Annotated in this window: 45 protein-coding genes and 1 pseudogene; 11 read left to right on the top strand and 35 right to left on the bottom strand. The window is 58.1% G+C overall.

Annotation, left to right across the window (positions count from 1 at the left end; genetic code table 11):
• Positions 1-26: 26 nt before the first annotated feature.
• Both VJ369_RS15375 and VJ369_RS15370 read right to left on the bottom strand, forming a co-directional pair.
• The gene (locus tag VJ369_RS15375; protein ID WP_324092922.1) at positions 27-1,019 is read right to left on the bottom strand and encodes an NAD(P)-dependent oxidoreductase; all 993 of its coding nucleotides are present in this window, start codon (positions 1,017-1,019) and stop codon (positions 27-29) included.
• Between the two features lie 13 nt (positions 1,020-1,032).
• Entirely contained in the window at positions 1,033-2,130 is a 1,098-nt protein-coding gene (locus VJ369_RS15370) for an isocitrate/isopropylmalate dehydrogenase family protein (RefSeq protein WP_324092921.1), read from the bottom strand.
• 216 nt (positions 2,131-2,346) lie between these two features.
• On the opposite strand from VJ369_RS15370, the gene VJ369_RS15365 reads away from it, so the two are divergent.
• Positions 2,347-2,991, top strand: a complete 645-nt coding sequence (locus VJ369_RS15365) for an IclR family transcriptional regulator (protein WP_324092920.1) — start codon at positions 2,347-2,349, stop codon at positions 2,989-2,991.
• Between the two features lie 273 nt (positions 2,992-3,264).
• Here the strand turns inward: VJ369_RS15365 and VJ369_RS15360 are convergent, their stop codons facing one another.
• From VJ369_RS15360 to VJ369_RS15350, 3 genes are all read right to left on the bottom strand, one after another.
• Positions 3,265-4,689, bottom strand: a complete 1,425-nt coding sequence (locus tag VJ369_RS15360) for a 2-hydroxycarboxylate transporter family protein (protein WP_324092919.1) — start codon at positions 4,687-4,689, stop codon at positions 3,265-3,267.
• A gap of 80 nt (positions 4,690-4,769) precedes the next feature.
• Complete coding sequence (locus tag VJ369_RS15355; protein WP_324092918.1) at positions 4,770-5,648, bottom strand: hydroxymethylglutaryl-CoA lyase; 879 nt, start codon at positions 5,646-5,648, stop codon at positions 4,770-4,772.
• Positions 5,645-6,883, bottom strand: coding sequence for a CaiB/BaiF CoA-transferase family protein (locus tag VJ369_RS15350; RefSeq protein ID WP_324092917.1), 1,239 nt, complete (start codon positions 6,881-6,883; stop codon positions 5,645-5,647). The genes VJ369_RS15355 and VJ369_RS15350 overlap by 4 nt, the downstream gene beginning before the upstream one ends.
• 527 nt (positions 6,884-7,410) lie before the next feature.
• On the opposite strand from VJ369_RS15350, the gene VJ369_RS15345 reads away from it, so the two are divergent.
• A complete protein-coding gene (locus VJ369_RS15345) occupies positions 7,411-9,051 on the top strand; it encodes an ABC-F family ATP-binding cassette domain-containing protein (protein ID WP_324092916.1) in 1,641 nt (546 codons plus the stop codon).
• 175 nt (positions 9,052-9,226) lie between these two features.
• Positions 9,227-10,324, top strand: coding sequence for an acyl-CoA desaturase (locus VJ369_RS15340; RefSeq protein ID WP_324092915.1), 1,098 nt, complete (start codon positions 9,227-9,229; stop codon positions 10,322-10,324).
• A gap of 79 nt (positions 10,325-10,403) precedes the next feature.
• On the opposite strand, the gene VJ369_RS15335 is transcribed toward VJ369_RS15340, so the two are convergent.
• The 7 genes from VJ369_RS15335 to VJ369_RS15305 all read right to left on the bottom strand — a co-directional run bounded on the left by VJ369_RS15335 (position 10,404) and on the right by VJ369_RS15305 (position 18,164).
• Complete coding sequence (locus VJ369_RS15335; protein ID WP_324092914.1) at positions 10,404-10,769, bottom strand: META domain-containing protein; 366 nt, start codon at positions 10,767-10,769, stop codon at positions 10,404-10,406.
• A 111-nt stretch (positions 10,770-10,880) separates the two neighbouring features.
• Positions 10,881-12,323 carry an MFS transporter gene (locus VJ369_RS15330; RefSeq protein ID WP_324092913.1) on the bottom strand — a complete coding sequence of 481 codons (1,443 nt, stop codon included), beginning with the start codon at positions 12,321-12,323 and terminating at the stop codon, positions 10,881-10,883.
• 112 nt (positions 12,324-12,435) lie between these two features.
• Positions 12,436-13,167, bottom strand: a complete 732-nt coding sequence (locus VJ369_RS15325; protein WP_324092912.1) for a TetR/AcrR family transcriptional regulator — start codon at positions 13,165-13,167, stop codon at positions 12,436-12,438.
• Positions 13,168-13,254: 87 nt separating this feature from the next.
• The gene (locus VJ369_RS15320; protein ID WP_324092911.1) at positions 13,255-14,226 is read right to left on the bottom strand and encodes a hypothetical protein; all 972 of its coding nucleotides are present in this window, start codon (positions 14,224-14,226) and stop codon (positions 13,255-13,257) included.
• A gap of 105 nt (positions 14,227-14,331) precedes the next feature.
• Entirely contained in the window at positions 14,332-15,225 is an 894-nt protein-coding gene (locus VJ369_RS15315) for a sugar ABC transporter permease (protein WP_324092910.1), read from the bottom strand.
• Positions 15,225-16,805, bottom strand: a complete 1,581-nt coding sequence (locus VJ369_RS15310; RefSeq protein ID WP_324092909.1) for an ABC transporter permease subunit — start codon at positions 16,803-16,805, stop codon at positions 15,225-15,227. The genes VJ369_RS15315 and VJ369_RS15310 overlap by 1 nt, the downstream gene beginning before the upstream one ends.
• A 90-nt stretch (positions 16,806-16,895) precedes the next feature.
• Positions 16,896-18,164, bottom strand: a complete 1,269-nt coding sequence (locus tag VJ369_RS15305) for a maltose ABC transporter substrate-binding protein (RefSeq protein WP_324092908.1) — start codon at positions 18,162-18,164, stop codon at positions 16,896-16,898.
• Between the two features lie 232 nt (positions 18,165-18,396).
• Here VJ369_RS15305 and VJ369_RS15300 point away from each other — a divergent pair, with 232 nt between their 5' ends.
• Both VJ369_RS15300 and VJ369_RS15295 read left to right on the top strand, forming a co-directional pair.
• On the top strand, positions 18,397-20,085 hold the full coding sequence (locus VJ369_RS15300) for an alpha-amylase family glycosyl hydrolase (protein ID WP_324092907.1): 1,689 nt from the start codon (positions 18,397-18,399) through the stop codon (positions 20,083-20,085).
• Between the two features lie 82 nt (positions 20,086-20,167).
• The gene (locus VJ369_RS15295) at positions 20,168-21,175 is read left to right on the top strand and encodes a LacI family DNA-binding transcriptional regulator (RefSeq protein WP_324092906.1); all 1,008 of its coding nucleotides are present in this window, start codon (positions 20,168-20,170) and stop codon (positions 21,173-21,175) included.
• A 46-nt stretch (positions 21,176-21,221) separates the two neighbouring features.
• Here VJ369_RS15295 and VJ369_RS15290 read toward each other — a convergent pair whose 3' ends face one another.
• Entirely contained in the window at positions 21,222-22,556 is a 1,335-nt protein-coding gene (locus VJ369_RS15290) for an MFS transporter (RefSeq protein WP_324092905.1), read from the bottom strand.
• A gap of 241 nt (positions 22,557-22,797) precedes the next feature.
• On the opposite strand from VJ369_RS15290, the gene VJ369_RS15285 reads away from it, so the two are divergent.
• The gene (locus VJ369_RS15285) at positions 22,798-23,490 is read left to right on the top strand and encodes an IclR family transcriptional regulator (RefSeq protein WP_096256339.1); all 693 of its coding nucleotides are present in this window, start codon (positions 22,798-22,800) and stop codon (positions 23,488-23,490) included.
• A 79-nt stretch (positions 23,491-23,569) separates the two neighbouring features.
• On the opposite strand, the gene VJ369_RS15280 is transcribed toward VJ369_RS15285, so the two are convergent.
• The 3 genes from VJ369_RS15280 to VJ369_RS15270 all read right to left on the bottom strand — a co-directional run bounded on the left by VJ369_RS15280 (position 23,570) and on the right by VJ369_RS15270 (position 29,182).
• A complete protein-coding gene (locus VJ369_RS15280) occupies positions 23,570-24,844 on the bottom strand; it encodes an MFS transporter (protein ID WP_324092904.1) in 1,275 nt (424 codons plus the stop codon).
• 112 nt (positions 24,845-24,956) lie between these two features.
• Complete coding sequence (locus VJ369_RS15275; protein ID WP_324092903.1) at positions 24,957-28,022, bottom strand: SMC family ATPase; 3,066 nt, start codon at positions 28,020-28,022, stop codon at positions 24,957-24,959.
• Positions 28,019-29,182 carry an exonuclease SbcCD subunit D gene (locus tag VJ369_RS15270; RefSeq protein ID WP_324092902.1) on the bottom strand — a complete coding sequence of 388 codons (1,164 nt, stop codon included), beginning with the start codon at positions 29,180-29,182 and terminating at the stop codon, positions 28,019-28,021. Before VJ369_RS15270 ends, VJ369_RS15275 begins: the two co-directional genes overlap by 4 nt.
• A 50-nt stretch (positions 29,183-29,232) precedes the next feature.
• Between VJ369_RS15270 and VJ369_RS15265 the strand changes: the two genes are divergently transcribed.
• A complete protein-coding gene (locus tag VJ369_RS15265) occupies positions 29,233-30,174 on the top strand; it encodes a hypothetical protein (protein ID WP_324092901.1) in 942 nt (313 codons plus the stop codon).
• Positions 30,175-30,280: 106 nt separating this feature from the next.
• On the opposite strand, the gene VJ369_RS15260 is transcribed toward VJ369_RS15265, so the two are convergent.
• The 5 genes from VJ369_RS15260 to VJ369_RS15240 all read right to left on the bottom strand — a co-directional run bounded on the left by VJ369_RS15260 (position 30,281) and on the right by VJ369_RS15240 (position 34,111).
• The gene (locus tag VJ369_RS15260) at positions 30,281-30,778 is read right to left on the bottom strand and encodes a GtrA family protein (protein WP_324092900.1); all 498 of its coding nucleotides are present in this window, start codon (positions 30,776-30,778) and stop codon (positions 30,281-30,283) included.
• Positions 30,779-30,826: 48 nt separating this feature from the next.
• Complete coding sequence (locus VJ369_RS15255) at positions 30,827-31,834, bottom strand: exonuclease domain-containing protein (RefSeq protein ID WP_324092899.1); 1,008 nt, start codon at positions 31,832-31,834, stop codon at positions 30,827-30,829.
• A 276-nt stretch (positions 31,835-32,110) separates the two neighbouring features.
• Positions 32,111-32,809, bottom strand: coding sequence for a hypothetical protein (locus VJ369_RS15250; protein ID WP_324092898.1), 699 nt, complete (start codon positions 32,807-32,809; stop codon positions 32,111-32,113).
• Positions 32,797-33,726, bottom strand: coding sequence for an ABC transporter ATP-binding protein (locus VJ369_RS15245; protein WP_324092897.1), 930 nt, complete (start codon positions 33,724-33,726; stop codon positions 32,797-32,799). Before VJ369_RS15245 ends, VJ369_RS15250 begins: the two co-directional genes overlap by 13 nt.
• Complete coding sequence (locus VJ369_RS15240) at positions 33,719-34,111, bottom strand: GntR family transcriptional regulator (protein ID WP_324092896.1); 393 nt, start codon at positions 34,109-34,111, stop codon at positions 33,719-33,721. The genes VJ369_RS15245 and VJ369_RS15240 overlap by 8 nt, the downstream gene beginning before the upstream one ends.
• Positions 34,112-34,428: 317 nt before the next feature.
• Between VJ369_RS15240 and VJ369_RS15235 the strand changes: the two genes are divergently transcribed.
• Positions 34,429-34,737 carry a hypothetical protein gene (locus tag VJ369_RS15235; RefSeq protein ID WP_324092895.1) on the top strand — a complete coding sequence of 103 codons (309 nt, stop codon included), beginning with the start codon at positions 34,429-34,431 and terminating at the stop codon, positions 34,735-34,737.
• Between the two features lie 91 nt (positions 34,738-34,828).
• Here VJ369_RS15235 and rdgB read toward each other — a convergent pair whose 3' ends face one another.
• The 9 genes and pseudogenes from rdgB to clpS all read right to left on the bottom strand — a co-directional run bounded on the left by rdgB (position 34,829) and on the right by clpS (position 40,717).
• A complete protein-coding gene (rdgB, locus tag VJ369_RS15230) occupies positions 34,829-35,464 on the bottom strand; it encodes an RdgB/HAM1 family non-canonical purine NTP pyrophosphatase (protein ID WP_324092894.1) in 636 nt (211 codons plus the stop codon).
• Complete coding sequence (gene rph / locus VJ369_RS15225; protein WP_105674896.1) at positions 35,461-36,195, bottom strand: ribonuclease PH; 735 nt, start codon at positions 36,193-36,195, stop codon at positions 35,461-35,463. The genes rdgB and rph overlap by 4 nt, the downstream gene beginning before the upstream one ends.
• Positions 36,196-36,302: 107 nt before the next feature.
• Positions 36,303-36,743: a PACE efflux transporter gene (locus tag VJ369_RS15220; protein WP_324092893.1), complete on the bottom strand. Its 441-nt coding sequence runs from the start codon at positions 36,741-36,743 to the stop codon at positions 36,303-36,305.
• A gap of 195 nt (positions 36,744-36,938) precedes the next feature.
• Entirely contained in the window at positions 36,939-37,328 is a 390-nt protein-coding gene (locus VJ369_RS15215) for a carboxymuconolactone decarboxylase family protein (RefSeq protein ID WP_324092892.1), read from the bottom strand.
• A gap of 145 nt (positions 37,329-37,473) precedes the next feature.
• The gene (locus VJ369_RS15210) at positions 37,474-37,842 is read right to left on the bottom strand and encodes a cupin domain-containing protein (RefSeq protein WP_324092891.1); all 369 of its coding nucleotides are present in this window, start codon (positions 37,840-37,842) and stop codon (positions 37,474-37,476) included.
• Between the two features lie 288 nt (positions 37,843-38,130).
• Positions 38,131-38,925: pseudogene (locus tag VJ369_RS15205) on the bottom strand (MBL fold metallo-hydrolase); the annotation flags it as partial.
• On the bottom strand, positions 38,922-39,845 hold the full coding sequence (murI, locus tag VJ369_RS15200) for a glutamate racemase (RefSeq protein ID WP_324092890.1): 924 nt from the start codon (positions 39,843-39,845) through the stop codon (positions 38,922-38,924). The pseudogene VJ369_RS15205 and the gene murI, both read right to left, overlap by 4 nt.
• Positions 39,846-39,848: 3 nt before the next feature.
• The gene (locus VJ369_RS15195; RefSeq protein WP_324092889.1) at positions 39,849-40,427 is read right to left on the bottom strand and encodes a DUF2017 domain-containing protein; all 579 of its coding nucleotides are present in this window, start codon (positions 40,425-40,427) and stop codon (positions 39,849-39,851) included.
• 5 nt (positions 40,428-40,432) lie between these two features.
• The gene (gene clpS / locus VJ369_RS15190) at positions 40,433-40,717 is read right to left on the bottom strand and encodes an ATP-dependent Clp protease adapter ClpS (RefSeq protein WP_096256356.1); all 285 of its coding nucleotides are present in this window, start codon (positions 40,715-40,717) and stop codon (positions 40,433-40,435) included.
• Positions 40,718-40,834: 117 nt separating this feature from the next.
• Between clpS and VJ369_RS15185 the strand changes: the two genes are divergently transcribed.
• Together VJ369_RS15185 and VJ369_RS15180 are read left to right on the top strand one after the other, a co-directional pair.
• Positions 40,835-42,133 (top strand): nicotinate phosphoribosyltransferase, encoded by a 1,299-nt coding sequence (locus VJ369_RS15185; RefSeq protein WP_324092888.1) that lies wholly within the window; start codon positions 40,835-40,837, stop codon positions 42,131-42,133.
• 59 nt (positions 42,134-42,192) lie between these two features.
• Positions 42,193-42,810: an isochorismatase family protein gene (locus VJ369_RS15180; RefSeq protein WP_324092887.1), complete on the top strand. Its 618-nt coding sequence runs from the start codon at positions 42,193-42,195 to the stop codon at positions 42,808-42,810.
• A gap of 58 nt (positions 42,811-42,868) precedes the next feature.
• Here the strand turns inward: VJ369_RS15180 and VJ369_RS15175 are convergent, their stop codons facing one another.
• From VJ369_RS15175 to VJ369_RS15155, 5 genes are read right to left on the bottom strand one after another with little or no spacing between them, the layout of a single operon-like run.
• Positions 42,869-43,528, bottom strand: a complete 660-nt coding sequence (locus VJ369_RS15175) for a DUF998 domain-containing protein (RefSeq protein WP_324092886.1) — start codon at positions 43,526-43,528, stop codon at positions 42,869-42,871.
• Complete coding sequence (locus VJ369_RS15170) at positions 43,525-44,367, bottom strand: hypothetical protein (protein WP_324092885.1); 843 nt, start codon at positions 44,365-44,367, stop codon at positions 43,525-43,527. Before VJ369_RS15170 ends, VJ369_RS15175 begins: the two co-directional genes overlap by 4 nt.
• Positions 44,367-46,070 carry a bifunctional lysylphosphatidylglycerol flippase/synthetase MprF gene (locus VJ369_RS15165; RefSeq protein WP_324092884.1) on the bottom strand — a complete coding sequence of 568 codons (1,704 nt, stop codon included), beginning with the start codon at positions 46,068-46,070 and terminating at the stop codon, positions 44,367-44,369. The genes VJ369_RS15170 and VJ369_RS15165 overlap by 1 nt, the downstream gene beginning before the upstream one ends.
• 47 nt (positions 46,071-46,117) lie before the next feature.
• The gene (locus VJ369_RS15160; RefSeq protein ID WP_324092883.1) at positions 46,118-47,884 is read right to left on the bottom strand and encodes a DEAD/DEAH box helicase; all 1,767 of its coding nucleotides are present in this window, start codon (positions 47,882-47,884) and stop codon (positions 46,118-46,120) included.
• Positions 47,885-47,943: 59 nt separating this feature from the next.
• Positions 47,944-48,216: a DUF3039 domain-containing protein gene (locus VJ369_RS15155; RefSeq protein WP_229677163.1), complete on the bottom strand. Its 273-nt coding sequence runs from the start codon at positions 48,214-48,216 to the stop codon at positions 47,944-47,946.
• On the opposite strand from VJ369_RS15155, the gene VJ369_RS15150 reads away from it, so the two are divergent.
• The coding region (locus VJ369_RS15150) for an HNH endonuclease signature motif containing protein (RefSeq protein ID WP_324092882.1) at positions 48,194-50,148 on the top strand (1,955 nt) is incomplete at its 3' end. The genes VJ369_RS15155 and VJ369_RS15150 overlap by 23 nt on opposite strands.

The following is a 50,148-nucleotide window of genomic DNA, read 5'->3' as shown; positions in this document are numbered from 1 at the left end:
TTCGAGTGCGGGCCGCTGCGCGGAGCCTAGCTCGCGCTTTCCAGGCTCGGTGCACGCTTGGTCTGCGTGATGACCCCGCGTGGGATCTCGCCGCGCAGTACCGCGTGGATGTTTTCCCACACCGTATCAATGCGCCGTTGCACGTTCTCCCAGCCCACCCCGGCCATATGGGGTGTGCAGACGACACTCTCCAATTTCAGCAGTTCGCTGTTCAGGCTCAGCGGCTCGCTTTCGAAGACGTCCAGCCCGGCCCCGGCAATGCGTCCTTCGCGCAAGACCTCGATGAGTGCCTGCTCGTCGATGACCTCGCCGCGTCCAACGTTGACCAGCACACTGCGCTGCTTCATCTTGGACAGCTCGTCACGGCCGATCAGCTGCTTTGAATCGGCGTTCAGCGGAAGGTTCACGCAGACGATGTCGGATTCGCGCATCAGTTCATCGAGCGAAACCTGCTTGGCCGAGATCAGTTCGGAGACGGTCAGCGGAATTTCGGCATTGTCGTAGAAGATCACGTTCGCACCGAAACCGTGATGCACCACCTTGCCGACCCAGCGGCCGATATTTCCCAGCCCCACGATGCCCACGGTCTTGCCGTAGAGCTCCGAGTAGGAGGCTTCTTGAAGATCTTGGCGCCATTTGCCTTCGCCCAGCGCCACCGTGGAGGCCGGGAGCCGGCGCAGCAAGGTGAGGATGAGGGTCACCGCGTGCTCGGCGACCGAGATCGAATGGGTTTTCATCTGCGCCACCGGAATGCCAAGGTCGTTGAGCACCTCTTCGGACAGCTGGCCGTAGCCCGAACTCATGTACTGGATGAACTTCGCCTGGCCTGCGGCGCGGAAAACCGCTTCAGGGATTTCAATGCCCGAGATGATGAAGTCAGCGTCCGCCGCCTCCTGACACATTCTCTGGGCCGAGGTGCCTGCGGGCAGCACGGTCAGCTGGAATTCTGCCGGAGTGGACCGCTCCAGTCCTTCGATGTAGTCCTTCAACGGGTTCAGAAACAGTACTTTGTAGCTCATTTAAGACGCCTTTCTACAAACTCTGGGTGGATAGCGCGGCGGCGGACCTCAGCGACTGGAGCACCGCATCGGTCACCTGTTCGGTGCTTGCGGTGCCACCGATGTCCTTGGTGCGCGGCCCGCTGGCCAGCACTCGCTCCACCGCTTCATTGATCTGGCGTGCGGCCTGCAGGCATTGCGCGTCCTCGCGGTGTTCGCCGAGCCAGTTCAGCATCATCGCGGCGGAGAGCATCATGGCAATCGGGTTGGCGATGCCGGCGCCGGCGATATCCGGTGCACTGCCGTGTGACGGCTGGAAGACCCCGTGCTTCAGGCTCACATCGGCCGAGGGCGCCACGCCCAGTCCACCGACCAGGCCGGCGGCGATCTCCGAGGTAATGTCGCCGAAGATGTTCTCGCTGACAATCACGTCGAAGCGTTCCGGGTCGGTGACCATGTACATGGACCCGGCGTCGATGTAGAACTTATTACTCTCGATATCGGTGTTTTGCGCCGCCACCTCGTCAAAGACCTTTTCCATCAGCACGTTGCTGCGCAGCGCATTGGACTTGTGCAGCAGGGTGACGCGGCCCGGGGTGCCGCGTTTGCGGCGCGCCCGGGCCTCTTCGAAGGCCACGTCGAAGAGTTTCTCGCAGGTGGCGCGGGTGATAGTCATCCGGTCGGTGGCTTGTTCATCACTTGGCTCGTGTTCATCGTGGAGCCCGGCGAACATTCCCTCGGAGGTTTCGCGGATGACCAGCATGTCCACCTTCTCAGCCTTGACCGCGTTGGGGACACCCGCAAAGAGCTTCACCGGCCGCAGGCTCGCGAAGAGTTTGTAATAGGCGCGCATTTCCACCTGGGCGCCGAGCTCCAGGCCGTGCTCGTCGCGCACGTCCGGAAGTCCCATGGCACCAAAAAGCACCGCGTCGGTTTCACCGATCACTTCCATATCCGCCACCGTAATTTTGCGTCCGGTGCGGCGGTAGAGGTCGGCGCTGAAGTCATAGGTGGTGTAGTTCAGCTTCAGGTCGAATTGCTTTTCGCATTCTCCGAGCACCTCGAGTGCTGATGCAACTACCTCGGGGCCGATACCGTCGCCGGGGATCACCGAAATTTCGTACTGCGCCATAACTTTCCTACCTTCGACAAAAATCCCACTGAATGGGATATGCTTGCTATTTATTGGGAATACAATAACAGCAGGTGATAGGAATCACCAGCCCGCGGCGCAAAAATCCTTCTTGATTACACACTGCTATTTCCCATACAGTAGGAATCAATTTCCTCTAAGTGGCAATAACCGCCGACTGACGAGGTATTTCCCTCCAGCGAAAAGGCCAAACACTTGTCCGAAACCACCGCGAACCGCCAACTGGACCGCATCTGCCTGATCCTTGACGCACTGGAATTCGGCGACGCAACGGCCAGCGAATTGGCCCGGCGCACCGGGCTGTCAACATCCACTGCGCATCGCCTGGCGCAGAACCTGGCAGAGTACGATTTCCTGCGCCGTGAATCCTCTGGAAGTTTCAGCCTCGGCCGACGCTTTGTGCGCAGCCGGCTTGAAATCGTAGGGCTCAGCCACCTGACCCACTTGCGCGATACCACCGGCGAGACCGCGCAACTGTGGATCCGCCGCGGCGACTCGCGAGTCTGCGTTGCCTCGGTCGATTCACGGCACGAGCTGAAAGCCACCTTGCCGGTCGGGGCCAGCCTGACGCTTCCCTACGGGTCCAGCGGTCGCCTGCTTGCCTTTGATGCCGCGGCACTCGCTTCGGTAGAGACCACCGGCTGGGTGGAATCGGTGGGACTGCGCACCCCGGGACTGGGCTCGGTCAGCGCGCCGATCACCCAGAAAGACCACGTGGTGGCGTCGATCTGCCTGGCCATGCCGCTCTCGCGCTGCTTGGTCTCCCCTGGTGTGGACCACGGTTCGCTGGTCGCCCACACTGCCGAGCTGATTTCCCAAGCCTTCGCCAACCAGCGCTAGGCAGGCCCGGAGGCCACGGCCGGTCTCGTTGGACCAGCATCCACCACAGTATCGAAGGCGCTCAGAACAATTCCTACCCCCAGCAGGTCCTCGTGCAACCCAGAGTAGTTCCAAGCGTGGGACCTCCATCGGCGAGCTGGGTTTTGGCCCCCAATACAACATCGCAGCCAGCGTCAACTCTGCTCTCCCCTTGGTTAAAACGCAAAAGACGTGTGCCGCCCGCACGGAATCTGTGCGGGCGGCACACGTCTTTTGCTTATGCCAATGCTCGACTTAGCCAATCGCCAAGAATGGCACCAGCATCGAGGTAATGAACAGCACCAGCGCTCCGCCAATGCGATTGGTCAGCGCCGCGAAGGGCATCAAGTGCATTCGGTTGGCCGCGCTCAGCACCGACACATCGCCGGAGCCACCGGTGTCAGCCATGACTAGTCCAGGGGTAATCGACGCCTCGACGAAGTAGAACTTCACCAGCCAACCCAGAAGACCCGAGCTCAAGGTCGCTACGACCACCGTGACCACCGTCAGGAAAATGAAGCGCGGGTTGCTCAGCGAGACGAGCACCTCGGAAATATCGATGTAGCTGATTGAGACGCCAACCAGCAGCGCCGGCACCATGGTGGCCGTGACCAGATCACCCCAGTCGGTGGCTGCATCCTCCACTTCCTTGGGAAGCAGACCGAAGATCTTCACCACAGCCGCAGCAATAATCGTCCAGGCATAAGGGTGCAGGAACTCGGCGAACGAGCCGACCAGCTGGCCGAAGACGAACAGCCCGCCGGCAATAGCCAGCCCCTTGCCCAGGGCGATGAACGATGACACGTCCCGCTTGGGTGGAAGGGTAAGGTCCCCGCGGGTCCCGTTGATTCGCAGCAGCTGGCCATGGCCGTTAAAACCGACAAACAGCTGCTTCTTGCGCTTGCCCAAACCGTTGTAGATGCCGGCGATCAGGATGCAGAAGATATTCGCGACAACGACGGCGCTCATCAGGTCCCCCATGAACGCCGATGAATCCTGTCCGGTTCGCTCGGCATACATTTCGCTCATCGGCAGCGCGCCGAGGCCCAGGCCACCGGCCATGATCGGAGCGGCAATCAGCAAGATCGCTTCGATGAATCCAAAACCGGTGATCATCCCGATCCCGCCGACCACGAGGAACGTGACGATCATGCAGCCTACCAGCGGCACCGCGAACCGCGGCCCGGCTTTGAGCAGCAACGCCCGCGGCATGCCCAGGATGGATCCGGCGATCACCGTAATGACAAAGAAGTCCAGGAAGCCGTGCACGGTGACAAAGTTGGTCACCACGAGGACCAGCTGCTCGGGCAGCAATCCGGCAAAGAGCAGCGTGGCAGGAATGAAGGTGCACAGAATGGTCGGCAGGCCGAAGTCTCGAATGACCGGGACAAGATTGCCGATCCAGATCAGCAGGCCGCCGAAGAGGATCGTGGTGACAAATCCTGCAAGCATCGAATCTGGCAGCGTTCCGGTGAAGGCTGCGATCACTACGACCGCGGCCAGCACCAGGTAGAGCAGAATCGGCAGGCTGGCGATTCGCCCGGTGGGCTTGCGCGGCAAATGCACTGCCCGGGTGGTGCGGTCTGCGGTACGCACGCTCTTGATTTTGTTGAATTCGTGCTTCTCGTCGGAGCTTCCATGCAGCTGCTCGTCCAAGTTCTCATTTTTGATCTGTGACATCGTTGTCTCCCGGTGCTGAGCACGCCAGCCTCGTGGACTACGAGATCGGCGCAAACTCATGATAGAGGAATGGGTTCGGGTTAGTTCTTCAGGCTTGCTTCGTGCTGTAATACCGGCGATTCTGCGATTATGCGTCGGGCCATGTCCGTCGCCTCGGAAAGCGCTTTTTCATCAATTCCGGTTTCGTGACCGGACTGGTGAAGGTAGCTGGCCAGTTCCCCGGTGGACAGGTTTCCCGCCGCTCCCGGTGCGAATGGGCATCCGCCGTAACCGCCAAGTGCCGCGTCAAAACGAGTTATTCCCGCTTCTACGGCCAAACCGACGGTTTCCAATGCCTGCCCGTGCGCGTTGTGCAGGTGCAGGTAGTAGGTCAGGTCCGGTTCGGCATCCTGCACATATTTCACCGAGTCCATGAGCCGTTGCGGTGCGGTGGTCCCCAGGGTGTCCGCCAAGCCGATGTCTCTGATTCCCATGGCCTTGAAGGCTTGAACCAGCGTCAAGAGGTGCTCCGGGGAGATCTCCCCCTCAAAAGGACAGGTGAAAGCGGTGGAGATGCCGGCAAAAAAGCTCACGTCCGAGTACTTGGCCACATCCGCAGCCAGCGAGGCGAGGGCCGCTTCGATTTTTGTCCCCGCGTTGGCATTGCTGTGCGCTTGGCTGGCGGAGGCGACTACCTGGATTTCGGTGACTCCGGCCTCGACGGCACGGGTGATTCCCTTGCCGTTAAGCGCCAGAGCGGTATAGCTCACGCTCGGCTTTGCCACCAGGCCCGCAACGACTTGAACCGCATCGGCCATCTGGGGCACCCGGGCCGGGTTGACGAATGAGGCAACCTCCAGCCGGCGGATGCCGGCATGCATCGTGGCTTCAGCAATTCTCAGCTTGTTTTCCGTCGAAACGATGACCGGTTCATCTTGCAACCCGTCGCGTAAAAAGACGTCGGTGATCTGAATCTTCATGACTGCGATGCCGTTTCTTTCATTGCAGCGATTTGCTGGGCATCAAAGCCTGCAAGTTCGGTGAGCACCTCTTCGGTATGCGCACCCAAGTCCGGCCCGACCCAGTTGACTTGACCCTGATGGCCCGGGATCTTCGGAACGACACCGGGGAATCGAATCAGTTCCGGTTCGTCTTCGATGATTACCTCGTGGGTTTCGATCATGCCTCGAGCAATGTAGTGCTCATCGTCCGCAATGGAAGGGGCATCATAAACAGGCGCGGCGGGAACACCGGCGGATTCAAGCGCATTGAGTACCTGTTCCATGGTCATAGAACCGGTGAAGGCTTCGATAGCTCCGTTGAGTTCTTCTTCACGCGCTCCGCGGGCTTCGGTAGTGAGCAGGCTTTCATCAGCAGCCAGGTCTTCGCGGCCGATGGCATTCATCAGACGCACAAAGACCGAGTTGGAATTGCCGCCGATGACAACCTCCAGTCCGTCGCCGCAGTTGTAGGACCCGGTTGGCACTACCCCTGGCAGCCGTCCGCCGGTACGTTTGCGCACCAATCCGTAGGCATCGTAATCCGGGACGAGGGACTCAAGCAGCGAGAAGACGCCCTCATACAGTGCTACGTCAACAACATTGCTGCTCTGGTTTTGACCGCCCTTCGCCTTGTTGAACATCAGCATGAGTGCGCCGATCACCCCGTAGAGTCCGGCAACCGTATCTCCCAGTGATGCCGCTGCCCGTCCGGCGGGGCGGTCCGGCTCGCCGGTGACGTAGCGCAGCCCGGCGAAGGACTCGGCGGAGCTGCCGAAACCTGCACGGTTCTTGTATGGGCCGGTTTGCCCGTAACCCGAGATCCGCACGATCACCAGGTCCGGGTTGATCTCGGTCAGCACCTCTGGTCCCAGGCCCCACTTTTCCAGTGTGCCGGGACGGAAATTTTCAATCATCACATCGGTGGTTTTGATGATGTTCTTGATGGCTTGAGCGCCCAGTTCGCTGCGCAGATCCAGTTCAACGGATTTCTTGTTGCGGCCTATGGTGCGAAAGAGCATCGAGGTTGCCCCGCGGGTCTTGCGCCAATCGCGCAGTTCGTCACCCTCACCCGGGCGCTCGATCTTGATGACCTCGGCGCCGAAGTCGCCAAAAATTCGGGCGGCAAATGGGGCGGCAACAAAGTTACCCAATTCCAAAACACGGATCCCGGCTAACGGCAGGTTGTTTTCGCCAAGGTTCAGTTGATTATCCACTGGAGCGGCCCTTTTCATTTCAGTCTCTACAAAATCTTCAATATCCCATGCAGTGGGAAGCGCTTCCCCATCAGCGGTAAGACTGTAGCAAGTGAGCCATGACACAGCAAGGGTTGATCTGAATAACTTTGGGCGCACTCCGACCACGCGCGGCCTAATCCACCGATGACCAGCGGATACACCGCGGCGAAAGGCAATGGAAAAATACGTACGAGTGAGACGGGCGGCGGTAGCCGGAAAGAAAGTGCGCACCAACTCCTTGGCCTCACGCAATTCGACATGGAAACGTCCGCAACCTTGGCTGATTCAGCAGGCGAAGGACCAGTATCCCTCGTGCCTCTCGGCCCATTCCGGTCACGGAGCCGATAACGGAGACTGCCTGGGACAGTTCATTGCCCTGCTTTTAATGCTGCATTCCCAGGCATTTCGGACTCCAGACACGCGGCAAGAAGATCTGTTGCAGCATCACACACAGGGCTTAACCGACGAAGCCTAATCGGGGTGCCCGACCGCATAGAATTGAGACTATGACTGCAACGCTGGTGGCCAAGGACCTTTCCGGAGGCCATGCCGATCGAACCCTCTTCTCCAAACTCAGCTTCACCCTCTCTCCGGGGGATGTCTATGGAATCGTCGGTGCCAACGGCGCTGGAAAGACCACGTTGCTTCGTCTCCTCGCAGGCGTTGACGAACCCATGGGCGGCACCGTTTCTACCGCACCTGATGGCGCATTCATCGGCTGGATGCCGCAGGAACACGAACGTATTGAAGGCGAAACTATCGCCGAGTATCTGGCCCGACGCACCGGTTGCGCGCAAGCCACAGCGAGCATGGAAGCGACCGCCGAGGCACTGGGCTCCGGAGATCCGGGCGCAGATGACGCTTACGCATTGGCTTTTGACCATTGGATGGCCTCGGGCGCAATGGACTTGGATGACCGTGCGCCGGAGGTACTGGCGGAACTTGGCTTTGAACTTCCCACCGATTCATTGATGACTGCACTGTCTGGCGGACAGGTGGCGCGTATTGCTCTGGCCGCTCTGCTGCTGAGCCGTTTTGATATCGTCCTGCTTGATGAGCCGACTAATGATCTGGATCTGGCCGGGCTGGAACGACTGGAAACCTTCATCAATTCACTGCGCGCAGGCGTGGTGCTGGTATCTCACGACCGTGAATTCTTGGCTCGTTGTACTACCGGGATTGTGGAGCTGGATCTAGCGCAGAACCAAGTCGCAGTTTACGAAGGCGGCTACGATTCGTATCTTGAAGAGCGGGACATCAACCGTCGCCATGCGCGTGAAGCCTATGACGAGTTTGCGGACAAAAAAGCAGATCTTGTCTCCCGTGCCCGCACCCAGCGTGAGTGGTCTTCCCAAGGCGTTCGCAATGCCATGAAGAAGAACCCAGATAATGACAAGCTGCGCCGTAAAGCATCCAATGAGTCCTCCGAAAAGCAGGCACAGAAGGTCCGCCAGATGGAGTCGCGGATCAAGCGTCTGGACGAGGTCATCGAACCGCGTAAAGAATGGGTATTGCAGTTTGAAATTGCGGCGGCCCCACGTTCTTCCACCGTGGTGTCCACGCTGAACGAAGTGGCCCTTGAGCGCGGCCATTTTAGCTTTGGCCCACTGTCAATCCAGCTGAACGCCGGAGAGCGCATCGGCATCACCGGTCCCAACGGCGCCGGGAAATCGACATTGCTCAACTTGTTGCTGGGTAAGATCACCCCGGATGCGGGAAGCGCTTCGCTGGGTGCCTCGGTGAAGATTGGTGAAATCGATCAGGCCCGCAGCTACCTCCCGGCTGATCTTCCCCTGGGAGAAGCCTTCGAGTTGGAACTGCCGGAAATGACCTCAGCGGATGCCCGGACCTTGCTCGCAAAATTTGGCTTGAAAGCCAACCAAGCCGCTTCGCTAGTCGCTGCGCTCTCCCCGGGTGAACGCACCCGTGCAGGCCTGGCTCTGTTGCAAGCGCGAGGTGTTAACCTGCTGGTCCTTGATGAGCCAACCAACCACCTGGACCTACCGGCAATTGAGCAGCTCGAAGAAGCATTGGAATCCTACGAAGGTGCCTTGCTGCTCGTCACACACGACCGGCGGATGCTAGAAAATGTGCGCCTCGACGCACGCTGGGAAATAACAGATGGCCAATTGATAGTACGGCACTAACTGTTATCTGGCTTGGGCGGAAAATGTTGGGTATCGCGTATTACTCAATATTTCAAATTTTGGCATCTACCGGACAGTCACTTCACAGTTTATCCAAGTAAGCTAAGGATATGGGAGCCGAGTTTTTCAGTTCTTTCGACTGCAAAGTCGACGCCTATCACCCAAGGATGTTTTCTTGAGCAGTAGCTCCGTACTGGACCCCGCAGGCCCGTCGGTCAAACCGGGAGATCCTAAAAGCTTTTTCCACGTTAAGAAGTTGGTCGGCGACGCTGGATTGATCCAACGACGCCGCGGACACTACCTTGGCATAGCCGCCGTGCTGACGGTTCTCCTTGCAGGTACCGTCGCAGGTTTTTTCCTGCTCGGTGATAGCTGGTTCCAGCTACTGATGGCCGGTGCACTGGGCCTTTTGTTGACCCAGTTCGCCTTCTTGGCCCATGAGGCAGCCCATCGGCAGATCCTCGCCTCGCACAAGCGCAACGACAAGCTGGGCCAGTTCTTGGCAAACATCGTTGTCGGCATCAGCTACCAGTGGTGGATGAACAAGCACAATAAGCACCACGCAACCCCGAACACCATTGGCAAGGATCCGGACATCGAGTGGGACACCATCTCGTTCCAGCCTGAGGATGCCAAGCGCCAGCGCGGATTCCTGAAGTGGATCACCGAGCGCCAAGGCTACCTGTTCTTCCCGCTGCTTACCCTTGAAGGCTTGAATCTGCACATGCAGTCAATCAAGTACCTATTCCAGGCCAACCGCGTGAAGAACCGCAAGCGTGAAATGACCGGGATTGCACTGCGTATCGCGCTTTACCTAGCTGCCATCTTCTATTTCCTGCCCGTCGGTATGGCCTTCGCCTTCATCGGCGTACAGCTGGCAGTCTTCGGTGTTTACATGGGCGCTTCGTTCGCACCGAACCATAAGGGCATGCCAATGGTTCCAGAGACTGCCCGGATTGACTTCTTCTCCCGTCAGGTATTGACCGGACGTAATGTCATGGCCAAGTCCAACTGGGGAAACCGCATTCTGTCCCATGTCTACGGCGGGCTGAACTACCAGGTGGAGCACCACTTGTTCCCTTCGATGCCACGTGCCAACTTGGCTGCGGTATCCAAAATCGTTCGCCAGTACTGCGACGAACACCAGGTGCCTTACACCATTGCCAGCGTACGTGAATCCTATTCGCAGGTCGTCACCTACCTGAACAAGGTTGGACTTTCGGCTCGCGATCCATTTGATTGCCCGCTGGTTAGCGGATACCGCATCGTCTAGTTCGAACCACATACTAAAAAGACTTCGCAATGAACCAAAAACAGTTCATTGCGAAGTCTTTTTCGTTTTACCACCCAATCTACATGGTCCGTTTCAACGTCCCAAGCTCTGCATTTTCCGCATCCAATACCAGCATGCTGTCGCCGCTGATTTGCGCGCTAACAGCAGCGGAAAGCCACGGGTCGATTCCAGGACAGTACATCTTGGTGCTGCTTAACTGTTCAAAGTGGATCTCGCCATCTTTGTCAGCCCATTGCCCCGCGATACGGTTGCAGCCGTCGTTGCCCGACACTTTCCCATCTGCTGAAAGTTCAATCCAGGGTTTACCTTGGGCTTGCTCTCCCCACACCCCCTCGGGCGCTGACGCGCCACTAGAAGACGAGGCGCAGGAGGCCAAGGCAAACATAAGAAGTGGGATGGTTAGCACCACAGTAAGACGCTTCATATCTTCAGCGTAGAGCGATCCCAGGAGTCTTCCAACGCATTGGGCAATTTTCGCCGGCACTACCCGGTGCGCCCCAATACTTCACCCAGCTTCAGGGTAGGCCAACTAGCGCTAGCTCAGCGGGACCAGGTCCCGGTGTCCCCTGCGTAGATCAGCAATGGCCACGCACATGGTGATCAGCACCAGCAATGCGATGGCGACAAAGGACAAGCTCATCGCGTTAGTCCAGCCCGAAAGGTGGTTGACTCCGTAAAAGATCGCGGTAATCACCGCAATACCTACCGCCGTTCCAATACGTTGAGAGGTCTGCATCAGCCCACCGGCGCTGCCGGAGTTTTCCACCGGTACCTCCATCAACGTCAGCGTCTGGTTTGGCGAAATAATGAAACCTTGGGCCACCCCGATAAATGACAGTGCCAGCATCATCCACCAGATATTCAACCCAGCGCGTGATTCCAGCTCCACTACGGCCACCGTGGCCAGCAGGCCAAAGAGTGCGCTACCGGTACCGAACACAATCATCTTGCGCCCGATACTCATCACGTAATTTCCCGCCAATTGTGAGCTCACCGCAGAGAGCAGCGCCGCCGGAAGACAGATCAGTCCGGCTTCCAGTGCGCTGAAGTCCAGTGCGCTTTGGACATAGATGGCCACGAGCACCCATACGCTGCTGACACCCATGAAATACAGTCCGGCAATCAGTGAGCCGTTGGTAAAACTGGAAATCTTGAATAGGGCCAGTTCCACCATCGGGGCACGTCCACGCGCCTTATATTTCTTCTCCCAGTAAACCCAGAAAACCAAGATCGCTAGACCCACTACCAGCAGTGCCCACAACGCAGGATTCTCGCGCCCTTGGACGAAAGGAAGCAGGAAGGCCAGCAATCCCACCGCCAGCAGGACCCCTCCCACAGGGTCGAGGTCCAGCTTTCCGGTGCCGCGGATCAACAATGGGCGCGGCAACCATATCAATGCCAGCAGTACCGCAATGATTCCCACCGGAACATTGATCAAAAAGGTCCAACGCCAGCCGGCATCCGGGCCAAGCCAGCCGATCAAGAAACCCCCAAGCACCGGGCCAATAGCCACCGAAACACCGATTACCGTGCCCAGCAGTCCGTAAGCACGTCCGCGCTCATGACCTTTAAAGTGCTGCTGAATCATGCCCATAACCTGCGGGTTCAGCAGGCCAGAACCAAATCCCATAATGAAACGTGCGATATTCAGGCTGGTGGGATCCGGAGCTAGGCCGGCGAAGATTGAGGAGAGGGTAAAGATGATTACTCCGGCCACAAACATCACCCCGCGCCCCAGCACGTCTCCGGCACGTCCGGCGGCAACGAGCACCACGCCGAAGGTCAGCGCGTATCCGGCGAGCACCCACTGCATATCGGCTTCGGTAGCGCCGAGGGTGGACTCAATGGACGGCAGCACCACATTGACGATGCTGACCGAAACCAAGGACATAAACATCGTCGCCAGGAGTACCCCCAGCAAGCGCCATCGTGCCGCGGAGGATAATGGCTCAGGCAGCTTGTGATCGCGCTGTGGCATGGTCCAACTTTCAACTGGTAGGCCGATACCTGACGAACTTTGCAGGAGGTCCAAAATTTATGGCAACAAGTACTCAAGCGTCAAAGGCGAGGAAGTTATTCCCTAGTGACCGTCAGTTTCTCGCGAGAATCGCTTCGATTGCAAGTATCCGCATCTCCACTAGTTCAGCGAAGATCTCGTCGCTGGTCTGTTCGGGAAGCTCAAGCGACGCCCGGCACAGTGGCGCATCCACCTCGGGGTAGTTATCTAGCCAGCGTTCGGCCACGAGTCTGGTGACGGCATCGCGGTATTGCTCCGGAGCGCGGTCATAGGCGTAGTCATATTTCAGTGCGAAGCTGAGCACATCCTGTTCTAAGCAACGTGACAGACTGACAGCATTCTTCAGCGGCAGGCCAATGTCTACAAAAAACTTCAGTAACCGTTCAAGCAATACGGTGTGCCTGGGTCCAATTTCGGCGGTCACCCTTTCTTCCATTCCCACCAAGGTGGCGCGTGGGAACATCCGATAGACCTCGCGTGAGCGGTTGTAGGCTTCGCCCACGGACTCCCGCCAGTTCTCCGGATCAAAGTCGATGAACGGAGCCTTTTCCACAAACTGCGCTACCGCGAGGTTGATAATCTCCTGGCGGTCAGCCACGTAGTTATACAGTGCCCGCGGGGTCACGGAGAACTCTGCTGCCAACCGATGCATAGTCACCGCGGAGAATCCTTCATTTCCAGCGATGTGCAGGGCACGGGCAGCTAGTTCTTCACGGGAAAAAGTCGCCCAATTTGAGTCTTTCCGGGGTCGGCCTCGCCCCCGCTTAGCTGGCGGTGTCGGCGGGAAATTTGGGGCGTCGCTCATAGATCCATTCTAAGCAGTCGGGCAACTATATTCCGGAACCTACTTGGCTGTTCGTCCAACGGTCGATCGTAAGTTTCGATAACAGATCTAATACAGGGCCAGCAGTTTGCGTACCCGCTCGTGCCACAGTCCACCGGCGAGCGCTAAATGCCCGACGGCGAATGCCAGTCCCCCAACCATCCAGGTGTCGATTAATGCTGGTTGGCCTACATTGCCGAAAGCGACAGTTAGTCCGGCGGCAATTACCAGGAGCCCGGCGATAATCAATGCTATTTGGACCCAGAATTTGCGGGTGGGCAGCAGCACGGCCAACAGCCCCAAGACAATCGCGGGTGCAATAATCAGCCAGATGTTACCGGTGCTCTCGTCTAAGGCTGGACGCACCGCCCATACCAGTCCCAAGAGCACCAGCAAGGCACCGGAAATCAACCAGAGCGCTCCAGGATGAGCCATCGAGCCACGCATCATGATCATCGGGGTAAGTACCTGCGCCCAGAGCAACACGGTGATCGGGATGAAATACAGCCCAATGCCTGCGGCACCAAGGAACACCACGAGCGTGAAAAGTATCGCGCCGAGCAGTCCAAGGATCCAGGTGAACTTGTTTTGCGCCCAGAGCCGCAGTGCGCTGAGCAAGACTGGAAGTACCGCAAGCCAGATGATCTGAGCTCCCACCGTGGCTTCCCACGTGGTCAGCATAGTCTCTGCCATCCCTGTGCCAGCTGACTCGGAGGTGGCAATCGGACCGAAGTACAGCACCACTGCGGTCAGCAGAGCGAAGGCAAGAATCGGCCAGCCAAGAATTCGGTTCAAGAATTCTTTGCCACTACGTACCGCTAATGCTTCGGGTTCGGTTCGCCGGAACTTTTCGGCTCGCATGGCTGCGGTACCGAGATGCTCAAATAGCTCTACCTGATTGCGGCCGCGTCCTGGCAGTTGACGGATCTTCGCGTTGGTTTGTTCAATGATCCTGTTTCGCTCTTCAGCGTTCAGGTGTCCCAATTCGAGGCGCAATTGATCCAAGTATTTGCGTGCTGCGCGTGGGAGGCGTGACTTCATGAGGCTTACTTTAGCCGGTGCGCTCCACAGTTTGGCGGATGCCAACGTTGCGTCTGACACGGGGTGTCTGATGGCGTGGTGTCCGCTTTTCCGCTTCAGGAAAAGCTACTTGCCGGCTCCTGCCGTCAGCCCGCCCACAATGTATTTCTGCAAGAACAAGAACAATGCCATGACCGGGATGGCCGCGAGCACCGCTCCAGCGGCAAACACCGACCAGTTTGAGGTGAATTCTTCAGAGACGTAGGAATACAGCCCCACCGCGAGCGTTTGATTCTCCGGGCTGACCAACACCACGGAGGCGATTACGAAGTCGCTGGTAGTGGAGATGAATGACAGCAATCCCACCACTGCAAGGATTGGTGCCACTAGGCGCAGGATCATGGTGAAGAAGATGCGCGCATGCCCAGCCCCATCAATCTTGGCAGCCTCATCAATTTCTATCGGCACAGTATTGAAGAACCCATACATTAAGTAGGTGTTTACACCCAGTGCGCCACCGAGATACACCATGATTAGAGCAATCTGGTTATCGATACCCAGTGCTGGGTACACATCGCCCAGTGTGGTGAGAAGAATGAAGATTGCCACCACTGCCAGCAGCTGCGGGAAAATCTGGACTACCAACAGGGACACCAGTCCAAAGCGGCGGCCCTTAAAGCGCATCCGGCTAAAGCTGTAGGCGGCGAGTGCACCCAGCAGTACGGAGGCGGCCGCGGTAGTTAGTCCGATAAACATCGTGTTAGCAAACCATGCGGCGAAGGGACGCTGTTCGTTGGCGAAGAGCTTCTCATAACTTTCAAAACCGACCGTGCTGAATAATCCGTTGGAGGAAAGCAGCGTGCCGTTGGGATTGAGCGACGCTGAGAGAACATAGAGCAGTGGGAAGGCCGCGTAGATACACAGCGCCACGCCAATGAGGTGGCGCCAGCCGGTTGCCGCAAACCACTGGCCGAAAGTCTTTTTCGGTGCCTTGGATGAGATTGAGGTTGCAGTGCTCATTAGTTCAATTCCTCCAGAGCTTTGGTCTGCTTAAAGCTGATGACTGCGATCAGCGAAACAATCAAGAAGATAATGATGGAGAACGCGCTAGCCAGCCCATAGTCGCGTTGTGAACCAACGAACGCCACCTTGTAGACCATCGAAATGAGGATGTCCGTGGAACCTACGTTCATGGCTCCACCGTCCAAACGTGGTCCGCCCTCGGTAAGCATGTAGATGATGTTGAAGTTGTTGAAGTTGAACGCGAAAGAAGAAATCAGCAGTGGCGCTACAGACACGAGCAACAGTGGCATCTTGATCAATCGGAAGATCTGGAACGGTTTAGCCCCGTCAATCTTCGCCGCCTCGGAGAGCTCATCTGGAATCGATTGCAAGGCGCCAGTGCAGACGAGGAACATATAAGGGAATCCAAGCCAAAGGTTGACCCAGAGCACGGAGAACTTTGCCAGCCACGGGTCGGTGAGCCATGGAATCGAGGCTCCGTTGAAAAGTACCTGATTAACAAAACCGAAGTCTTTGTTCAGCATGCCAGCCCAGACCAGGCCGCCAAGGAATGCAGGGAACGCATATGGCAGGATCGAGATGACTCGGTAAATCTTGCGCCCCTTCATCCGCAGGTCGTTGAACACTATTGCGAGAAATAATCCAAGGAAGAAGGTCGTGGCTACCGAGAGGAAAGCAAAGGCAAAGGTCCATACGGTAACAGAGATCAGCGAACTGCGGATCGACGAGTCGGTGACAGCCCGAGTGAAGTTGTCAAAACCTACGTTGATAGACCAGCCCGGCATCAGCTGCTCACCATCCGGTGCGCTGTAGGCGCCCACCCCGGTGTCGCTATATACCGTGCCGGTGATCGAGTCGGTCATCGTATCGGCGCCCTTGTCGTAGACCAGTGTGGAAGTGTACTGGTAGGCGGTCCGTCCATCAGAGGTGCGAAGCGTTCCCTGGGTCGGGTCTTCACTCATGGGCACCGCTAAGGATGTGACTTCCTGCTGCCGGCCAAGTAAATCAGCGAAGTTCAGTTGCGTGTATTTGCCAAGTTCGGCCGGGTCAATAGGTGCCAGTGGGTCATCGGAGTCCCCCACAAGCTGCTGCCCTTCACGCTCTACCAAGAGCGCAAGCCCGTCGGCACCATCCAGTACAGTCACCGGGTAGCTTGCCGAATCAGGCACCCGTTGCTGATTGGTTTGCAGCAGCGACATAATTGCGTCGTCTTGATCCGAATTATGCCCGGATCCATAGTTGGTAAACGCGATATACCCGGTGTAGCCAATGACAAAAACTTGGAAGATCAACAGGAATACGGCGCCGGGTGCCAGGTACTTAGCCGGAAGCCACCCTCGCTTGAGGTAGATGACGTTAATCAATAGGGTAATGACACCGATGATGCTGGCAATAAGTACCGCGTCTTTGGCTACCGCAAGGAAAATTGCAAAAACTGCGGTGGCATCCAGGACCGCCAGCGCCAGGATCTTGAAGAGCATCGTGCCCAGTCCTCCGCTGAAATGGGGCGAAGTACTTTTCTCCCTCGACGAACGTTCGGGGGCGTCTTCTCGTCGCGCGGTGGTATTGAGATTCATCTACGTGGTCCTTGAACGATTCTGCCAGCGGTTATCGGTGTGGTTAGGCCGGAGCGCAAGTCCAAGACTTGCACCCCGGCCCACGCAGAACTACTTGGAAATTGCTGCTTCGATGTCATCAGCCATCTTGTCCCAGCGCTTGACTGGGTCCTTGGCCTTACCGGAGATGATGTCAGCTTCTGCGACACCCCAGAATTCCCATACCGCAGCCATTTCCGGAACGTTTGGCATCGGAACACCGTTGGCGCCAACTTCACCGAAGGCTGCAACTACTTCGTCAGACTTCGCTGCTTCGAAAGCTGCCTTGTTTGCTGGTGGGCGGTCGCCAACCTTGTATAGTTCGGTCTGCACCGCTTCGGTACCAATGTAGTTGGTCAAAAATTCTGTAGCTGCCAACAGATTCTCGGTCTTCGAAGAAACGAAGAATCCCTGGACTGCTACGAAAGGTTGTGCTGGCTCGCCGCCGGCGCTTGGTATTGGGTCAATGGACAACTCAATCTTGGCTTTTTCGGCCGCCTCAACATTCCAAGGGCCAGTAATCAAGAATGGTGAATCGCCGGAAACAAACTTTTCCTTGGCAATGTCGGAGTCCACCGAGGTTTTCAGCGTTCCTTCTTTGCCCTGCTCAGCCATCCACTGAGCGAATTTCTCGCCGCCTGAATTGTTCAGTTCCAGCTTGCTTGCGTCATAGGCGCCATCGGCATCGGTGCCAAAGACCGGTGCGCCGAACGAGGTCTGGAATGGGTAGAGATGGAATGGATCACCGGTTTCGGAGACCTGCACCAAGAATGGGAAGTCTGCTCCTGACTTTTCACCGGCGGTGATCATGTCGTCAAAGGTTGCAGGTGCTTTGTCGGCCAGTTTGGTGTTGCGCAGCAGTGCCAAGTTCTCGGTGGCGTAAGGGACACCGTAGGCTTTTCCTTCATAGCTCATCGCATTCACGGCAACATCTTGGAAGTCTGCGGCTTTGTCGCCCAGCTCTACCGGCTGAACCACACCGTTATTGACGAGGTTTCCCAACCAGTCGTGGGCTCCGATGGTGATATCAGGACCCTTTCCGGTAGGTACCTGGCGAAGGAAATCTTCTTGAATTTTCGAGAAATCCTTGATCACCAGCTCTACCTTCACACCACTGGCGGCCTGGAAGTCCTTGGCAGCCTGTTTCAGTACTGGCTCACGGTTTGCGTCAACCCATACGGTCAACGATCCGGCTTCGGCTGGCGCTGAGGCAGAAGCCGCTGGTGAGCTGGAAGTGGTGGGTTCGGTTGTGGTGCCGGATCCGCCGCAGGCGGTCAGCGAGAGTGCAGCGATGGCCGTCATGGCCCCGCCGACAATCAGGGAGCGAGCGTTCACCTTCATTGGTGTACCTTTCGTGACAACCTCGGTCCAATGGGCCGGACCGGGCGGATCTGAGCGTCGAAGGGTTTCGACATATATGTAAGCGCTTCCAGAGTGACATAGATCATTGAAGTTGGCAACAGTCGCCAAGGAATCAATCATTCTCAGCTCGGTCTAACGACTTACTTCATGGCAAAGCGTCAAATTACTGGAAGCGTTTACAAACACTTCTCCATCGCCTATCGTTACCGTCATGACTCAAAAGCGCGCGCTCTCGACCACGCCATCAACCGAGCCCGGCTCGGAATGGTGGCGCACCTCGGTGATCTACCAGATCTATCCACGTTCCTTCGCAGACGCCAACGGAGATGGAATCGGAGATTTACAGGGCATTACCTCCCGCCTGGAATCGCTGGCCAAAATGGACATCGACGCAATCTGGCTCTCCCCATTTTTCACCTCACCCCAAAAAGACGGTGGCTACGACGTCTCGAACTATGTAGACGTCGACCCGCTCTTTGGCACACTGGCCGACTACGACGCTATGGTGGCTCGCGCCCATGAGCTCGGATTACGCGTCATCATTGATCTCGTTCCAAACCACTGCTCTGATCAACATCCCTGGTTCCAGGAAGCCCTGAAATCCCCGGCCGGCTCCCCCGAACGCGACCGCTTTATCTTCCGCGACGCCGTAGAAGGAACCGTGCCCAATAACTGGGAATCGGTGTTCGGAGGACCTATGTGGACCCGGACCACCGACGAAGACGGTACCCCCGGCCAGGTGTACCTGCATATCTTTGACTCTTCGCAGCCAGACTTTAACTGGCACAACGAGGAAGTCCGCGCGATGTTCCGCAACGTACTGCGCTTCTGGCTAGATCGCGGCACCGATGGGTTCCGCGTCGACGTTGCCCACGGCATGATCAAGGCCGAGGGGCTGCCCGATTTCGCCCCAGACCCCAAGGGCGCATCCATGGGTGGAACCGAAGAGCTTGCCCCGTGGTGGGGGCAGGATGGCGTGCATGAAATCTACCGCGACTGGCGAACCGTCATGGATGAATACGAAGGCCAGCGTGTGCTCTGTGCCGAAGCCTGGGTTAATCCACTAGATCTGATGGCAAAGTGGGTGCGTGAAGATGAAATGCATCAAGCCTTCAATTTCCCTTATCTCAGCACCGGCTGGGATGCCTCGGCACTACGTGAAGTAATCAATGAGTCAATCTCGGCCTTCGGCGCGGTCGGCGCACCGAGCACCTGGGTATTGTCCAACCACGACGTGGTACGCCATGCCTCACGGTTAGCACTCACCGCAGACAACCCGCAGGGTGAAGGCATTGGTCCGCTGACGCCAAACCATCCGGATCCGGTCACCGGCTTGCGCCGCGCCCGTGCGGCCTCCACGCTCATGCTTGCACTACCCGGTGGTGCTTACCTTTATCAGGGTGAAGAGCTCGGCTTGCCCGAAGCCATGGAGCTACCGGACGAGGCCCGTCAGGACCCGACCTGGTTCCGCACCAATCACGAGCGCTACGGCCGAGACGGCTGCCGAGTGCCGCTTCCTTGGGAAGCGGAGGCCCCGGCCTACGGTTTTAGCACCACCGGAGAAAGCTGGCTGCCCCAGCCCGAGCAATGGGCCGGTTATGCGCGTTCACTGCAGGAAAATGACGCCGACTCAACGCTGCACCTATACCAAGAACTATTGCGTTTGCGCCGCGAACACGCGCTGGGTTCCGGAGACGTACAGTGGTTAGCTAGAAATGATGAAAACCTGCTGACCCTGCAAAATGGCTCGGTTATTATCGTGATGAATTTCTGTGCAGAGCCGATTCATTTGCCGGAAGACCTGGCAAAACTACCGCGTCTGGTCGTCAGTGCCTTACAAAGCTCGGACGAGAGCATACAAGGCGAAAGCGCACTGTGGCTTAACGCAACGCGTAGCTAGCGGACGGTAAGCTCAAAAAGTAGCTGCGGCGCTCATCGAATGGCCGCCGCAGCTACCAGACATACTTCGTGAAAGGGTCATCGTGGCCAGCATCAAAGACGTGGCTGAGGCCGCAGGAGTCTCTATCGCCACCGTCTCCAGGGCTCTCTCGGGTCGCGGAAACGTCTCGGCCAGCACGCTCGCCGCGGTCCGCCGGGCAGCACACGAGCTCGACTACGTGGTTTCCGCCAGCGCCTCAGGTCTGGCCTCGGGCCGAACCCGGAATATCGGCGTGCTGGTACCAATGATTAATCGCTGGTATTACGGCTCGGTGCTTGAAGGCATTAGCGCGGCCCTGATGCGCGAAGGTTATGACACCACCTTGTATCAGCTGAGCAAGGAAGTGGACCAACGCGAAAAGGTATTCTCTGACTTCCTGCTTCGCCAACGTGTAGACGCGGTCATCGCGGTCAACGTGGAGTTAGGCGAGGCGGAGATGAAAGCCCTGCATGCACTGGATAAACCACTGGTAGGAGTAGGCGGTCCATTACCCGGCGCTCCCACCCTTTTCTGGGATGAAGAAGCGGTGGCGGCCTTAGCCACTGAGCACCTCATCGCGCTGGGGCACACACGTATCGCTCACATTGGCGGAAGCCAAGAAACCGATCAGGATTTCCACTTGCCTACCCGCCGCCGCGCCGGGTACGAACGCGCCATGCGTGAAGCTTCACTGCCCGTAGATGACCGTCTCTACCTGGGCGCCGATTTCAGCATGGCCCAGGGCTATCAGGCGGCAAAGCAGTTGCTCGGCCACCCGGTGAACCGTCCCACTGCCATTTTTGCTGCCAGTGATGAAATGGCGATCGGCGCGATGCTCGCCGCCCGGGACTTAGGCCTGCAGCTGCCCCATGATCTTTCGGTGATCGGTATCGATAACCATGAACTTGCAGACATGTTCGGGCTGACCACCATTGAACAGCGGCCCCACCAGCAGGGCGAGACTGCGGTAGCCATGTTGTTGCGCACCATTCGCGGGTTAGAGCCAGCCCAGGGGCATCCCATTGAGCATCGGCTGATTGTGCGTTCATCAACAACGCGCCCACCGGCATAAAGCCAGCGGGCGCGTGATTGATATTCAGTTTTTGTAGACCTGCACGTTAGCGAACGGTGGGCGCTTCTTCATCCTGAACTTCCTCCAGGTGCAAGTTGCGTCCCTGAGTTTCGCCCACCCAGAGCACCGCGGCGACGGAGATGACGGTCAGCACCATAATGTAGATCGCAATGGAACCAGACCATCCGGTGGAGGTCAGCAAGACCTGCGCCACGGTGGCAGCAAAGGCACCGCCGAGAATCGAACCCAGTGCGTAGCCAATCGAGATACCCGAGTAGCGGATACGAGCCGGGAACATCTCGGCGTACATGGCCGACTGTGGACCGTAGGACAACCCCAGGCCAATGGTGAGCACGAAGATACCCACGGTGTAGAGCACGATATTTCCGGTGTCCACCAACATGAACATTGGAATCATCCAGACAAATACAATGCCGTAACCGAGCAAGAAGGTATTCCGGCGTCCCAGCCTGTCCGAGAGCCAGCCACCGACCAGAGTGAAGATCAGCCAGCCGACTGAGCCAACGGTGGTAGCCAGCAAGACTGGAGCCAGTTCCATCTTCAGCACCTTGGTGGTGTAGGAGATGAAGAAGGCGATCACCAGGTAACCGGCGGCGTTGTTCGAAACGAAGATCAAAGCAGCTTGCATCACCGGCTTCAGGTGCCCGGTCATCAGCTCCTTCAGCGGAGTGTGCTCGGCGGCCTTACGCTGAGCCATGGCTTTGAAGACCGGGGATTCTTCCACCGCACGGCGGATCATGTAACCAACCAGGATCAGCACTACCGACAGGAGGAATGGAATACGCCAGCCCCACGATTGGAACTGCTCTGGAGTCATCGAGACACGCAGAATGTAGAGCAAACCAGTTGCCAGGATCATGCCGATAGGCACGCCGATCTGCGGGAAAGCTCCGAAGTAACCGCGGCGGGCCTTCGGTGCGTGCTCCACTGCCATCAGCGCTGCGCCACCCCACTCGCCACCTGCGGAGAAGCCCTGGATCACACGTAGAAGCACCAGCAAGATAGGTGCTCCGATGCCAATTGCGGCGTAGGTTGGCAGCACACCGATCAGCGAGGTGGCCGCTCCCATGAGGATCAAGGTCAGCACCAGAATCTTCTTGCGTCCATAGCGGTCACCTAAGTGTCCTGCCACGATGGCCCCCAAGGGGCGGAAGAAGAAGGAGATGCCAATCATGGCAAAGGACAGGATCTGGGCTACAGCTGGATTTGATTCACCGAGCGGTTCCAGGAACAGCGGGGTCAACAGCGTCGCGGTGAGCTGAGCGAAAATGAAGAAGTCGTACCACTCGATGGTGGTACCTACCAGGGTGCCGGCCAGAACGCGCCGTTCTTCCTGGGTACGTGATGCGGTTGTAGACATGTGCGAGTGTCCTCAGATGAAGATGCGGATAATTACCGACCGTTCGGACGGGTAATAGATACATAGTAAACTAGGAGTGACTGTCCTCACAAGCTGCATTAGTCACACTCCCGTCTAACAGTTCAAAAAAAGAATTCGCTGTTCGGATAAAGAACCCCTAGACTCGAATCAAGTACACCAGCGTCGAGCCTAAGGCTGACTGTGCACCGAAAAAATCGGGGCCAGCGCCGGAATGAAGAAGATGTCGTCCTCGCAAACCCTATCCCGCGGAATTCGAGCCTTAGAGATCGTTGCCGAGTCTCCAGTCAACCTCACCATCGCGGAAATCGCCGAGCGGCTCGACGTCCATCGCTCCATCGCCTACCGGATCCTGCGCACGCTTGAAGAACACCGCCTGCTCAGCCGGGATGAATCCGGCAGGATTCGTTCAGCCTCAGGGCTGGCAGTCCTTGCCCGCTCCGTGCAGCGCGACCTGCAATCTGCCGCGCTGCCCGAGCTCACCAGGCTTGCTAATGAACTATCCATGACGGCGTTCTTGGCCGTCTGGGAACACGATATGTGCACCACCTTGCAGTCAGTTGAACCGGTGCACTCAGGAAGCGCCATTGTGCACCGCCCCGGCTCGGTGCACGGGATGGATATTGGCGCGCCAGGTATCGCCATCCAATCCCAATACACGCGTAGCCAATGGGATGCGATGGAGACCGGCATTGAGTACCGTGAGCCTGCGCGCACCGCACGGATTGAGGGATACTCCACCAGCGAGAACGAAGTGATCCAAGGCGTCACCGCCATAGCGGTACCGATTTCCCACACCGGCCCTACCCCGGCGGCCATCGCCGTCATCTTCGCTACCAGCACCGTCGACACCCGTGAGCACATTATTCGTGCGTTGAAAGAAGCTGCACTGAACGTGGGCGACGAACTCAGCTAAAAACGTGGTCCCCTCAGATTTAAGCACCGCAGGCTCCTTTCCCATAAGGGAAAGGAGCCTGCGACTTAACACTCTGGTGTTAGCGCACGCGTCGCAACGACGGAGCCTTTGCAACGATCAGCTTCATCAGCAGAGCCGCAAGCAGGATGAGGAACGCCGCAGCGGTAGAGACCCAGTAGGCCCCGAGGTAACCGGAAGATTCTGCCAATACTCCGGCCAAACCGTTACCGATTGATGTGCCCACCACGATTCCGGCCGACAGCAGCGTCATCACTGTGGACAGCAGCTTCGGCGGAGCTACCTCGCCACCCAAGGTCATGCCCGTGACGATTACCGGACCGACAGCAAAACCTGCCACAAACAGTGCTAAAAGCATCCACGGCACGGAGCTGGCATAGTGCAATCCAAAGCTGGCAATAGTCAGCGCCACACCGCAGGTGATCCAACGGTTGATCTGGCTAAATCCCTGTGGCCACGAAGCCACGGAAATCGCTGCCAGCGCACTGGAAAGCCCCATTGCGCCATAGAGCAAGCCACCCTGATTGGAGTTACCCAGTGCGCCGGCAAATGCCAGCGTGCCGGCGGCTGATGAGCCAAAGACCGTGCCTAAGCCAATCATGCCAAGTACTAGCGCACCAATAGCGGCCACTTGCGCCTTAGAGACGCGCACCTTTACTTCATGTTCGCCACTGCCATGCGGTTTAACCTCATCGACGGTGCGGTGTTTCGCAAAGGTAGGAACCAGCACCACGGTGAGAACTGCAGCGATCAGCAGCGGCAACGTTGGGTGTACCAGCGAGGCTAATAGACCTACGGCAACCGGTCCGAAGACGAAGCCAAGCTCGTCCAGCATGGATTCCAGGCTCAACGCCGCGGTGAGCACTTTAGGATTTTTTTGCTGCCGGCGCGTCATTGAAATCCAACGCACTCGCGACATCGGTCCGACCTGTGGACCGCTGGCTCCCGCGAGCAAGGAAATCATGACCAGCACACCGACCAGCAAGTTCGAACCGCTATTGCCGTACCACGTCAACAACAGAAGCAAAATGGTATGCAAGATTGATACTGGAATTAGCACCGGACGCTGACCGAAGCGGTCCGCGAGCATTCCGATACTGGGCCCGCCCACGGCAGAACCAAGTCCCACCATGGCCGCACTCAAGCCACCGAGTGCATAGGATCCGGAGCTTGCAGTCACCAAGGTCATCGACCCAATGGTGAGCATTGCCAGGGGCAATCTAGCAAAGAAAGATAGCGGAACGTAGGCCGTTCCAACCATAGGAACCAGTGAAGAGAACCCTGGCTTAGGTTCTAGTTTTTGGTTCGGTTCATTGGACAACATATGTTGAGTCAACAATTCTCCACAGCAAAGCGTGTGTCGTCCCACGCCCCCCGACACACAAAATTTCCCAGACATGCCTGATGGCACTACTTTCAAGATACCAGCGTCTTGGTCAATGTCTAGTTCAGATGGTGAGCATCACTTCTGGGGTCATATCAATTGTGGAACCGTGCTGGGTTTTGATAACCGTCACTCGGTTGGTAATTCGTTGTTTCATCTCCGAAACATGGGACACCAGACCGATCATGCGTCCGCCTGCACGCAGTGATTCCAGCGCTTCCATCACCTGCTCTAGGGTCTCGGCATCAAGGGAGCCGAAACCTTCATCCACGAAGAGCGTCTGCATATCTACCGCACCACTGTGATGTGAGATTACGTCCGCCAGTCCCAATGCCAGAGCCAGTGAAGCCATGAATGTTTCACCGCCGGACAGCGTCTGAGTGTCGCGTTCTTTACCTGTCCATGAATCCCGGACGCGCAGGCCCAGCCCAGACTTTGAATTGCCACGGGTGGAATCATCATGATGCAGCGAATAACGTTCGGAGGACATGATCTTCAGCCGCTCGGTGGCGGCCTGTGCAACTTCTTCCAAACGCGCCGCCAGCACATAGGTGCTCAGGGTCATCTTGTATTTGTTTTCTCCCCCGCCACGAATCACGTCGGCTAGATCTCGCAGTCTCCGGTACGCGTCGATGACCGGCCCAGAATCGGCACGGTACTCACTCAAAGCCCTCACCGAGGTACGCAGGCGTTCCAGTTGTGTCTGCGCCAGCACCTCGTCCTGGCGCGCGGACTCATACCGTTGCTCGGTCGCTTCAACGTGCTCGTTGACCCGACTCGTTTCCTCCTCGGATGGTGCGTCAATTCCTTGGGCCGTGAGATCTTTGGCCCGAAGGTAATCAGCGGATGCTTTGAGCGTGGTTATGGCACTGGCACGCACCGTGTCCTGGTGTTGCAGTCGCTGATATTCTTCACGCTTCTGCTCGCTGAGCAGGGCCGAAGCGTAGTCTTGGTCAGTTTCAAAGCCGGCTTCATCGCGTTGTTTGATCCACGTAGCCTCCGCTTTGCTTGCGCCGGCGATGGCAGCTAAATGATCTGTCAGTGCGTTATAGGCTCGGTTAAAGATCGTGAACTCGGCTCGCACCTTCGCTACTAGCTCGTTAAGCCCTAATTCGCTCCCCTCGCGTAGCTGGGCAAGTTTGACGTCAAGCTCAGCAATTTGGCCGCTCAACGATTCAACCTGCTTGCTGCTCGTAGCGTGGGCAAGTGTAGCCTGCGCAACCTTAGCGGTTTCCTTTTCGATACCGGTACGCAGTAACTCCAATTTTTGCGCCAGCTTGGTAACCTCCGCCTGTTTCGCGGTAGATTCATCCAGCTTTGCCTGCGTTACCTGGACAAGCGCTTGTCCGGTGGCAAGATCTGCATCTTTCGCAGACTCGGCTGCAGTCTCAAATTTGGTGGTCGCCACATCCCTGATTTTGGCCTTCGCGCCTTGCAGTTCCCGCTCTGAGTGAACGACCTTCTCCAACGCCACAATCTGTTCGTCATCGATGAGTCCGGCAGTATCCTCAGCCTGCGCCGGCTGCGGATGTTCCAGCGAGCCACAAACCAGACACGGCGAGCCGTCTTCCAACGCAGCGGCAAGACGCAAGGCGGTCTGTTCTAACTGCAGGCGTTGCGCTGAGATCAACGCAGACTCGGCAGCATTGAGTTTCAGGCTTTGTTCCGCATACTCAATATCCGCATTAGTCAAAGATTTTTGTAGCTTCTCGCGCAGCTTGATCTGCACAACCAGATCCTGTGCAGCTTTGAGCTCCTCAGTAGCTTGTTGCTTAACCTCAGCGGCTGCGACAAGATCTAGCTTTTGTGGATCGGCAGCGAGCTCTTCACGCTCGATTCGTAGCGCCTGAAGAGTCTGCTCCGCGTCTTCGAGGATTTTCTGCTGGTTGCGGACTTGTTGCTGTGCCTCTTTAAGTTCTTCTTGCAGTTTCTGCTGCTTAGTCTCGTCGGCCAGCGCTGCCTTGAGCACCACGAGACGGGTATTGAGTTTCGCCGCCCGTGCCCGAAGAACTTCTAGATCATCGCTGTTCGCTTGAGTCTGCACGTCGTAGCTAGTCGCTACGCTGCGCTGAGACTCGTGCCAGTCTTCCATCGTGGCTTCGAGGCTGCTTTTTGTCTCTTTGACCTGTGCCTCATAGCCTCGGATTCCGGCGGCTTTGGCGTGCAGGTTAAGTGCCGTTCCGGCGCGCAGAGCAGCCGCGTGGTTTTTAGCGTGTTCGGCTTCCAGTTCGCTCAATTCGGCACGGCGCTCAAAAACCCGTTTGCGTTCTTCCACGGATTTTTGGTTATTCAGCGCCTGGTCGCGCCGTTTGCGCAGCGTTGAGGTCTGTTCCTGACGGAAGGAATACATAGCGAAAATACGCGTCTCATAGTCCGCAAATTCAGCTGCCAAATCCGCCGGCGGCGCGATATCTTCCAACGCGTCATCAGGATCCACGGTCTCATGACTGGAAAGATAAGCTGTAACTTCTTGACGGATGCTATCTTCACGGGCACTGAGATTAGCCTCAATTTCTGCGGCTTTTTTACGTTCCCCGGCAAGACGCAGGTTGAACTCGTCCTCAATCTTCCCGTAGTCACTGGTATCGAACAGATTGCTGAGCAGGTCTTCACGTGCGGTGGCCTTGGCACGCAAGAAATCTGCGAACCCGCCTTGCGGGAGCATCACCACTTTGGTGAACTGATCACGGTCCAGACCTAGCAGGCCACCGAGGATCTGCCCTACTTCATCATTACGGGTCGACAAGGCCTCCCATTGTCCTTTGACCAGTTCGCGCAGAGCACTGGACGCCTTCTGCTCGGTGACTCCGTTTTTGCCCCGCTTGCTTGGACGCATCCATGCCGGGGAACGAGTCACCTCAAAACGACGGTCTCCCACGGTTAGTTCGCAGATGATCTGTGGTTCAATACCTTCTGCTGCATGATCCGAACGGATCTGACGGCTACCGGTCCGGTTTCCAGGCAAGGAACCATATATGCCGTAGCAAATTGCGTCGAGAATGCTGGATTTGCCGGCACCCGTGGGTCCATCAAGTAAAAACAATCCGCCAGCCGACAGTTCGTCGAAGTCGACTTCTTCGACTCCGGCGAAGGGGCCAAAGGCCTGGATATGAAGCTTATGAATTCTCATTTGCTCACCTGTGCTTCACGCGTGCTCCGGATGACCGAGTCAAGCAGTTCCCGTTCAAGTTCATCGGCCTGCCGGTCTCTGACATGTTCAATAAAGTCCGTGCAGACCTGTGCGGTACTTGTTGCTTTAGCCATCCGGTCTGAATACGTCGACTTTTCCTTGGCCCTGCCACCCTGCGGGTCAAAGGCGAGCACCACGGTGTCCGGAAAGCGAGTCCTCACCTTGCTCATCGCATCTGCCGGGCGTTCCGGATCGGTCAGCGTCACCTGGCACCAAGCATCCTCGGCGAAAGCCAGTTCCTTATCTGCAAGAAGATCTTCGATATTTCCGCGCAGGATGGCGAGTTTTTTCGGCACCGAAAGCAGTACTTCTTCGTACCCGGCAATTCCCTGTGCATCGGTATCGATCAGCCAGATTCCCTTGCGCTGTTTCACTTCCGAGAAGGAGTAGGCCAAAGGAGAACCCGAGTAACGGATTTTCTCGGCGATGCGCTGGCGCCCGTGGAGGTGACCTAGCGCGGTGTAGTCAAAATTCTCAAAGAGCCGCGCGGGAACCACGTCCAAGTTGCCGGTGCTTAGCTCACGTTCCGAGTCACTACCTTCACCGCCGGCGGCAAAGAGATGTGCCATTGCCACGGACACCACCGGGGTGCCGCTCTTCCGTAGTTCTCGCAGGTGCCCTTCGATACGGTTTATGGCCGCTGCAACCACCGCCGCGTGACTGGCTTTTTCCACCTGGAGCTCGTCCATTACCATCCGTGGCTCCAGATACGGGATCCCGTACACGGCCACGCGGTGCGTATCTGCTTCGAGCACCACCGGTTCGAGCATGCGTGAGGTATCGGCAAAAATATGCACTCCGGCAGAATCCAGGAGTTCTGAGGCGAATCCTAGCCGGGAGGCGGAATCGTGGTTGCCACTAGTCAAAATCAGGGTGGCTCCGGTTTTGCGAAGCTCGGCCAACACCCAGTTGCACAAACGCACCGCATCCACGTGGGGCAGTGCACGGTCATAAATGTCACCGGCCACCAACACCACGTCCACCTGGCGTTCACGGGTGATATCGATGATTTCCTGCAGTACGCTGCGCTGGGCATCGAGTAACGACGCACCATGGAAGGTACGGCCTAAATGCCAGTCTGAGGTGTGAAGCAATCGCATGATCCCACCTTATGCAATACCTTCGACAGTTTGCGCACTAGAATGTACTTGTGAATGAAACCGGTGAAATTGCACTCCTGCCAGAGAACTACTCAGACAAGGTGTTCGCGATCCTGCTCGGCCTAGCCGACGGCGCAACCCACGCCCGGGACGATATCGATCCCGGTGCCACCGAGCTACTCCCGCTCTATATGGTCGATGGGCTGCTTGAAGCCCTCGAATGGGCCAAAGATGGTGTGGGCAGCGACGAGTTAGCCTGCATGTGGCTCGCTTCGCTTCGCGCCTACTCTCAGCTGACCGGGTCCTTCCCGACCGGTGCGCCCGAGCCATTAAAGCGTTGGATTGATCTTGAAATGAAGAAGGTCGAGATTCATGACGGTCTGATGGCTGGCGATCCGCTGAACATGTCGGGTCTGAAATCTAAAGATATGGGCCAACGCGGACGCCCTACCGGCGTGAATGCGGACTCCACTGGCGTGCTTCCACGTGCTGCCGCGGTCGCGTTGCTCTCCCGTGTCCCAGAATCCACTACCGAGGCGTTGTCCCGTGCCGCCGCATATCTGACTCATGATGAGCAGGCTGCAAAAACCACGGTGGCAGCCGCCCGTATCGTCCGCTCCGCCATTGAACGCTCGCAGGCAGCTGGCAGCGAATGGGACGCTATGCTCGAAGGACTTGAAGGTCCCTCAGCGGATGCCCTGCGTCAGGTGGTGGCCGTGGTGCGCGATTCATTGCACCTGTCCCCCACCGATGCCTACGCCGCGTACTTCAACGCAAGTGGCGCAGCCGAGGTGGAGGAAGAATCCGATATCGAGGCGGCAGATGCCCCGGCAGCTGAGGAAGACGATAGCCGTGATCCAGAAACTGATGCCTACGCGGTAGCCCTGCTGGCTGCAGTGTATGGTTCTGATGCTGTAGGTGACCGTCCAGCTTCTGCGTTGGATGACATCATCTCTGAGCTTCACGACCGCTGGATGGCCTTGGTGGACTAACCCTCCCAAACGATTTAAATGACTCGGCCCGGAACCAAATTTTTGGTTCCGGGCCGAGTCATTTGTACAACGTGAGACGTACTGCGAGAAAACCGCTGGTTTTCGCTTATCCCTTGGAGGGAACCAACGCTTCCTGTGGTTCCTCAGGCAGGTCAATTTTCTGTGAATCGGGGAAAACAAACTTATGCAGTGCCCACCAGCGGAACACCATCGCTAGCAACGTGCCGATAATCGGCCCGGAGATAAAGTCTGCTACTTCTTGGCTGAGAAAAGATACCTGCGGGTAGTGGAATCCCAGGATCCAGCGCGATACATAGAGCGGAGCGGAGTTGATGGCAATGCCGATCAACGACACGGTGAAGAAGCCAATGGCTTGAACGCGCTTGCGGTACGCGTCGTTTTGATTTTGAAACGTGTACTGCCGGGTCAGCACGAAGGAGACCACCGTCGCAACAGCGTTAGCAATGATAAATGCAGTGGTTGGATGCGCTTCGAGCACCGTGAATTTCAACCCGTAGTTGACAACCAAAGTTACTACGAAGCAGAATCCGCCAACTCCAATAAATCGCATGAGCCTAGTGAGCATGCCATTTTTGTTGTTCACGTGTACCTCGTGGTGTTTAGTAGTTAAAAACGGTTCGGACTGCAGGACTCAGCCTTGAACGGCCATTCCGAAGCCCTCGACCAGCTGCATGAATTCACCTTCCGAGATGATTTCCACGCGCTGGCCCTTATCGCGCAGCTTCAGCACCTGCTTGGCCTTGTTGGTCAAACGTCCGTTGGCCAGATCCTGCGGAACAAATCCATCACCAACCACCAATGCGGTGGTAGCTCGGGTGACCCGCGAGGCGGTCTGTGCGCCGTAGTTTGCCGCCCACTGCTTAGCCTTAGGCCGCGGTACCGAGAGGTTTCCGGTGAACACCATAACCTGCCCAAATAGCGGGTGCGTACGATCTGCGTCCATATTTGGTTCGGGGTTCTCCCCCTCCTGCGGCCAGGATCCAAAGGAATCTAGGGCAGGCATCGGGTGGCCATTGGCCATCCAACCTTGAGCGTCTCGGGTGGCACGGGAGAATTCTTCACCCGGCCTCCATGACGCGGTGAGCCCCAACCCGACGTTGTAGTGATCCGCCGCGTGCAAGACGGACGGAGCATCACTTCGATGAGCGATATCGATCATTGCCCACGCGCAGGCTTCCGCGTCGGCGAGCGCCTCGTGGTGGTTTTCGATGGGGTGGCCGGCCTCTTCGGCGACAAACGGCAGCGAGTAGCTGGGTAAATCATAGGCTTTGCGGGCAAGTTTAACAGTACAAAGATGTGCGATTTCCGGGACAGCGAGTTCGCTGGCTTCCGAGGCGGCACGAATGACTCCGGAGTCGAAGGCCGAGTTATGCGCTACAAGCACGTCGGATCCGATAAATTTGAGGAGATCACCGAGCTTCTCCCCCACGCGTGGTGCGTCGGTGACCATGTCTTCGGTGATGTGGTGGATTGAGACGTTTCGCGGGTCGAAGTGGTCAAAACCTGCCGGCGGTCGAAGTAACCATTGTTCGGTTTCGACGATGCGTCCGGAACGGACCTTGATCAGGCCTACCGAGCAGGCCGATCCGATAAATCCGTTTGCAGTTTCAAAATCTAATGCTGTGAAGTCCAATGCCACGCATGACAGTTTACTCGTTAATGCTCAAAGGCCAGCATCCGAAGTCTAATGTGTGGATAATCCCTCCTGGTGCGCTGCGCATTCCGGAAGACTGCTATTCGAAGGCTAAATGTCTGATGACCTGTGTGTCTGCGTCAAAATCTCGATGTTGAATACGTGCGGCAACACAGACTTGTCACACTCGAGCTTTACAAGCACCGAAAACGGTTCGGTGGTGCATATACAGATGCCCTTGCCACGCCAAAACGTGTCAAGGGCATCTGGGCCGAACAACTACTAGGCTACGGTCGCTTTGCGCAAGGTCAGGTACGAACCTCCAGCCATCACTACCGCTACGACACCGCCCCACAGGGTCACGCCTGCGGCAGTCCAGGTCAGCGCCCAGGTCCAGAAGTTGGCCCAGAGCTGATTGAAGGTCAGCAGTGCAATTACTCCGAGCAGCAGCACACCCAAAGCGATGAAGAATACGAGCAGTCCAGTGGTGCGCCAGCGCATGTAAATAGTAGCGATCAAGAAGCCAACCATGAACAACAGCACCATCAGCACAAAGTAGAAGCCAATCTGTACCGCGACATTGTTATCGGCCACCCATTCCAAGGCGAAGAAGCGCGCATCCATCCACCATCCGCCGGTGGCCTTTTCGAGAAGTCCCATCAGGTAGTAGAAGACGGACAAGGCCAGAGCACACACTCCAAAGAGCAATACCGTGCCCAGGTAAAAACTTCTGCGCGAGACGCTCATCGCTTGGGAGAACGGGAAGGTTAAGGTCAAAGCTTGGATTCCCAATGCGAGAAAATACCACATCGGCGCCTGAGCGCCGCCGCCATACATTGTTCCTTCGCCACCGTTCTCGCGAACAATCCAGAAGATCACTAACGAGAAGATAAACGCGCAGCCGAGAATCAGCAGGGGCAGGCCAATAAAGACCCACTTGTTGATCAGCTGCATCCGAGCAACTTTGATTACGCGTTCCATGATGCTCTCTCCTTCGCTTGATCCTGATGTGCTGCAAGGACGTTGCGTCCCATGGCTGTTCGGACCACGAGTTGCTGCAACGACATTGGCGACAGCTCAAGACCGAGCTCTCGGGCTTCGGCTTGCTGGGCCGGGGTCAGCCGTTGCTGGATACTCACACTTGCCAGCGCACCCAACGAGTCGCGATGAATCACCGGATAGTCCGCAACAAACTCTTCGACCACATCTGCCTTGCCGCTGATCGTGACCGCGGCTCCCTGCAGTGATTCTGCGTCCTCGTCCATCACAATGCGTCCCGAGTCGATAATGATCACGTGTTCCAGCAAGTTTGCTACCTCGTCAATCAGGTGACTTGAGAGCACGATAGTTCGCGGGTACTCGGCGAAGTCTTCGACCAATCGGTCGTAGAAGATCTGCCTAGCCACCGCGTCCAGACCCAGATATGGTTCGTCGAAAAATGTGACTTCGGCACGAGACGCTAACCCGATGACCACACCTACTGCGGAGAGCTGACCGCGCGAAAGCTTCTTGATCTTCCGTTTGAGCGGAAGGTTGAAGTCGGCGATCAGTTCCTGAGCCAACTGCTCATCCCAGTTTTCAAAGAAGAGAGCTGCGGCTTTGAACGCCTGAAAGGCCTTGTACTCATCGGGGTATTTCTGCGATTCCCTGATGAAGCAGATCCGAGAAAGTGTCGCGTCATGTTCAAAGGGCGTATGGCCAAAGACCTTGACTTCGCCAGCATCGGGGAAGCCTTGCCCAGTCAAGATCGACATGAGTGTGGTTTTACCCGCACCGTTGCGTCCGAGCAGTCCGTAGATTTTGTGAGAATCCAGTTGCAGGTTCACGTCGTCCAAGGCCTTAACATCTTTAAAGGTCTTGCTGACGTTACGTACTTCCACTGGGGTTTGCTCAGACATGGCGAGATCCTCCTGGCCCTGCATCGATGATGGGTTGTGCCGACTTGATCATGTCCATGAGTTCTTCGGCTCCAATGCCGAGCTTTCCTGCTTCGGCGGCCAATGGCTGGACATATTGGTCATTGAATTTTTGCCTGCGCTTCTGCCGTAAGCGTTCCGGCGCGCCTTGCGCTACGAACATTCCGATTCCCCGCTTCTTGTATAGCAAACCCTCTTCTACGAGTTTGTTTATTCCCTTGGCCGCGGTTGCCGGGTTAATCCGATAGAAGGCGGCAAATTCATTAGTGGATGGCACCTGACCTTCTTCAGCCAGGACGCCAGAGAAGATGTCGTTTTCGATCAGCTCAGCGATCTGAATGAAAATTGGTTTTGAATCGTCAATCACACCACGCACCTCCTGCCTTTACTTGGAACCAACTGATGAGCTTCAGTTCATTGGTTCATTACTCATGTAACTAACCATAGAACCGGTTCAACTCTTTGGCAAGCATTGGGCAGAGAAATAACTTCAGGAAATAAAAAATTAGAGTGTGCATGACCAGCTAAATAATGACGCTGACCAGTCAGGACGAGTGCTGCGGCGAGCTCGGAATACTCGGAATTTAGCTGGCTCCCCACCTGCGCAATGGATCCCCACAGGCTGATGACGAAACATGAAAATGTAGGTATCGGAATTTCGATAACAAGCTAGGAGGCGTCACGATGTCCCTCAATCCTTTTCAGCCCGACTCATTTGACGGGCGACGGCGTGAATCCCAGAAACTCATGATGATGATCTCGTCGCTAACTCTCGTGGCAGCGGCATTAGCCGGCTCCCCCAGTGGCTCCACGGCAACTGCTTCCCAGCCTCACCTCACCAATAACGTCCAGAGCGGGAAAATTATCGCGCGGACTTCCGCTTCAGGCGCCGGGGCATATGCGATGGGCAGCAACGCGCAGCTCGCACTGCCCACCGCCGAAGCAGCACAGAAAATTCGAGACGAGAACTCCGAGCCAGCCGATCCCAGCTGAGCAAGCCCACGAAAATTGAACTATACCTAGATGCAAAAAATCCGGACGTTGCCAGGGCAGCGTCCGGATTTTAATGTACTGAAAAGACTTGCTAGTTTGAGCTCAGCACCTTGGTGACCTCGGCGATAATCACCGGAAGCAACTGTGCAAAGGCCTGCGCGCGATGCGAGATCGCGTTCTTTTCCTCGGCACTGTACTGCGCCAGTGAACGATTCGATTCTGCCGGCTGGAAGACCGGGTCATAGCCAAATCCACCGTCCCCGGCACGCTCGGTGCGCAAACTGCCCAACAGCTTACCCAGCTGCACATGTTCGGTGCCCTGCGGGGTCGCAAGTGCTGCGGCGCAGACAAATGCGCCGGTGCGGTGTTCGGCGGTGATATCCCCTAGCTGCGCAAGCAACAGGTCAATGTTCGCTTCGTCGTTTCCATGCACACCAGACCAGCGAGCGGAAAAGATCCCCGGCGCTCCGCCAAGCACATCGATGCTCAGACCCGAATCGTCGGCGAGCGCAATCAGCCCGGTCGCCGCACTGATTTCCCGCGCCTTCTTCAACGCATTGCCTTCGAAAGTCACCTGATCCTCTACCGGATCCGGTGCTCCTGCGGTAGCCGCGTCGATCACCTGAGTGTCGACGTCTAGACCTGGCACCTGGCCGCGCAGCAACTCACGCAGTTCGCGTAGCTTGCCTTGATTGTGTGAGGCAAGGACAAGAACGGGCTGGCTCATTTGGAATTCTTCAGGGTTTCGGTCTGGATCTGCGCCAATTCGGTGGTGCCGATCAAGGCGAGATCAAGCAGTGCATCAAGTTCGTCGCGCTTGAAGGGTGCACCCTCGGCGGTGCCCTGTACCTCGACGAAGTCGCCGCTGCCGGTGACCACAACGTTCATGTCGGTTTCCGCGCGAACGTCTTCCTCGTACGGCAGATCCAGCATCGGGGTGCCATCAATGATGCCTACCGAGATCGCTGCCACCGAGTCGGTCAGTACCTTTGCATTGGCCTTCAGGATTTTTTCGCCCCGTGCCCACTCGATAGCTTCGGCCAACGCTACATAGGCGCCGGTGATTGCTGCGGTACGAGTACCACCGTCGGCCTGCAGGACATCACAGTCGAGCACAATGGTGTTTTCGCCCAACTGCTTGGTATCAACTACCGCACGCAGGGAACGGCCGATCAGCCGGGAGATCTCATGGGTGCGACCTGAAACCTTGCCCTTCACTGCTTCGCGGGAGTTACGGGTATTCGTCGCACGTGGCAGCATCGCGTATTCGGCGGTGACCCAGCCGGTACCTTCGCCCTTGAGCCAGCGCGGCACGCCCTGGGTGAAGGAAGCGGTGCATAGTACTCGGGTGTTTCCGAATTCGATCAGGGCCGAACCTTCGGCTTGGGTGGACCATCCGCGGGTGATGGTGATGTCACGAAGTTGCGCGGCGCTGCGGCCGTCGGCACGTAAAGTCATACTTCCATAGTAGCGAAAACGCAGCATCGTTTTCGCCAGTGACGCCAGCCAGTGCTAGGTATGTTTAGGACAACAGGAGCCCAGCGGCGTGAGCATACCGGGGATTTTTACCGCGTGCTGTTCTGCGCCTTGGCCGGTGTGGGCCGCGCAGAAGGTACAAACCGATCAAAGAGCCAGGAGAAGGCAAAGGTGTAAAACAAGAAGAACACCAGCAGTCCGGCTTCCAAGATCAAAGCCTCGAACAGCGTGACCGACAGGATCCAGGCCAGGATCGGTACAAGAATGAGCACCAGTCCAGCTTCGAAGCCCACCGCGTGCACCACCCGACGGGCCACTGAACGCGATTGATCCGCTTGACGTTTTTCCCATGCTTCGAATGCAGAAGTCCAGGCGTAATTCCAGATCAGGGCCACCGCCGAGGAAGTTACCGCAACAATCCCGGAGTTTCCTCCACCAAATCCCATCAGGATCAAGGCTACCGAGGTGAGCAAAATAGCAAATAGCTCGTAAGAAAAAACGTAGACAATGCGTCGTAGAACCGGGGACACGAGGTGCTCCTTATGAATAGTCCATAGGAAGTCCTGGCGGGTTCGCGTCCATGGTGCAGTAATTTTTTAGTTCCGCAGGTCAACTGTGGAATCATTTCCAAGCTAGCACGCAGGAATTCGGCGCGCTAGGCCTCGATGAGCAAACTCACCAGTTGAGGCCTCCGCGTGCGCCCTTCATTGCACGGATTGCACCGCCTACGGAGCAACCGGGTAGTGGCTTTGAATGGCGATTCGGTTCCATCCGTTCATCACAATCGCCAACCAGCTGATCGCCGACACCTGTTCCTCGCTCAGCACCCCGGTGTTCCACGATTGATGCTGCGGTACCGGCAGCTGAGTAATTTCCTCAGCCAACGCCAGCGCTGCCTGCTCCACCTCGGAGAAGTACTGCGATTCCCACCAAGCTGCCACGACAGCGAGCCGATCCATGCTCTCGCCTAGTTTGATCGCGTCCCTCTGATGCATGCGCAAGCAGAAAGCACACCCATTAAGTTGAGACACCCGAATTTTGATGAGTTCGGCCATCAATGGGTCAAGTCCCGAAGCCTTAAATGCGGTGTCGGCCTGCTGGTTAAACTGGATCATGGCCTGATAAACCTCGGATGTACCTTGCCCAGATTAACCGCATTATTTAATGTTGCTGACATGGTGCCTGTCTCTCCTCAGTGCAGAATGGAAGTGGTCCCCGCTTTCAGCTTAGCGATCCAAGCCAGCTAAACGGAGAAAAGTCTCAGACTGAATCTGCTTCCAAATCGGACAGCCTAGGGCGGCCCAACTTCGCTACGCTGAGCAACACTGCGGAATCTTCGATGGCGCTCAGTTGGGAGCGCCCGGCCGGCATCAACAGCAGGTCCCCCGTGCGGGCCTCCCACGAATCGCCATTCGAAGTGAGCGTAATCCGCCCGGACAGCACCAGCACCGTGGCCTCTCCCGGATTTTCGTGCTCCTGAAGCGCCACTCCAGCTTTGATCCCAATTACTGCCTGCCGCATCGTATGCTCATGACCGCCAAAGACGGTACTGGCACTGCGTCCGGCCGGAGCCACAAGAGCCTGGCGAATCTGCGTCCGAGCCAGAGCAGTGAGCGAAAATTTCTTCATCGGTGCCTCAACAATCACTAGGTGCGGTGGCTCTAAGGATGGCCGAGGGTTGAAACCGGGTCAAGGATAAGACTTTGGGGTTAAACAGCCACCGGCGGAACATCAGTTCCGCCGGTGGGCTTAGTCAGTCGTTATTTTCCGCTACTTCTTGCGTTTGAGCAGCGGGAATTTGCGGACCTTCTCGTAATTGATCTTTGGCAACGAGCCGGTACGGGACTTGAGGTAATCGGTACCCAGATTGCCCTTAAAGAGCGTTGGGTGCTTCTCTTCCTTCAGAGTTCCTGAATACACGCCGTAGGTCACCCCGGAAATTGCCACCGCAATACCGCGGTCGTAAGTTTCCTTTGCCTCATTGACGATCTTGTTAATGTCGGTCCAGACCGGGATGTGAGTGAGCAAGAGACGTTCGGCACCGGCCTGGGTGGCCATCTCTCCGGCACGTTTACCGGTCAGGTGCACTCCATCGATCGCGTCGTCACGGCCTTCTTCAAAGGCAGCTTCGCACAAGAAAATGTCCGAGTCCTTGGCAGCATCCACCAGTCCTTGGCAGGTATCGGTGTCCCCCGAATAGGTCAGCACACTGGTGAGCAGTTCCCCATCCGGGCCCGGCTCGTGGGCCTCCACGCGCAACGCGTAGGACTCCTCGATAGGGTGGCGCACCGGGTACGGGGTAATCGTAAACGGGCCAATGTTCACCGGTTCCAGCGGTGTCCAATGCTTAAAGTCGTAGTCTTGGTGCATGGTGTCGCCCTCGGGCAACCCATAAGCGGTTTCGATGCGATTGGCGGTATCGGCAGGACCATGCACCAGCATCCGCTCGCGGTTCCAGCCGTTAGGATCCCAACGGATTGCCACGTGCATCCCGCACAGATCCATGCAGTGATCCGGGTGCAGGTGGGAAATCATGATGCCGTCGAGATCTTTAATATCGGTGTAGCGCTGCAATACGCCCAATGCACCAGAGCCCAAATCAAGCAAGATCTTCCAGTCACGGGTGCCGTCAAAGGCCGTCACCAGGTAACAGGACGCCGGGGAACTCGGGCCAGGGAATGACCCGGTGCAACCGATAATGGTCAGCTTCATTGCTTACTCGCTTTCGCCGCGGCAATCAGTTCCGGGGTTAGCCTGGTGATCGCACCGGTGGGATAGTGGGCGGCCACATGGTCCACATGGCGCACCTGCAACACTTCTGGTCCGAGGAACCGGCGAGCCAATACCCCAAAACTATCAGCGTTCCCGGTGGCAAGGAATTCATGACGCGCCGCCAACTGATCATCACGCATCAATTGATGGGTCGTCAGCGCGCGGAACGCGTCCTTTGCGGTCTCCTCGGCGCTGGACACCAAGGTCACCGAATCGCCCATCACATAAGAAATCACACCGGTCAGCAACGGGTAGTGCGTGCAGCCCAAGATGAGCGTGTCTACCCCGGCTGCTTTAAGCGGAGCCAAATACTCTTCGGCCTGTTCCAGCAGTTCGGCGCCTGCAGTAATCCCGGACTCCACAAATTCGACAAACCGTGGGCAGGCCACCGCATGCACCTTCAACGCTGGAGCTGCGGCAAATGCGTCCTCATAGGCACGCGAGCCCACCGTAGCCTGGGTACCGATCAGCCCGATCCTTCCGTTTTTAGTCGCCGCCACCGCACGGCGCACCGCGGGCTGAATCACCTCAACGACCGGGATTCCGTAGCGCGCGGTATACCGCTCACGCGCATCACGCAGCACCGCCGAAGAGGCCGAGTTGCACGCAATCACCAATAGTTTCACCCCGGCGTCCACGAGCTCATCCATAACACCCAACGCGTTAGCACGCACTTGGGCGATGGGCAGCGGACCGTAGGGCGAATTGGCGGTATCTCCCACGTAGATCAAAGATTCACCGGGCAGCTGATCAATGATGGCACGTGCCACCGTCAGCCCACCCACCCCGGAGTCAAAAATGCCGATGGGCGTATTAGCTTGTGGCGCGCTGACAGGCCCAGAGGCGAAATAAGAATTCATGACCTAGCGCTCCGCGCTCATCAATGCCTGCATCAAGGTGTCCTGCACCCAGGAGACCAGGTTGTAAACCAGGCCTAGGTATTCTTCGGAGGTGGTCACCTTTGCGGCGTCCACCAACTGCGCGATCCGCTCCGAATCGGCTTCGCTTTGAATGTTCAGCCGTTCGGCAAGCACCAGCCGCACATCGTTCAGCGCACGCGCAAAACCTTGGGCTTCGGATACCGAAAGCACCAGCTTCTCGGTCTCCAGCAACAGCTGAGCACGGCGTAACAAAGAAATCTTTTCGGTAATCAGATCCGCTTCGGTCAGCCGGCGGAATTCATCTGCCACCTCTTGATCATCCGAGGCATCCGGTAGCAGCCGTTTGACCGCGGCGTCGGAGGGTTCGGGCAGGTTCGCCGATTCTGGGCGCATCCCGGTCAGCGCGTACAGCGGGTCAAGATCTTCGGGCAGCTCGTGGATCTGTGCACGTTCTTCGAGCACGGTGATCACGTCGCTGAATAGTTCACGCAATAACTTTCGTTCCGCGCTCGCCAAGGAACCGGTGATGCCGCGGGCACCATTTTTAAAGGCTTTAGCCACGTAGCTTAGGCCTCCTGGGTCATGGTCGCTTGCAGACCGAAGCCGTGCATCGCATGCACATCGGATTCGATGGCCTCCCGGGAGCCGGAACGCACCACACAAAAACCATCGTTGTGCACCTGCAGCATCAGCTGATCGGCACGTTCGCGGGTGAACCCAAAGTAGGACTGGAACACGTAAGAAACGTAGTTCATCAGGTTTACCGGGTCATTCCACACGATCAGACGCCAGGCCTTATCCTGCGCCTTGACGGTCTCGGGGTTAGATATTACATCGGGCATAGCGGTCATAATTTCCATTTTACGCCCCAACACCGCGGTACACACGGTGCGTTGTGAATATCACCGCAAGCGTGAGCCGTTATACAGTAAAGGCCGGTCCATTCATTCTTCGATCAGGAGCACCACATGCTCACCAGCCTTTTCACCGACCACTACGAGCTGACCATGCTGCAGGCGGCCCTCGCCTCCGGCGCGGCTCACCGCCCCTCGGTCTTCGAAGCCTTCGCGCGCCGCCTTCCCGAGGGACGACGCTACGGCGTGGTTGCCGGCACCGGGCGTCTGCTCGAAGGGTTGAAGAACTTCCACTTCGCTGAGGCACAGCTGAAGTTCCTTTCGGACACCAAGGTGGTGAACAAGGAAACGCTGAGCTTCCTGGAAAACTTCAAGTTCACCGGTGAGATCACCGGCTACGCCGAAGGCGAGCTGTACTTCCCGAATTCACCGATCCTCACCGTGCGTTCAACCTTCGCCGAGGCCTGCGTCATTGAAACCTACATCCTCTCGATCCTGAACCACGATTCGGCCATCGCCTCCGCCGCCTCACGGATGATCGCCTCGGCCGGCACCCGGCCGTGCATTGAAATGGGCTCCCGGCGGACCCACGAGGAATCAGCGGTGGCCGCCGCGCGTGCGGCGATCATTGCCGGCTTTGATTCCACCTCTAACTTGGAAGCCGGAGCTCGCTACGGCATCAAAACCGTCGGCACCTCCGCCCACTCCTTCACCCTGCTCCACGATTCCGAGGAAGCCGCGTTCACCGCGCAGGTTAACTCCTTAGGCAGGGACACCACTTTGTTAGTAGACACCTACGATGTGGAAGCCGGAGTGCGCACCGCGGTCAAGGTCGGCGGTCCGCAGCTTGGCGGAGTACGCCTGGATTCCGGGGATCTCATCGCGCAGGCAGGTTGGGTCCGTGAGCTGCTCGATGACCTAGGCAACTGGAACACCAAGATCACCGTCACCTCAGATCTGGACGAATACGCAATCGCCGCGCTTGCCAGCGCCCCGGTAGATTCCTACGGGGTGGGCACCGCACTGGTGACCGGCTCCGGACACCCCACCGCATCGATGGTGTACAAGCTGGTGGCCCGGCAGGATTCGGCCGGCCAATGGATTCCGGTGGCCAAGGCCGCGGCAAATAAGACCAGTGTGGGCGGACGCAAACACGCGATCCGCCAGCTCAACGAACGCAACCGCGCCACCGCCGAGGTTGTCTCACTTTCCGAATTCAGCACCGGCGGTCCAGAACGCAAGCTGTCGATCCCATTTGTCACCAACGGCGAGATCGATGAGTCCTACATAGGCGCGTCCGGCGTTCAGAAGGCGCGCGCTCGCCACTACGCGTCGATTCAGGAAATGCCCGGTGTGGCGCGCAAGCTGCAGCGCGGCGAGCCGGTCATCCCCACGATTATGCGCGAAGGCTAAGCACTCAGGCAGTATCATGGTTAAAACCCCTACTCACTCGCAATGATTAGGAGAAACTTATGAGTAGAGCACTGCTAATTGTCGATGTCCAGCCCGATTTCTGTGAGGGCGGCGCGCTGGCGGTGACCGGCGGCAACGCCGTCGCGTCGGCTATCGCCAGCGATGTCGACACCCGCCGCGGCTCCTATGCAGCCATTCTCACCACTCAGGATTGGCATATCAGCCCGGGCGCCCACTTCTCGGACACCCCTGATTTTGTCGATTCCTGGCCGGTGCACTGTGTGGCTGGGACCGCCGGTGCGGCTCTGCACCCGCAGATCGCCGCGCTGGAAGTTGACGCGCACTTCGCCAAGGGCCGATTCAGCGCTGCCTATTCGGGTTTTGAGGCACGCTTGTTCGATCCCAACGCTGCGCCCGAGGATGAATCTGGCATGTTGCTGGCCGATTGGCTGCGCGATCGCGGGATCACCACGGTGGACATCGTGGGTATCGCTACCGATCACTGCGTACGTGCCACCGCGATCGACTCAGCGGCCGCCGGGTTTATCACCACCGTGCTGGCCCCGCTGACCGCGGCGGTCACCCCGGAAAACCTTCCAAGGGTTTACACGGAGCTGCGCGAGGCCGGCGCCACGGTGCTCACCCTCGGGTTGGAACCGCTCAGCCCCGCACCCTAATCCAACGCTTAAAAAACCAACGCTGCCGGACAATAAATTTGTTCGGCGGCGTTGGTTTTTAATTCCTCAGCTTCGCCACATCCAGGGACGCCAAATCGAGACAGAGCGCGGAAAAGGCTAGAGTTTGCACCCGCTGCACCACTCCTGGAAGCAGCTTGGGAAACACCACCGTGAGCGTTTCACTGAGCAATAGCACTCCCACGGCCGGACCCGCACCGGTGCGTAAGATCCGGGCTAACCCGTCCGGATCTTGTTCCGAGCGCTGCATTTTCCAATGCTCCAGACAGATTCCGGCTGCGGCCACCCCTGCCACGGTGGTGGTGGCGTAATGCATCGTGTGGCTGATACTTGGTGTCCACGACTTCTGCGCGTGCCCCGGGCGTAAATGCTCATGCGAAATCGGATAATCCAGTGGGCTGAGCGCATCGCCGATAGTTGCCGCACCAAAAACTTCCAGCCAGGTTCCCAACCACTTGGAACCGGCGCCGCGCACAGTGATCCCGGCGGAAATAAATAGGCCCCCGGCCCCCAGGTCAAGGACCTGGAACAGACGTCGATGCTCACGGTCTCGCGCAGCCAGTTCGGAAAGCAGAGTCACCCGGGGGTCCAGTTTCCAACCCAGCAGCGCCTCGGCGAGCATGCCGCTCGAATAGGCCACCGCGCCGACGCGCAACGCCGTGCGGCAAATCTTTGCCCGATCCAACATTTTCATGTTCATCGTCCTGCCATCTTTTCTTCGTCAACCTGCGCGCTCTGAGCTTCATGCAACGGATCCGCCCCGGGCTGTTTAGCCAACCACACGCAAGCCACCAGGCTCAGTGCGATCGCCATAAATTTAGCCGCTTCCCAGCCCGGCCGGGAGGCATCGCCGAGCAGCAGCATGCCCGCCACTCCGGGGATGACCACCTCGATCACCGTGAAGACCGCCGTCATTGCACCCACCGAGCCATGCTCCAATGCTCTGGTGTAGCTGGCCATTGCCGCCACCCCGGCCACACAGAGCACCCAGAGCAACGGTTGCCGCAGAATCTGCCACAGTGAACCGTCCAGTTCCAGGCCGCGCGCGGCCAACGCGGAGACGCTGGCAGCGAGGCCGGCTAAAATCGACATCGCCAGTGGTGCCCGGCGGCGGTAAAGCACCAGCAAGAGCACCGTCAGCAGCAGCATCACCGTACCCAGCACCGGAGCCAAGAGGCGCGGCGCACCGCTGGCAGGTTGTTCCCCGGTAGCCAGTGCGATCACCACCAACCCGGCAACCAGCAATCCCATGGCCCACCAGGCGGAGGTGCCCAGCCGCGAAGAAAAAACCACCTTCGCCAGCAGAACTGTCACAATCAGCGAACCAGCGATGAGCGCCTGCACGGTGAACAAGGTCAAAAATTGCAGTGCCACCAGCGAGGCCACCCACGCCACACCGTCCAAGCCCAAACCCATCAGGTACAGCGGCTGGGTAAAAACTTTTACCCCATCGGCACGTCGTGCGGCCACGGCCTCCAGCACCGAGGCACTGCCATAACAAATACTTGCGATCAGTGCGGTGATCAGCCCCAGCACCATTAGTTCTGCTCCGGCGTTCTAAGACGTGAGGACAGACCTGGCACCTCGGCATAACCTTCGGCCTGAGCCATCGCCAGCCCCTGGGTCAACCACAGATCTACGGTGCCCACCGCCGCATAGCGTGGTTGCCAGCGTGGATCGTATTTCGCATTAAACTTCCACAGCGAGGCGACCTGGGCATGCTTGGATGCCTGGCGTGCCACCAGCTTCTCAATCAGCGAGGCATCAGCAGCGCCGGCGATCGCTTCGCGCAGGACCGCAAAGTTCAGCCCCAACCCGCCAGCTCCCTCGGCACGCAGCTTAAAAATGGTTTCCAGGATCACAAAGTCGGTCAGCCCGCCAGGCACCTGCTCGGCGGTGCTGCGGCGCATCACATCCAAGGACCAGCCGTTAACCGCGGGCGCCGGAACCCACTGAATAAACGCTTGGGCTACCCCGTCGGCATCCAGCGCAATGGAGAGCAGCAGTTCTTGATCCGCCGGGTCAAAGAGACGCGAAAGGGTCATGGAAAAACCTCGCTCCACCTCCCCCTGCCGGCTTTCGGCGGCAAGCACGGTCAACCGCTCGCGGAGCAATCCGTCAATCTCCAACGGGTTGCGGTGCACCACCGTGTACCCGGCCCGGGCCAGCCGTGCGTGGCCCTGGCGTAAGGATTTGAACTTTTTACCGTCCAGGGTAAACCCTTGGGTTTCCACAATTGCCTCATCGCCCAGATACACCGCGCGCAAACCGGAGTGTTCGTAAATATCCAGCCAGCTCGCCGCCGCGCCGAGCACGCTGACGCTCAGCCCGCGGCGCTCGGCGAGCAGCATGAATTCGGCCCAGATTTCTTCGCGCTGCGCCTCGGGACCAATCGGATCCGGAGATACCAAACAGACCGATCCGCGCACCGCATAGGCGATCACAGACCCGCCCAGGAAAAAGTACTGCTTGTCATCACGCAAGGCAAAGTAGTCCAGGGTGCCGCCGCCATGGGCCAGCACCACCGCCCGGGCGCGTTCTCGGTCGGCGAGCTGCTCGCGGGTTCCGGCGGGCCTGGCACGGTTCGAGTCATAAAGGAACCACAGCACCATCGCCGTGAGGCAGATGATCAGCGCCGCGGCCAACTCCCAGCGCGGATGAGCACCGCGCTCGGCCAGCTCTCCGCCAAAGGCACCGAACAGGGTCTGCACCTCCCCGCCGATGCTCTGATGCCCGGCCTTCATCTGGCGCACAAAAAATCCGCCCGCGATCAATGTGGCGACGCCCAGCGCGCCGACGCTGATCCACAGCACCCGCCGGGTCAAAAATTTGCCCGGCCACACCGGGAACGCACGGTGCTTGGCGGCCAGCCAGATTCCGCCGGCCACGGATAACACCATCACCGGCCAGTCACTGAGCTTGCCCAGGTGGAGCACCGCGTTGGCCAGCAGCAAGATCAACGACCCGGCCCACGCCACACCGTTTCCGGTGCGCAGATAGCGGGCGACAACAAATAATCCAAAGGCACCGAACACCGCGTAAATGCGCGAGATCTGCGTCAGGAATTCGGGGAACAAGTTCACCGGACCCTGCAGCCACCCCGAAATCAGAGAGGTCAACGGGTGCAGCAACGGACCAAAAAGGCTCACCACCGCCAAAAAGATGGCTAAATAAGACGCGGCGGCCCGGGCGCGATCGCGTTGATGCACCCGGGCTGCGGCAGAAATATTGCTACTGGTCATAGCGGTAGTATCGCACCGGATTCAGCCGGTGCGTGCCACCGCGAAGGTTATTTACGTCCCACAAACCAGTCTTGGAGCTTGTCGATGCGTGCCTGGAGCTGATCGGCGGTAGCTTGCGGCACCGCCGGACCGCCGCAGACGCTGCGCAGCTTATTGTGCACCTGCCCGTGCGGCATCCCGGTGCGCGAGGCCCACGCGGACACGTTCTTGGACAGCTTCGAGCGCAAATCCATCATCCGTCGATGATCACTGACCGGGGCCGGCTTCGTGGCACCGCGGCTGATCTGCTTATTCTGCTGCTCACGCAGCAGCGCGGAGACCTGCTCGGTATCAAGCAGACCGGGGATCCCCAGGAAGCCGAGCTCCTCGTCGCTGCCCAGCTCGGCGCCGGTGCCAAATTCACCGCCGTCAAAGAGCACCCGGTCAAAGGCCGCCTGGGAGTTCAGCGCCTCGAACTTGGATTTGTTCAGCTCATCGCTGGCCTTCTCCTCGCGGTTGGCCTCCTCCAGAAACGCGTCATCCAACCCGTCTTCAAGCTTGTCGCCCTCGCGGTCCAGTGCATGGTCGCGTTCAACTTCCATCTCGTTGGCCAGTGCCATCAGCACCGGGACCGAGGGCAGGAACACGCTGGCGACCTCGCCGCGCTTGCGGCTGCGCACAAAACGTCCAACCGCCTGCGCGAAGAACAACGGCGTAGAGGTGCTCGTCGCATACACGCCCACACAGAGCCGGGGCACATCCACGCCCTCGGACACCATGCGCACCGCCACCATCCAACGCGAGTCCGACGCAGCAAATTCGTCGATCTTTTGCGAGGCCTTGGGGTCATCTGAGAGGATCGTGGTGACCTTCTCGCCGCAAATCGCCTCCAGCTGCGTGGCATAACCGCGCGCATCTTCATGGTCGGTGGCGATCACCAGGGCGCCGGCGTCCTTCACGGTGCGCCGCACCTCGGAAAGCCGCCGATCCGCGGCGCGCAGCACCGAAGGGATCCAATCCCCATGCGGGTCCAGCGCGGTACGCCAGGCGTGCGCGGTGACATCCTTGGTGAATCCGGCGCCCAGCTCGGCTTCCATTTCTTCGCCCGCGGCGGTACGCCAGCGCATCGCCCCGGAATAGGCCATAAAGAGCACCGGGCGGACCACGTTATCCTTCAGCGCCTTGCCATAACCGTAGGAATAGTCAGCGGTCGATCGGCGGATCCCGTCGCCCTCATCCACATACTGCACAAAAGGAATCGGAGCGGCGTCCGAGCGGAACGGCGTACCGGTCAGCGCGAGCCGGCGGGCAGCCGGTTCAAAGGCCTCACGGATACCGTCGCCCCAGCTCAGCGCATCCCCGGCGTGGTGCACCTCGTCCATGATCACCAGCGTGCGGGCACCCTCGGTTTTTGCCCGGTGCACCGCAGGCTTCTGCGCGACCTGCGCATAGGTCACCACCACACCCAGATAGTGCGAGCCGTGCCGGCCATCGGCGTTTTTATAATTGGGGTCCAGCGAGATTCCCACGCGCGCCGCCGCATCGGCCCACTGCTTTTTCAGGTGGTCCGTGGGTGCGACGACGATCAGCCGGTTGATCTTGCCCGAATCCACCAGCACCTTCGCCAGGCGCAGCGCAAAGGTAGTTTTACCCGCGCCGGGGGTAGCCACGGCCATAAAGTCCCGTGGTTCGGTGTCAAAATATTTGGCCAGCGCCTCGGCCTGCCAGGCGCGGAGTTTCGGCCCGGTCCCCCAGGCCGCCCTTTCCGGGTACGCCGGCGGGAGCTTGTCTTCCAGTGGAAGCTTGTCACCAAAGTCAAAAAGTGTCTCGGTCATATACCTTTTCCCGAACGTGCCTGCTGCTTGCCGTATTACCTAGTGCTCAGCGCAGCAATTTAGCCCATCAGGGTTTCGTAAATTTCCTTGCATTCGGGGCATACCGGGAACTTCTTCGGGTCCCGCCCCGGGGTCCACACCTTGCCGCACAGCGCGATCACCGGCTCGCCGGACATCGCCGACTCCATGATCTTTTCCTTCTGCACATAGTGCGCAAAGCGCTCATGATCTCCGGCTTCGACACTTTGACTCGTGTCTGTGCGCTCGATCGTTGCCGTTCCGCCACGGGTTTCCTCAGACTGTTCCACCATGGCTTCAAGTCTAGTACGCATTGCCCGCCGCAGGCACCTCAAACGGTGGGAGCTTATCCACACGCGCTACCCCTTGACGAGTCCCCGCCACCTTGCCCAGCCCCAATCCGCGCGCTCCACCCCACGCCGCATTATCGGCACTACCAGCACCTTTACCCACCCCCAGCTCTCCCATCATCGATCCCCACCGACCGCCTCCACCACCGGCCGGGCCCGCTTCCTCCAGCCATCAAATGTTCGATCCAACCGGGTGTGTCCGCACTTATCCACATTCGGTGATGCCTCCACTAGTCCGGCCCACCGCCCCGCGCATACTCAACTCATGAACACCACCGCCGGGGCCACCCTCACCGAACTGCACACGACGCTCACCGAGCTCACCGCAGCCACCGGCACGCCAGAAAACCTCACAGGCGAAACCCTGCGCAAACTCGCCACCACCGGCACCAAGCTATTCACCTTCCTGCGCCTGCACCTGGCAGACACCACCGATCCCCGCCTCGCCCTGGAACTAGCCACCACCGGCCAGCACCTCGAAGACGAAGCAGCCCGCCTCCGGGTCACCGGCGCCGACCGGCTCGCCGCCACCAACGCCCACACCCTAGACGAAACAGAACTCGACACACTGCGCACCACACCCCCAGACACCAGCCGCGCGCCGCGCCGCTGCCCGGGTAAAGCAAGCTTCCAAACCCCCGCCGCACTGCTCGCCTCCTGGACTCACATCCCGTTCGGTGAAGCGAACAAGCTCATCAACGACGCGAGTGACTTGATCAGCCGCCGCGATATGGCGGGCAACCAGCTCCCACCGCGCTTTGAACACCTCGCCGCGTTATTCACCACCCCCGACCCGGCACACTCCCCGGCCCTGCACCCAGCAGCCGTGCGCGAAACCAGTCAGAAACTCGCCAATCGCGAACCGAAAGACCAGACCTTTGACGGGATCCGTACCGAGCCAACCTTGTTCCATGCCGATGGCCGCCCGGTCGAAGAACACGCGGCTAACCTGTTATCTGCTGGGCAGAGTGTTGCCGAAACGAACAAACAGGTCAAAGAGCTGATCACTACCGCCAGCACCACTGCGGGCACTGCGACGTCTTCGTCGTTGCGTCGGGGGTTCTTCCCGCTGCCGATCAAGAACGAGTTCACCCGCGAGTTTCTCTTGCGGGTCACCACGGTGGAAGGTGAGTATTTTGATTCGTTGGCAGCGCATGCAGCTAACGGACGCACCCGTGCTGGGGCGCAGGCTCGGGTCAACCGTCCTCCGCAGGCTGGCACGGGTGACGAACCGGCTAGTACTCCGGAGTCCTCCGAACCAGTCCCAGAACCAGAAGTCGAAGCACCAGAGCAGATGGCCCCAGTAGAACCCAGCATCTTGGATTTCTTACCCGAAGGGGCGTTGGAGGAAGCGATCTGGGAACCAGAAACCGTTGAAGCTCCGGCTACGGTCCCGGAACGGGCGTTGAACGCGTTGCTGGACCTGCTCACCACGATCCCCACCGGCGGGGGTGGCAGCCAACGGATCAGACCTGAGGTTCTGGTGCATTTGAAACTCGAAAATTTGCAGGACCTCGCCTCCGGGGACGCACGCACCGCTCACGGGGTGAAACTTCCACCCGGGGATCTGCGGCGGTTGTTATGCGAAGCAGATATCATCCCGGCGGTATTCAATTCGAAGAGTGAACTGCTTGACTATGGCCGTGCCCAACGGTTGGTGCCGGAGAAACTTAAACGCGCGGTCCTGGCGCGTGATCATGGGTGTATTGTGCCTGGTTGCACGGAGCCGCCGGAGAAGATTGAGTTTCATCATATTGATCCGTGGTGGTTGGGCGGCGAGACGAAGCTGATCAATTTGGGTGGTTTGTGCCGGGGTGCGCATATGGATGCTGATTCTGGCCGGATTAAGCTTGTGGTGGTTGATGGGTTGCCGCATGTGATTTTGCCGAAGCATCT

Source organism: Glutamicibacter sp. (genome assembly GCF_035257265.1).
In the GTDB taxonomy this organism is placed as follows: Bacteria; Actinomycetota; Actinomycetes; order Actinomycetales; family Micrococcaceae; genus Glutamicibacter.
The sequence above is the reverse complement of the archived record's forward strand: the minus strand, read 5'-3'. Positions and strand labels throughout refer to the sequence as shown.

Excerpts from the sequence above, each read along its gene's own strand:
- VJ369_RS15375 (WP_324092922.1), bottom strand. The coding sequence starts at position 1,019 with ATGAGCTACAAAGTACTGTTTCTGAACCCGTTGAAGGACTACATCGAA.
- VJ369_RS15370 (WP_324092921.1), bottom strand. The coding sequence starts at position 2,130 with ATGGCGCAGTACGAAATTTCGGTGATCCCCGGCGACGGTATCGGCCCC.
- VJ369_RS15360 (WP_324092919.1), bottom strand. The coding sequence starts at position 4,689 with ATGTCACAGATCAAAAATGAGAACTTGGACGAGCAGCTGCATGGAAGC.
- VJ369_RS15355 (WP_324092918.1), bottom strand. The coding sequence starts at position 5,648 with ATGAAGATTCAGATCACCGACGTCTTTTTACGCGACGGGTTGCAAGAT.
- VJ369_RS15345 (WP_324092916.1), top strand. The coding sequence starts at position 7,411 with ATGACTGCAACGCTGGTGGCCAAGGACCTTTCCGGAGGCCATGCCGAT.
- VJ369_RS15335 (WP_324092914.1), bottom strand. The coding sequence starts at position 10,769 with ATGAAGCGTCTTACTGTGGTGCTAACCATCCCACTTCTTATGTTTGCC.
- VJ369_RS15330 (WP_324092913.1), bottom strand. The coding sequence starts at position 12,323 with ATGCCACAGCGCGATCACAAGCTGCCTGAGCCATTATCCTCCGCGGCA.
- VJ369_RS15325 (WP_324092912.1), bottom strand. The coding sequence starts at position 13,167 with ATGAGCGACGCCCCAAATTTCCCGCCGACACCGCCAGCTAAGCGGGGG.
- VJ369_RS15320 (WP_324092911.1), bottom strand. The coding sequence starts at position 14,226 with ATGAAGTCACGCCTCCCACGCGCAGCACGCAAATACTTGGATCAATTG.
- VJ369_RS15315 (WP_324092910.1), bottom strand. The coding sequence starts at position 15,225 with ATGAGCACTGCAACCTCAATCTCATCCAAGGCACCGAAAAAGACTTTC.
- VJ369_RS15310 (WP_324092909.1), bottom strand. The coding sequence starts at position 16,805 with ATGAATCTCAATACCACCGCGCGACGAGAAGACGCCCCCGAACGTTCG.
- VJ369_RS15305 (WP_324092908.1), bottom strand. The coding sequence starts at position 18,164 with ATGAAGGTGAACGCTCGCTCCCTGATTGTCGGCGGGGCCATGACGGCC.
- VJ369_RS15300 (WP_324092907.1), top strand. The coding sequence starts at position 18,397 with ATGACTCAAAAGCGCGCGCTCTCGACCACGCCATCAACCGAGCCCGGC.
- VJ369_RS15290 (WP_324092905.1), bottom strand. The coding sequence starts at position 22,556 with ATGTCTACAACCGCATCACGTACCCAGGAAGAACGGCGCGTTCTGGCC.
- VJ369_RS15285 (WP_096256339.1), top strand. The coding sequence starts at position 22,798 with ATGTCGTCCTCGCAAACCCTATCCCGCGGAATTCGAGCCTTAGAGATC.
- VJ369_RS15275 (WP_324092903.1), bottom strand. The coding sequence starts at position 28,022 with ATGAGAATTCATAAGCTTCATATCCAGGCCTTTGGCCCCTTCGCCGGA.
- VJ369_RS15270 (WP_324092902.1), bottom strand. The coding sequence starts at position 29,182 with ATGCGATTGCTTCACACCTCAGACTGGCATTTAGGCCGTACCTTCCAT.
- VJ369_RS15250 (WP_324092898.1), bottom strand. The coding sequence starts at position 32,809 with ATGGAACGCGTAATCAAAGTTGCTCGGATGCAGCTGATCAACAAGTGG.
- VJ369_RS15245 (WP_324092897.1), bottom strand. The coding sequence starts at position 33,726 with ATGTCTGAGCAAACCCCAGTGGAAGTACGTAACGTCAGCAAGACCTTT.
- VJ369_RS15235 (WP_324092895.1), top strand. The coding sequence starts at position 34,429 with ATGTCCCTCAATCCTTTTCAGCCCGACTCATTTGACGGGCGACGGCGT.
- rdgB (WP_324092894.1), bottom strand. The coding sequence starts at position 35,464 with ATGAGCCAGCCCGTTCTTGTCCTTGCCTCACACAATCAAGGCAAGCTA.
- rph (WP_105674896.1), bottom strand. The coding sequence starts at position 36,195 with ATGACTTTACGTGCCGACGGCCGCAGCGCCGCGCAACTTCGTGACATC.
- VJ369_RS15215 (WP_324092892.1), bottom strand. The coding sequence starts at position 37,328 with ATGATCCAGTTTAACCAGCAGGCCGACACCGCATTTAAGGCTTCGGGA.
- VJ369_RS15210 (WP_324092891.1), bottom strand. The coding sequence starts at position 37,842 with ATGAAGAAATTTTCGCTCACTGCTCTGGCTCGGACGCAGATTCGCCAG.
- murI (WP_324092890.1), bottom strand. The coding sequence starts at position 39,845 with ATGAATTCTTATTTCGCCTCTGGGCCTGTCAGCGCGCCACAAGCTAAT.
- clpS (WP_096256356.1), bottom strand. The coding sequence starts at position 40,717 with ATGACCGCTATGCCCGATGTAATATCTAACCCCGAGACCGTCAAGGCG.
- VJ369_RS15185 (WP_324092888.1), top strand. The coding sequence starts at position 40,835 with ATGCTCACCAGCCTTTTCACCGACCACTACGAGCTGACCATGCTGCAG.
- VJ369_RS15180 (WP_324092887.1), top strand. The coding sequence starts at position 42,193 with ATGAGTAGAGCACTGCTAATTGTCGATGTCCAGCCCGATTTCTGTGAG.
- VJ369_RS15175 (WP_324092886.1), bottom strand. The coding sequence starts at position 43,528 with ATGAACATGAAAATGTTGGATCGGGCAAAGATTTGCCGCACGGCGTTG.
- VJ369_RS15170 (WP_324092885.1), bottom strand. The coding sequence starts at position 44,367 with ATGGTGCTGGGGCTGATCACCGCACTGATCGCAAGTATTTGTTATGGC.
- VJ369_RS15165 (WP_324092884.1), bottom strand. The coding sequence starts at position 46,070 with ATGACCAGTAGCAATATTTCTGCCGCAGCCCGGGTGCATCAACGCGAT.
- VJ369_RS15160 (WP_324092883.1), bottom strand. The coding sequence starts at position 47,884 with ATGACCGAGACACTTTTTGACTTTGGTGACAAGCTTCCACTGGAAGAC.
- VJ369_RS15155 (WP_229677163.1), bottom strand. The coding sequence starts at position 48,216 with ATGCGTACTAGACTTGAAGCCATGGTGGAACAGTCTGAGGAAACCCGT.